Origin of the sequence: Streptomyces sp. NPDC048411, assembly GCF_040704695.1 — a bacterium.
Taxonomy (GTDB): Bacteria; Actinomycetota; Actinomycetes; order Streptomycetales; family Streptomycetaceae; genus Streptomyces.
Genome location: NZ_JBEZKL010000007.1, coordinates 56,260 through 113,405 on the forward strand (window position 1 = coordinate 56,260; position 57,146 = coordinate 113,405).

Consider the following 57,146-nt stretch of genomic DNA (forward strand, 5'->3'; position numbering starts at 1 on the left):
CCTCTGCGACTGGTTCACCGGGTGACGGTGAACCGGCCGGCTCCTGGACGAGTGGATGGGAAGAGCGTGATGAGGACTCGTGTGAGATACGGCGCGGTCGTCGCGGCGGTCGGAATGCTCCTGGCCGGCTGCGGCGGCGGACCGGGCTCCGGCACCGTGGCCCCGACCGCCGACGGAGCCGAGGGGCACGTGGAGGGCGGCTACCCGGTGGCCGTCAACGACTGCACGGGTGCGGCGACCGTCTTCGACGCTGCCCCGGCGAAGATCGTCACCAGCAATGCCTCCAGCCTGGAGCTGCTGCTCCGCCTGGGCGCGGGCGACAAGGTGATCGACACCGGCTTCCCGCCCGGAAAGGGCGCCCTGCCGGGCGAGTTGGACACCCAGGCCCAGAACGTTCCGGTGCTCGGCCGCAGCGTGATCCCGAAGGAGAAGCTCCTGGGATCCGGCGCCGACCTGTATGTCGACTCCTTCGCCGCCATGGGGAACATGGGCGGGATGGGCGACGCCCCGACCGAGGAGGAGTTCAAAGCGGCCGGGATCAGGCACATCCACCTCAAGTCCACGGCGTGCGCGTCGATGAGCAAGGCCCCGGCCGCGGACCTGTCCGCCGTCGAGCAGGACATCCTTTCCCTCGGGGCCGTCACCGGCACGACGGGGAAGGCCAAGGAACTCGTCGCCGGGATGAAGGAGAAGACGGACGGGGTGGCCAAGGCGCTGGGAGCCATTCCGGACAGCGCTCGGCCCACGTACTTCTTCTTCGACTTCGACGCCGGAACCAAGCAGCCCATCGCCGTGTGCAACCGTCAGGTGGCCAACGCGGTGATCACCCTCGCCGGCGCCCGCAACGTGTTCGCCGACTGCGACGCCGACTTCAAGCCGGTGAGCTGGGAGGACGTCGTGTCCCGGAACCCCGACTGGATCCAGCTCGGTATCCGTAACCGGGGCAGCGAGGAAGCCGACACCAAGGCGTTCGACGAGGCACGAAAGTGGCTTGAGGGAAACCCGGCGACCAAGGGGATGAAGGCCGTCCAGGCGGGGAACTTCCTGCGCATCCGCTCCGAGCACACCACCATTGCCGGTGTGGACAACGCCGCCACCGTGGAGGAGATCGCCAGGACCGTCCACCCGGACAAGGTCAAGGAGCGGTGAAGGTGGAGCGGACGCCGACACTCCGCACCGGCCGGGACGCCTCCGGCGAACGACACACCGTGTTCCCGGGAGCCTTCGCGCTCGGGCTCGCGGTACTGCTGACGGCGGCCCTGACGGCCGCGGTGTCCTGGGGCTCCACGTCCATTCCGCCGACGGACGTGTGGGGCGTGGTGGTCCGCCATCTGTCCGGTGAACCGCCGAGGCCCGGTACGGACGACCTGATCGTCTGGCAGCTGCGGGTGCCCCGGGCCCTGCTCGCCGCCCTCGTCGGCGCCGGACTCGGCCTGGTCGGGACCGCCGTGCAGGCCCTGGTCCGCAACCCGCTGGCCGATCCGTACCTGCTGGGCGTCTCCAGCGGCGCCTCGCTCGGCGCGGTCGGCGCGATCGTGCTGGGCGCCGGTACCGGAGGCGCGCTCGGGCTCGGCCTGTCCGGGGCCGCCTTCCTCGGCGCCCTCGCCACGTTCGCCCTCGTCTGGGCGGTGGCCCGGCGCGGCGGCGGTTTTGCGCCGCTGCGCCTGGTGCTGGCCGGGGTGGCCATCGGGCAGTTCCTGTCCGGCTTCACCAGCTACCTGGTGCTCCAGGCCGGAGACGAGCAGCAGACGCACGGCGTGCTGTTCTGGCTCATGGGCAGCCTCAGCGGGGCGAACTGGCCCCTGCTGGCGGTGCCCGCCGTCGCCGTGCCCGGCACGTGGCTGTGGCTCCAGGCCCGGGCCCGCGCTCTCAATGCCCTGCTGATGGGCGACGAGACCGCGGCCGGGCTCGGCGTCGACGTCACGCGGTTGCGGCGGGAGCTGTTCACGGCGACCAGCGTCCTCACCGGGGTGCTGGTCGCGGTCTCCGGCGCCATCGCCTTCGTCGCCCTGATGGTGCCGCACGTCTGCCGGCTCGTGGCGGGCGGCGACCACCGACGCCTGCTCCCGCTCTCGGCACTCCTCGGCGCGCTGCTCATGGTCGTCGTGGATACCGTCTGCCGGACGGCGATGGACACCCAGGAGCTGCCCATCGGCGTGGTCACCTCGCTGATCGGCGCGCCGGCCCTGCTCTACCTGCTGGACCGCCGGCTGCGGAGCGGCGCATGAGGATCGAGACGGAGAACCTGACCGTCGCCTACGCGGGCTGCACCGTCGTGTCGGGGGCTCACCTGATCGCAGCCGAGGGCGAGATCACCGGCCTGGTCGGCCCGAACGGCAGTGGCAAGTCCACGCTGCTGCGCACCGTCTACCGGCACCTGCGCCCGACCGCCGGCCGGGTGCTGCTGGCCGGTACCGACATCCAGGAACTGACCCCCGCCCGCTCGGCCCGCCATGTGGCGGCGCTCCCGCAGGAGCGCGGCGGAGATTTCGAGCTGACCGTACGCGAGGTGGTGGCCATGGGGCGTACGCCGTACAAGCGGGCCTTCGCCGGAGACAACGCCGCCGACCGTGACCTCGTCGACCGTGCCCTCGCCGACGTCGGCATGGACGGCGCCGCCGGACGGCGGTTCACCGCCCTGTCCGGCGGGGAGCGCCAGCGGGTGCTGCTGGCCCGCGCGTTCGCCCAGGACCCGGACGTGCTGGTCCTGGACGAGCCGACCAACCACCTGGACGTCCGGCACCAGGTGGAACTGCTCGCCCTGCTGCGTGCGCAGCACCGCACCACCCTGGTCTCGCTGCACGACCTCAACGCGGCCGCCTCCGTATGCGACCGTCTGCACGTGCTGTACGAGGGCACGGTGGTCGCCTCCGGATCTCCGCGCGAGGTGATCACGGCCGAGCTGATGGCGAGGGTGTTCGGTGTCCGCGCGGCCGTGGTCGACCATCCCCTCACCGGCGATCCGCTGATCGCCTTCGACCACCGGACTCCCGCCGGGGACCCGGTGGCTACCTGAGGGGAGCGGGCACCGTCGGAAGCGCGGAGGGCGGGCAGGACGTGTACACCGGTCCTGCCCGCCCTCCCGCGTGTGCCGAAGCGGCCTGGCACGGGCCGTCAGGGGCCGTGCCGTGGCGTCACGCCGGCGAGGCCAGGAGAAGGCGCTCCCGCGGCGCCGGGCCGATGTTCCGGTTGCCCTGCGGCGCGGGCGGGGGGTCCTGTGTGGCCGCCGTCGGTTCGTCATCCGTCAGGAGGGCGATGAGGTTCAGGCGGGCGCGGGCCACGCGGGAGCGGACGGTGCCGATGGGGCAGCCGACGGCGGCCGCCGCCTCGGCGTAGTCCAGGCCGAGGAGTTGGGTGAGGACGAACGCCCTGCGGCGTTCGGCGGGGATCAGGGCCAGGAGTTCGGCCAGGGCGATGCCGTCCTCGAACCCCGGGACGCCGAGCGGCTGGGCCTGTTCGGCGGCGGTCTGCCAGTCGTCCCGGTCCGAGAGCCGGGGGCGGGCGGCGGCGTGGCGCAGGCTGTCCACGACAGTGCGGCGGGCGATGGTCAGCAGCCAGGTCCGGGCCGAGGAACGGCCCTCGAAGCGGTGCAGTGCGGCCAGAGCGCGCAGGAACACGTCCTGGGTGAGGTCGTCGGCAGCCTGGGGGTCGGCGCTGAGGTAGGCCACGTACCGCCACACGTCGTACTGGAGCGCGCGCACGAAGCGGTCGGCCTTGACAGGGTCCCCGTCGCGGGCGTCGAGGGCCAGCCTGGTCGCCTCCGCGTCGGATTCAGGGGTGTGCCGGGACGGCTTTCGGCCGCCCGGACGGTTCTGAGTGGGCAGGGCAGGAGTCATTGCCACAGGTCCTTACGGGCAAAGGGTTTTCCGGCGGGCCGCGCGCGGCCCGCCGGTGAACGGGGTACGGCCTGCCGGAGGGCATGGCCGATGCCCGAGGCGCGACGGAACGGAGCTGTCAGCGCGCGCTCGGGGAACCTGCTGTCACAGGACAGCGGTTCCCGTCGGCGGCCCCCGTGAGGTGATGGCGTGGACGAGGAGCAGCCGCCGCGGGCGCCGGGCGCCGAAGTCCCGGCGCACCCGCACACGAGGCCGGTCCGTCACCGGCACGAACAAGCCGAAGAGCACCCGCAAGGGAGCCCTGAGCCAGCCCGCGAGAACCCGCAGGCAGCGGAAGAAGCCCTGTTCCGCGTAGGCGAGCCAGAGGCCGCAGAGCACGGCGGCCAGCAGGTGCGCGGCCAGCATGCCCGTAGGGGACATCGCGGCCATGTCGTGGCCCGCGCCCGGTGTCACGACGCCGGTCGGCGAGGACCCCATGTGGTGCATGGCGTGGCCGCCGAGGGCATCCGTCGCCGCGGTGCCGGGCGGCGGCTGGGACACGAGCCGGCCGAGACCGGCGTTCTCGACGATGCGCAGGGCTTCCTCGGCGGACAGCTCCCCCTCGCTGCCCAGGCCACAGGTCAGGTGCGCGGCCCACTGCCGGGCGAAGGAGTCCCCGGCCGGCAAGGAGGGCTGCACGACCGACTGGGCCAGCGAGAACAGCGAGTGGAGCACGGCCTGCACCGCCACCGTGGCCGCGGTGACCGTGAGCAGACCGCGTTCGCGGCCGGCCAGGGCCCACGCGGCCGCGGCCGTCCCGGCGAACGCGGGCAGCAGCGCCCACCAGGGGACTGTGGTACCCGACATGAGGACGTGGCCGACTGCCGCGAGCAGCACGCAGACGGCCGCGAACATCGCGGCCCGCACGGCTCGGGAACAGTGGCCTGGCTTCATGGCGGGTTCATCCTCGCACCCGCTCTCCGAGCCCGGCCGGGGGTGCGCACTTCCCGACAGGACGTGACCCGCCGGCTCCAGGACGACGGGCGTCCAGCCGCGCGTGGGCCAGGACACATCACCGCGGTGGCCCGGCTGAGACGCGCCCGCGTGCCCGGGGACCGGTCGTCGCAGACGCCGCTTCCTCGCCCGGACGCTGCCTCAGACCGTCAGCCGGATCCCGGTGACCAGATGCGGACGGATGCGGACCGCGCAGTCCATCACCCGGTCCGACCAGGGCCTGATCAGTCGCTGGTAGCGCGTCAGGGCAGCCGGATCCGTCACGGGGCGGCAGTAACCCGTCGCGACGACGCTCCAGCCCAGATGGGTCAGCGGATCGATGTCATCCGCCTGGTAGGCGACCACGACTCCCCGGTCGCCATGGTGCCGGGCCTGGGCGAACAGGTCCGAGTCCTGATGTGTCCGGATGACGATATGACCGAGGTCCAGCAGATGGTTCACCGGCTGGACCGCGGGCAGCGCGCGTTGGGTGAAGACGATCCGCCCGAGCGAAGCCCCGCCGAGCAGGCTCAGCGCCTGAGCGCCCGTCAACTCGACCGTGCGGCGTGGTCCGGTGGCCGCCGGGCCGTGAGCCGGGCCCGACGCCGACGACGTGGGCGCGGCCGCGGGCACGGACCGCTGGGGCGACTGATGACCTGCGTGGCTCATGGGGCGGCCTCGTCTCCTGATCTGCTCACCTGCCGTACGAGTACATCGCGCGCTGCCATCCCCACGCCAGGGCCCAACGGCCCTAGCGGCGTCGGACGTCCGATGGGTTCACTGCGGTGGACCGCATGCCACGGGCCGGCCATGCGGCGGCTCCGGGGCCGGGCCGTGGCTTGTGGAGCGTTCGGTCGGAGCGGGGCGGTGCGGATGTGTACAGGAAGGGAATGCGTTGATCGCGGTCGTCGGACACAGAGACCTCAACAACAGAACTCTGGCGCTGGTGGAGGCTGAACTGAGAGCGCGGCTGGACTCCGTGGCAGAGGGCATGGCCGCTCTCGTACGGGTCGGGGCCGGGCTGCCGCTCGTGTTCGGGCGCGCCGCCCGGGAGGCCGGACGGAAGCTGACGGTACTGCTGCCGACCCAGGGCGCGGTGCCCGCGGTGCTGCCCGAGCAAGATCGGCCGGCCGCAGGGGAACTGCTGGTCCTGGCCGAGAGCGTACGGCTGCTGGCTTTTGATCCGGCCGACCGCAACGCCTGTGTCAGCGCCGATGAACGTCTGGTGGAGACGTGCCGGACCCTGCTTGCCGTGTGGGACGGTTCGCCGTCGGACGGCCGGGACGCCACCGCACATCTGGTTGCCTTCGCCCGGGCGCGTGGAATCCGGGTGGAGGTCGTCTGGCCGGACGGCTCCGTGCGGGGGTGGGCATGAGCGCGTCGGCGCGTGAGTCGGAGATGGTGGCGGACGCCCCCGAGGCCGATGACCGGGAGGCTCGCTCCTCCGAGGACCGGGCGCACGACGGCGCTTCGGGGACGAGCGACGCACGGGAGCGGATCGGGGCGCGCCGGGGATTCGCATGGCTGCTGGTGATCACCGCCGCCCTCGGGCTGCTGGGCTCCTTCGTGATCACTACCGACAAGTTCGAACTGCTCGCCGACCCCGGCTTCGTCCCCGCCTGCTCGCTGAGCCCCGTGGTGTCCTGCACGAACGTGATGCGCAGCGAACAGGCGTCGGTGTTCGGCTTCCCCAATCCGCTCATCGGGCTGATCGCCTTCGGGGTGGTGATGGGGACCGGCGCGGGCCTGCTGGCAGGTGCGCGCTACCGGCGGTGGTACTGGCTGGGGCTGAACCTGGGCTCCCTGTTCGGCGTCGGCTTCTGCATGTGGCTGATGACGCAGGCGCTGTACGACATCGGCGCGCTCTGCCTGTGGTGCGTACTCGTGTGGGTGGCCACCATCTTCATGTTCTGGCACACCACCGTGCACAATCTGCGCCATGGCGTCCTGCCGGCCCCACGCGCCCTGGTCGCGGCGGTCCTGGAGTTTCCCCTTGTGGTGCCGGTGACGTGGTGCCTGGTCATCGTCATGCTGATAGCAACCCGGTTCTGGTCGTACTGGCAGACGTTTCTGTGACCCATACGGTGTCGTGATGGATGTGCGTGGCCGGGACTCCGGCGGTGGCCAGCCGGCCGGCGACGGCCCGCGCCAGGTCTGTTGTGGATGCCTCGGGTGCCAGGGCCAGATAGACGTGGTGCCGGGCGGCGGCCCCGGGACGCTGCGCCGGTATTCCGGCGAGGGCCCGCAGGCCGGGATCTGCGGAGGGACCGGCCGGATCGGTCTGACCGGCCGTGAGGACGGTCAACCAGGGGCGTCCGCGCCGGAACGCCTCCAGGAACGCCGCGTCGTACCCGCCCTCACCCACCCCCTCGTCCAGCAGCAGACGCACCCGGTGGGCACGGAACCGTTCGGCGTCGATCTGCTGGAGCAGCGCCTTCATCGCGGCCCATCCGGTACCGGAGGCGATCAGCACAACGTCGGCGGACGGAGTGCGATCGGGCAAGGCAAGGGCGCCCCGCGGTGCGCTGAGGCGGACCGTGCCGCCCTCCCGCGTGCCGTGCACCAGCGCATCACTCACCCCGCCGGCACCCCGGGCCCGTACATGGAACTCCAACTCGCCGTCCGGATGCGGTGCGCGGGCCAGATAGTAAGGACGCCATGCCTGCTCCAGCAGTGGCGACTCCAAGGACGCGAACTGCCCGGCCTTGAAAGCGTAGGGCTGATGGGGGCGCACCCTCAGCACCGCGAGATCCCGCGTACGGAACTCGTGCGAGGTGACCGTCGCCTCCCAGCTCGGCGGTTCGGCGATCGCCTCGTCCGCGCCCCTGACCATGGCCGAAACGGCCAGCCGCAGCATCCGCAGCCAGGCATCCTCCAGGGCACCCGTCCACCGGGCGCCCGCGCGGATGCGCAGCGCCTCGATCAGCGCTGCCTCGAACGCTTCGAAGTGCGCGGGGCGTACACCGAGCTTGCGATGGTCGCGACCCAACTGCGCGAAGGTGTCGATCATCTCGTCCGTACGGTGCAGATTGCCGATCAGATAGCGGAAGATTCCGGCGAGATGGGCCTGCTGGAACGCCATCGACTCGGGGAACAACGACCGCAGATACGGTTGCCGCTCGAACAGAACCCGGTACAGTTCGGCGATCAGCTCCTCCAACGGGCTCACCAGAGGCAGGAATGCGCTGATCAGCTGTTGGTCGGACGTTCCGTCGTACGGCTGCGGTGCCTCGGCGGACCACGGTTCGGCGCCGACTCCGTCCGGGGACAGGATGCGGCGTCGCAGCCGCATCGCGTCATGCCGGGCGAGCAGTGCGTGGTAGTCCTCGCTCGGAGTGTTCATGGACGGGTGACTCCTTGGGACAGCACGGTGGGGTGGTCGGGATGGAGAGACGTCCGTAGCGTCCGGACGATCTCGGCGGCGTCAGTATGGCACCGCGTCCAGCCTGCCGACCGGCCCTGGTCACAGAGCCTTTCGGCCCTGTTCAGAGCCTGTTCAACATGCTGTGAGACCCCGGCGAAACGGCTGGCGGCCGCAAGCACATACTGGTCAGGCCCCCTTCCCCGAACCGATCGAGCATGGTGTGAATGACCTCGCGAAATCCCCGCTGAGTACGACGCCGCCGCAGTCCGCGGCTCCCGTACGCGTCTTCATCCTCGACGACCACGAGGTCGTCCGGCGCGGCGTACGCGATCTGCTGGAGGCCGAAGACGGCATCGAGGTCGTCGGCGAGGCGGCCGACGCCCGGGAGGCGCTGGCCCGCGTACCGGCCAGCAGGCCGCAGGTCGCCGTACTGGACGTACGGCTCGGAGACGACCCCCGCGGTGACCACGCCGGTATCGAAGTGTGCCGGGAACTGCGCGCCCTGATGCCCGAACTGGCATGTCTGATGCTGACGTCGTTCGATGACGACGAGGCACTGTTCGACGCCATCATGGCGGGTGCGGCCGGCTACGTACTGAAGCAGATCAACGGAGCCGATCTGATCGCCGCCGTACGCACGGTCGCGTCCGGCACCTCGATGCTCGACCCACGGACGACCGCTCGTGTGATGGCACGGCTGCGGGGCCCCGAGCGGACCCCCGCCGAGGAGTCGGAGACAACGGAACTGGACCAGCTCACGACCAGGGAGCGCCAGATCCTGGACCTCATCGGCGAGGGCCTCACCAACCGCGAAATCGCGGAACGCCTCTTCCTGGCGGAGAAGACCGTCAAGAACCGCATCTCCTCGATCCTCGCCAAACTGGGCGTCGGCCGCCGGATTCACGCCGCGATGCTCGTCGGCCGGATCAAGGACCGTCAGGGACAAACCCCGGTCCGGCGAATCTGACAGGTGCTCGGGCGTCAGTCGCGGAGGGGGACGCGCCACATGATCCGGGTGCCGCCGTCCGCCGGCCGTTCGATGGCGAGCGTGCCGCCGCACAGCTCCGCGCGCGTACGCATATTCACCAGCCCACCGCCGCGCCTGGCCGGCCGGCCGTCGTCGTCGACCGCTGTCGGCGTTCCGGGAGTGGTCGTGTCACCGTCCGGGATGCCGATGCCGTTGTCCGTGACGGTCAGAGTCACCGCGTCGTCGGCCGACAGCACGATGTCGATACGACTCGCACTGGCATGGCGGGACGCGTTGGACACCGCCTCGGCGGCGACCGCCACCACGTGTTCGGCGAGTTCGTCCGGGACGGTGGTGTCCACCGGCCCGTCGATCCGCACAGTGGGCCGGAAGCCGAGAACATGTGCCGCCGTACGAGCGGTCTCCGCTATCCGGTGCCGCAGCCCGCTGCGGCCCGAACCGTCCGCCGTGCGCAGATCGAAGATGGTGGACCGGATGATCCGGATCGTGGTGTCCAGATCATCCACGGCCCGGCTGACCCGCTCGGCCGCTTTCGGACGGTCCGCGATGGCCCCGGTGGTGCTCTGGAGGGTCATCCCCGTCGCGAACAGCCGCTGGATCGCCAGATCGTGCAGATCGCGGGCGATCCGGTCCCGGTCGTGCATCACGGCGAGTTCCTCGGACTCGGCCCGTCTGCGGGCCAGTTCCAGCGCGATGGCCGCCTGGTCCGCGAAGCCGGAGACGAGTTCGACCTCGGTGTCGTCGAACGGCGGGCGGTCCGCCGGCCGCCCCAGGCGCAGTGCGCCCAGCGCCCCGGTGTCGATCTGCAACGGCACCGCCACCACCGGGCCCAGACCGTCCTCGGTACCGTCGCCGAACGGATGGGCCCGGGGATCCGTACGGACGTCGGCGCAGTGCACCGGCGTTCCGGTGCGCGCGGCGAGCCCGGCCAGCGATCCCGACGCCGGAACGGACAAACCCGTCACACGGTCGGAGTCCCGGCCATGGGCGACGGCAACGGTGAGGCGCTCCTCGGCCGCCGATGCCGCCGGAGCCTCTGAGACGGGCGCGGAACCGGGCCGCCCCGTGGGCAGCAGAATCGCCGCCCGGTCGGCCCCCGCCACTTCCATCGCCCGCTCGGCGATCAGATGCAGCACCTCGTCGGCGTCCGTCCCCGAGAGCAGGGTGCGGGTGATCTCGCCCAGGGCCTCCAGGCGCCGCTCCCGGCGGCGGCTCTCGTCGTACATCCTGGCGTTGTCGATGGCGACGCCGGCGGCGATCGACAGGGTGGTCAGCACCGCCTCGTCGTCGGCGTCGAAGCTCACCCCGCCCCGCTTCTCGGTGAGATAGAGGTTGCCGAACACCTCGTCACGCACCCGCACCGGTACGCCGAGGAAGGTGCGCATCGGCGGATGATGAGGCGGAAAACCGAAGCTGCGCGGGTGGCTGCTCAGATCGGTGAGCCGCAGCGGTTCCGGGTGGCGGATCAGCTCGCCGAGGATTCCGCGGCCGCACGGTGACTGCCCGATCCTGGCGGCGAGTTGGTCCGACAGGCCCACCGGCAGGAACTCCAGGAGCTTCTGCCCGTCCCCGACAATGCCGAGTGCTCCGTACTCCGCGTCGGTCAGCGTCACCGCCGCCTCCACGATGCCGCGCAGCACCTCCGGAAGTTCCAGGCCCCGTCCCAGACTCATCACGGCATCCAGCAGACTGCGCATCCGGTCCGGTCGGCTGGGCTGCGGCCAGGCGGCCGGACCGGGGCAGGAGGGGCCGGGCGAGCCGAGCGTGGGGGAGGAGGGGGAGGGGGAGGGGACTTCCACAGGGGAGCCGGGCTCGGGAGGTGCTGTCTCTGCCATCGGGGTGCCGTTCTCTGGGGCCGTGTGCCGTATGCCGGGTATCTGCTCACCGGATCACCGCAGGGCTGAGACCGGTCCACGGGCGATCAGCCTACGACAGCCCGGGTGCCCAGGGCCCGGCGGTGTGGTCCCGGAGGCCGTCGCGGGCAGGGCCGGTCGGCTGCCGAATGTGTACGGAAGTAGGGCCGGTCGGCCCCGTGGGAGGTGCCCGTCGGTCCCTGGAGAGCGTCGCGGGCGGCGACCAGCATGGTGCGGCCGGGAAGGTCCGGTCCGTCCCCTCGTGATCTGCCGGACCTTCCCGACCGCTCCCCGGACACGCCCCGTGCGGCCGGGGAGTACTCGGAGAACTGCCACAGCTGGAGGACACGGTCCGGTGGACGCAATGGAATCGCAGGGCAAGCAGGCCACCCACGCATATGGCCCCAAGCCCCCCGGCCCCGGGGACGACCCCACCGACGCGCAGGCCGCCACCGCCGACGCGGAGGCCACCGCGGCCGGTCGTCGGCCCACTCGGCCGGGCAGCACGCAGCCCGGCACCGGTCTGCCGGGCCGTTCCTCGCGCGGCCGGATCGTCGTCTCGTGGCTCACGACGACGGACCACAAGCAGATCGGCACGCTCTATCTCGTCACCGCGTTCTTCTTCTTCCTGGTCGGCGGTGTGATGGCGCTGGTGATGCGCGCCGAACTCGCCCGTCCCGGTACGCAGATCGTTTCCAACGAGCAGTTCAACCAGGCATTCACGATGCATGGCTCGGTGATGCTGCTGCTGTTCGCCATGCCGCTGTTCACGGGATTCGCCAACTGGCTCATGCCGCTCCAGATAGGCGCACCCGATGTGGCCTTTCCGCGACTGAACATGCTGGCCTATTGGTTGTTCCTCTTCGGCTCACTGATCGCCGCCGCAGGGTTTCTCACCCCGCAAGGTGCTGCCGACTTCGGCTGGTTCGCCTATGCTCCGCTGTCCGACGCCACCCATTCCCCGGGCATCGGCGCCGATATGTGGATCATGGGCGTGGCGCTGTCCGGCTTCGGTTCCATTCTCGGAGCGGTGAACTTCATCACCACCATCATCTGTATGCGTGCTCCGGGAATGACCATGTTCCGGATGTCGATCTTCGCCTGGAACGTACTGCTGACCGCCGTACTCATCCTCCTGGTCTTCCCGGTCCTCGCCGCCGCGCTCCTCGCGCTGGAGATGGACCGGAAGTTCGGCTCGCACATCTTCGACGCCGCCAACGGGGGTGCGCTTCTGTGGCAGCACCTGTTCTGGTTCTTCGGGCACCCTGAGGTCTATGTGCTGGCTCTGCCGTTCTTCGGCATCGTCTCCGAGGTCATTCCGGTCTTCTCCCGGAAGCCGATGTTCGGTTATATCGGTCTCGTTTCCGCGACGATAGCCATTGCCGGTCTGTCCGTCACCGTCTGGGCCCACCACATGTATGCCACCGGTGGTGTGCTGCTGCCCTTCTTCTCCTTCATGACCTTCCTGATCGCCGTACCGACCGGAGTGAAGTTCTTCAACTGGATCGGCACGATGTGGAAGGGATCGCTGTCCTTTGAGACGCCGATGCTGTGGGCCACCGGATTTCTGGTCACCTTCGTCTTCGGCGGACTGACCGGTGTCATCCTGGCCTCACCGCCACTGGACTTCCACGTCACCGACTCGTACTTCGTGGTCGCCCACTTCCACTACACACTCTTCGGCACGGTCGTCTACGCGATGTTTGCCGGATTTCATTTCTGGTGGCCGAAGTTCACCGGAAAGATGCTCGACGAGCGCCTGGGGAAGATCACCTTCTGGGTGCTGACGGCCGGATTCCACCTCACGTTCCTCGTGCAGCACTGGCTCGGTGTGGAGGGAATGCCCCGCCGGTACGCGGACTATCTCGCCGCCGACGGTTTCACCGCCCTCAACACCCTGTCCACCATCGGCTCGTTCCTGCTCGGGCTGTCGTTCCTCCCCTTCTTCTACAACATCTGGAAGACCGCCCAGTACGGCAAGAAGGTAGCCGTCGATGACCCCTGGGGTTATGGCCGCTCCCTGGAATGGGCCACCTCCTGTCCTCCTCCCCGCCACAACTTCGTCGCTCTGCCCCGTATCCGCAGCGAGTCCCCGGCCTTCGATCTGCACCACCCGGAGATCGCCGCACTCGACCCCGCCGCATCGCACTGACCTCTGACCCCGCCCACCACCGCAATCCCCGCCCCCGAGGAGAGTGCTGACCGATGTCCCATGGTGTTCTGGCGCTCGGCGTCGCCGTGCTCTGCGTATCAGGCAACGTCTGGTACCTGCCCGCCTGCATCGATCTGCGTGCGGGCCAGGACCGGCCGCGCTCCCGCCGGCTGGTCGCGGCCGCCGTACTGGCCGGGTGGGGATCGGCAGCCCTCACGATGCTTGTGCTGCTCATGCCGGTCACCCTGGTCGCGGCCGCGCTGGTGGCGGTCGCGGGTACCGTCACCACGGTGTCCCTGGCCGTCCGCGCGCGGCTGTGCCGAGGCCAGGAGCAGTGTGAAGAGGCAGCCCGCTGGGCCGCGCTCCTGCGCTGACAACCGAGTTCGCTTCTCGATGCCCGACCTCACCTGCCTTTGAACCCATGTCCACCCCGGGAGTCCATGCCCTGCGCACGGACTCCCGGGCCGCCAAAGGCTCAAGCAGTCCTGACCCCCACGCGCGGGTCAACCGGTGTGAAAACCCCGAGCCGGTCCTCGATCGCCTGCGCCGCGTCCAGGCACAGGTCCTCCCGGAACGCGCGCCCGACGATCTGCACCCCGGACGGCAGTCCGTCGACCACTCCGGTCGGTACGGCCACGCCGGGAACCCCCACGAAACTGGTGACGGTGCACAGGCGCATTGCCGAGCCGACCCGGTCCCGTCCGGCCCTGTCGCGCGACTCCAGCCCCGGAACGACCGGTGGCTCGGTGAATACCGGGCCGAGCAACAGCGGGTATTCGTCGAGGAATTCGGCCCATGAGCGGCGGATGTTCATCCAGGTGCCCATCAGCTTCATGAACTCGTCCGCGCTTGCCGGCGGGGTCTGCTCCATCATCATCTCGATAAAGCGATCCCCGCCTGCTCCGAGCAGCTTCCGGACCGCCGGCCAGGTCGGAGCGAACTCGGTCACGGTGATCCGGCCGTACGCCTCGAGCGCCTCGTCCAGCCTCGGAACGTCCTGCACCTCCCGCACGTCGTACCCGGCGTCGCGCAGCGCCTCGGCCGCGGTCCCGACGGCCCTGCGAACCGTGGGGTGAACGCCGTGCCCACCCGGGTCCGCCACGACCGCGACCTTCACCGGTCCGGGAAGCGGTTCGCCGTAAGCAGGAACCGGTACGGCCCGCGGGTCGCGCGGGTCGGTTCCGGCCAGCACCTCGTACGCCAACCGGAGGTCGCCCACACTCCGCGCCAACGGGCCGTCGGTGACCAGCATCTGGGATGCCGGGCCGGGGTCGTCGGGGCCGAGGATGCGGTGGTCCGCGGGGAAACGCCCGGTTGTCGGCTTCAGCCCGGCCACTCCGCAGAACTGGGCCGGGATACGCACCGATCCACCGGAGTCGTTGCCGAGCCCGAGTGCTGCCATGCCCGTGGCGACGGCCACCCCGTCGCCTCCGCTGGTGCCGCCCGGGGTCCGGCCGCGGTCCCATGGGTTGACCGTGTCGCCGAAGAGCTCGCTTCGCGTGTGCATCCCCGCCAGGATCAGGGTGGGTATGTTGCTGTGCCCGATGGGGATGGCCCCGGCCGCTCGCAGCCGGGCCACTGGGGGTGCGTCGGCCGATGCCACCAGATCGCGGAAGCGCTCCGTGCCGAACGTGGTCGGCACGCCTTCCACGGCGGTGCTCTCCTTCACCGTGAACGGCACGCCCGCCAGCACCCCCAGCGCTTCACCGGCTGCCCGCCGGCGGTCTGTCTGCGCTGCGGCGGCGCGTGCGCGCTCCGCCAGGAGCTGAGTGACCGCGTTCACCTGCGGGTTGACCTCGGCGATGCGCTCCAGGTGGCTGTCGACCAGTTCGACAGCCGAGACATCTGCGCGGCGTACCGCCTCCGCCTGCGCGGTGGCCGGCATCTTCCAGAGGGCATCATGCATGCGCTCGTGACCTTTCCCGTCGATTTTCCGATGCACTTGCATCGGAACTGTAGCCCGTGAACCGATGCGAGCGCATCGGATAAAGTGGGCTGCGGAACGGAGCACCGTGGAACCAAGGAGGCGACCGGGCATGCCCAAGCAGGTGGATCACGCAGACCGGCGTCGCCGGATCGCTGAGGCCGTCTGCCGACTCGCCGACGAACGCGGGCTGGAGGGAGTGACCCTTCGAGACGTCGCCGCCTGTGCACAGGTGTCGATGGGTGCCGTTCAGCGATGCTTCCGAACCAAGGAAGAGATGCTCGTGTTCGCTCTCGGGTACATCGGCGAGCGGATCAGTGAGCGCGTACAAGCCCGCCTCGTCAGGAGCCCCGCCCAGTCGGCCGGCACGGCCCTGGGGCATGCGGTGAGCGAGATCTCACTGCTCCAGGAAGAGCACCGCGCCGAGGCCAGGGTCTGGCTCGCCTTCGTTGCGCAGGCGGCTGTCAGCGAGGCCCTCGCGAGGACGCTGAAGGCGAACTACGCAGCCCTGCAAGAGGCGTTCACCCGCCTCGTCTCGGAAGCCGGCGAGGGGGCCGACTGTGCCGTGCCCCTCGATCCGCAGCGCGAGGCCCGCGCCCTCCTGGCCCTTGCGGACGGCCTCACCGCGCACGTTCTCATCGGCCATCTCACCCCGCGAGAGGCGCAGGACGTCCTCCACGCGTACCTGAGCGGCCTCTGGGAGCGTCCGGTCCGGCAGCCTCGCACCACTTGAACGCCGGCATTGCCGGCCCGCGGCTTCCCAGAGGGTTGCTGCCCCGTTGGGCTTCGAGGAACTGGGTGCCCAGCTCTCCATCGAGATCGTCTAGAAGAAGCCCTGGGGCTGCCCCGGGCCAGGCGAGGCGCGGACCGAGGGAACGTCGAGGCATACATCAAGGCCTGCACCGTCGCAGCCTCTCCCGGGCGCCGAACCCGTGGAAGCTACTTTGAAACTTGCCTGGCAGTTTTCACCCGGAAGAGGGACAGCGGACGGCCGCCTTCCCCGGCGTGCAGGGAAGCCGGGGAAGGCGCGGCTGCAGAGGTCAGAGCCACGAGGGTGAGCAGTGCGCACACGGGGTAGGCCCAGCCGAGCACGGCGAGGGGCCATGAGTAGTCGAGCGAGGTGATCCGGGGATGGAGTTGTACCAGCCAGAAAGCGAGATGGCAGGGCAGCGTCGTCGCCCAGGCGGCCCGGGCGGCTGCGCGCCAACGGGTGCGATGCGGGGTGTGGAGGAGCCAGAACAGGGCGGGGAGGGCCCAGACCCAGTGGTGGGACCACGAGATGGGGCTGGCGAGGAGGCCGAAGACCTGCACTGCGAGCAGGCAGCCGAGCCGGTCGGACCGCTGCGCGCTGCGCACCGCGGCGAAGAGTGCCAGCACGCTCACCAGAGCAGTTGCCGTCCACCATGGGGCGGACATGTCCACATCGTGGCCGAGGGAGCGTGAAAGCGCTCCGCGCAGCGACTGGTTGAGCCCGGACCCGACGGGGCCGACCCGTGCGGCATCGCCCACCGCGTGGAGCCAGAAGTCGCGGGAGGGCCCTGGCGCCAGCCACCATCCGATCGCCGCCGCGGCGACGAACGCCACGGCCGACCACGCGGCAGCTGCCCAGCGCCTGCGGATGAGGAAGTAGAGACCGGTGACCGCCGGGGTCAGCTTGATCGCGGCGGCGATACCGACACCGAATCCCGCCGCGGCTGCCGGGCGCTGCTGGACAGCGAGGACGACCAAGGCCGCGAGCAGCAGATTGATCTGCCCGAAGGCGAGTGTGGTGGTGACCGGTTCGGTCCACATCAGGGCGGCGCTCCACAGCAGTACCCGCTGCCGGTGCTGCTCGGGCGGTGTGTCCGGGGCGGCCAGGCGCAGGCTGCCGTGAACGAAGGCGACCAGAGCCAGGAGTGAGGCCGCGGTCCAGGCGGCGGCCGCCAGCGGGAACGGGAGCGTGGAGAGGGGAAGGAAGAGGGCAGCGGCGAACGGGGGGTAGGTGAAGGGCAGACGGAAGATGTCGGGGCCGGGCAGGTCGAGCCGGAAGGCGTACAGGTCGCCGGCGAGCAGATGGGTGGAACCGGTGCGGTAGACCCGTAGATCCACCATGCCGGATCGGGTGCAGGCGGGGATCCACACCAGCAGCAGCATCACCAGGGAACTCACGGCCAGCACCCATGCCGCTCGGCGGGCCAGCGCGGACCGCACCGCCGGCAGGGATGGCCACCGAAGCTGTGGGTCCTGCGGGTCTTGGCCACTTGACGGAACGACGTTGTCGTCCACGGCGGTTGTCATGGTTGTGCCCTCCAGCAACTTCGCTCGATCGCGGGCGAATGCCCGGGAAGCCCCGGCCGCAGGACCTCTGCCGACCGGGGTACCGCCTTCACGCCACCATCAGGGTGAAGGCGCCGGGAACCGGCCTGTTTCGGCGGCTCCGGTCATGGCGAGGGCCGTCTGTTCCCGACTCCGCTGAGCCGTCCATGCCAGCAACACCACGGTCACCGACCCCCCGATGACGGCGGCGACCACATAGGTCCAGGTCGGCCCCCGGCCCGCGGGCAGCACCAGCAGGAGCAGAGCGACCACCGCCCCCTTCGCCCGGGCATCCGCCAGAGTGCGCCACGCCACCGCAGCCAGCGGCACCCCGCCCCACAGCAGGTACCACACCTGCACCGCGGGAGCGCAGATCACCAAGGCCAGCAGTCCCATTGCCGCAGCGCGTTCCGCCCCTTTGCGGGGAGCACGCCATATGAAGGACACTGCCGCGCCCAGCCCCGCCAACGTCCCGACCGTACGTGCCGCGCTCACCGCCCCCGGCGCCGCGTTCGATCCCACCGCGGCCGCGATCCACTCCAGCACTCGGCCCACGTCCGTGCTCACCGACAGCAGCGTGTACACCTCGGACGGCGTATGCATGGTCCGCAGCCACCCCCAGCCCTGCCCGCACAGGGTCACACCCAGCCACAGCGTCCCGCCGGCCACCAGGGAGATCCCCAGAGCACGACCGCAGCGCCGCCGCCAGCCCGACTGCGCGGCCACCGCCACCATCGCGGCACACCCCAATGCCACCGCAGCGGGGGCCTTCACCAGCACGGCCCCTATCAGCACCGCAGTGCCCAGCCCCCATCGCCCGGAGCGGAAGGCCACGAAACCGGCCATCATCAGGCCGACCATCAGTGCCTCGTTGTGCGCCCCACCCACCACATGCGCCAACACCAGCGGATTGAGCGGCGCCGCCCACCAGGCCCCTCCACCGCCGGCACCCGTCCGCACCGCGAGCCGCTGCACCGACCACGCCAGGAGGGCCAGCCCGGCGAGCGCCACCAGCCGCAGCCCCACGACCGCGGCGGCCACATGATGCTCCCCGGTCACCGATACCACGGCTTGGCTCACCAGCACGGACACCGGCCCGTACGGGGCCGGTGCGTTCCGCCACACCTCCGGGACATTGGCGGCGAGCGAGCCGCCCAGTGCCGTCGGGCCGACCTCGTAGACATTCCAGCCGTGCTGGGCCAGCGCACCCTGGGCCATGTAGCTGTAGACGTCAGCGCTGAACAGCAGCGGCGCGGGCAGCAGGGGCAACGCCCAGCATCCCAGCGTGCTCCACTGCTGCCTCCGGCTCATCACCGCACCGGCCCGCAACAGCGTGCCCAACTGCCACCAGGCCCACACCAGCAGCCCGAGTCCGGCATACGCCGCCGTCGCACCCACCGCCGTGAGGAGCGGGCCCGGTGCTCCCCACACCCCGTCCCGCACGCCTTGCGGCAACGCACCAGCGCCCCACGCACCCGCTGAGAGCAGCACGGAACCCCACATGCCCCGTCGCGTCCATACGTGGACCGCGCTTCCCATCGCCCTCATTCGGCCCAACGTAGATCCTTCCCCGGATCGCCCAACCAGCACGTGTGAAATTGACGGCGAACTCAGGATGTCGGCTTGTTGTCCACGGCCAGGTCCGTGACGGGGGCAGTGCGACAGAGCCCGTTTGACAGACCCTCACGGAACGGGCGGAGCCGTCGCATCCGTCGCGGCCGCTCTTCATGATCTCGGTTGCGGTGACCCTCCGTGGCTCTGGCGCCGACACTGAAAGTGATCCAGAACCTAGCCCACCGACAATCCTTTCACTGGTTGTTTACGGGGGATTTCACTCCATTCATCTGCGCCACCCAGGATTCGCCGCGGGCATGTCATGCATCTTCACGGCGTGCCCTACACCTTGTGGCGAGCCGGAAGGACGGCTGCTGATGCGGCCCGCAGAGCGGCGCGTACGGCCGGTTGGCGGATCAGGTGGACAACGGCTCGCGGGGGCAGCGCTTGCGGCGTTGCTCCTCGTGAGCGGCAATCTGACGGCGGCGTACGCCGTCCTCTTCCTGCTGTCGCTGCTCATCGGCGCCCGTGGTCTGCGCGACATCGTTCTCGCGACGACCACCTTCACGGCCGCGCACAGCGTCACGTTCCTCCTGGCTGCCACGGGCGTCGTGAACGTGCCGGGATCCGTCGTGGAGCCCGTCATCGCCGCCTCGATCGCCGTCGTGGCGCTGGCCAACGTCGCCCTGCGCGACCGCGAGGGGACCGGGCGCTGGTGGCTGCCGGCCGTCTTCCTCTTCGGCCTCGTCCACGGCCTGGGCTTCGCCGGCGCGCTCGGCATCGACGAGAACCGGTCCTGGGAACTGCTGCTGTCGCTGCTGAGCTTCAACGCCGGCATCGAGGCGGGGGACCTAGGTCCCCCCTGGAAGAGGGGGGACAGGCCCAATGTTCCCGGAGCGGTCGCAGGACAGACTGATGCCTGCAGGGACCAAGAGGTTCCGAACCGAGGAGGCCCGGATGACGACACCCGCACCGCCCAAGCTCTGGCAGCCGCCACTGCAGGGGCTGGCTCTGGCGGCGCAGAAGGCGCCTCAGCTCGTCCTGTTCGTCCTGATGGTGATCTCCCTGGTCTATCTCGGCCTCGGCGTGGGCGTCCTGCTCCTGCCGCTGGTCGTGGCCGCCGTCAGGAAGCTGGCGAACCGGTCGCGGAGGCTGGCCCACGTCTGGTCGGGGGTCCGGATCGCCCAGCCGTACCGTGAACTGCCGCCGCGGGAGCCCGGCTTCTTCGGCCGGTGGCGACACTGCAGGCAACTCCTGTCCGACCCCGCCACCTGGCGGGACATGCTGTGGACGATCACCGACCCCGTCGCCGGCACCGTCCTCGCCCTCATGCCGGCGGCACTGCTCGTCTACGGACTGGAGGGCCTGGTCTTCCCGTTCGTCTGGGACGACCTCGTGTCCGCCGGATACGACGACCACTACGCAGGACTGATCCACGTACACGGCGAGACCGGTCTGCGCACCTGGCTGATGCCCTTCGTCGGCATGGGGTTCATCGGGCTGGGGCTGTGGGCAGGACCGAAGCTGATCACGACCCATGGCCGCTTCACCCGCACCCTTCTCGGCCGCCAGCCGAGCGCCGAACTCGCCGCACGGGTCGGTCATTTGACCCGCACCCGAGGCGCGGTCGTCGACAGCCAGGCGGCGGAGCTCCGCAGGATCGAGCGCGACCTCCACGACGGGGCGCAGGCCAGGCTCGTCGCGATGGGCATGAACCTGGATGCCGTCGAACAACTCCTGGACTCCAACCCCGAGGCAGCGCGAACCCTGTTGATGGAGACCAGGGACTCGTCCTCCAAGGCGCTGAGCGAACTCCGCGACCTCGTACGGGGAATCCATCCGCCGGTCCTCTCCGACCGGGGTCTGGGAGACGCCGTGCGCGCCCTGGCGCTGGACAGTCCGCTCCCTGTCGATGTGGTGGTCGACCTGCCCGGCCGGCTGGACGCCCCCGTCGAGTCCGCCGCGTACTTCGCCGTCAGTGAACTGCTGACGAATGTGGCGAAACACGCGAAGGCGGGGAGGGTATGGATCGACATCAGGCACGACCGGGACGCCCTGCGCATCAGCCTGACCGACGACGGGGTCGGTGGCGCCGCGGCATCCGCAGGAACGGGGCTGCGCGGAATTGAGAGCCGCATTGCCGCATTCGACGGCATACTTGCCGTGAACAGCCCTCAGGGTGGTCCGACGATGGCGACGATGGAGATCCCGTGCGCATGGTTCTCGCCGAAGACCTCTTCCTCCTGAGGGAAGGGCTCGTGCGCCTCCTGACCGCCCATGGATTCGAGATCGCCGCCGCTGTGGACACCGGCCCCGCCCTCCTGGACGCCCTGATCGAACACCGGCCGGACATCGCGCTCGTCGACGTACGGCTCCCGCCCACCTTCACCGACGAGGGCCTGCGCGCCGCCATCGAGGCGCGCAGCCGGATCCCGGGGCTCCCGGTGCTCGTGCTCTCGCAGTACGTGGAACAGCTCTACGCCCGTGAGCTGCTGGCGGACGGTTCGGGCGGGGTCGGCTATCTGCTCAAGGACCGCGTCTTCGACAGCCGCCAGTTCATCGACTGTGTGCGCCGGGTGGCCGCGGGCGGCAGCGCGATGGACCCCGATGTGGTGGCGAAGCTCCTGGCGGGCAACGCCTCCGACGCCCCCCTGGGCCGGCTCACCGCACGGGAACGGGAAGTGCTTGGACTGGTGGCGGAGGGCCGCTCCAACGCCGCCATCGCCGGGCGGCTCGGTGTCAGCGAGAAGGTCGTCACCAAGCACACATCGAATGTCTTCACGAAACTCGACCTCGTACCGTCCGACGACGACAACCGTCGCGTTCTCGCCGTCCTCGCCTATCTGAATTCCTGACAACTCTCGCTGTACAGGCGCCGTATAGCCCCCGCGGGCGTGCTGCGCCCGATGAGTCATGACCTCATTCGGGGAAATCAGGGAAATCAGCCCTGCTCGCCGCCCGCCTCCCGGCGGACTCCCTGCGCCTGGACAGCCGGTGCACCGGCTACGCCGAGGACCTCGACGGCGTGGAACTTCCCTTCGCCGACGGGTCCACCGCACGGGCCGATCTCGTGATCGTCGCCGACACCTTCTGGATCCAGCGCCACGACGCGGAGGCGGCGCTCGCCGAACAGCCCGCCGCCTGAACCGTTCCCCTACGCACCACGCACCACGCGCCCGTGCCCCGCACATCCCGCACCCTGGACGAGGAGTCCCCATGTCACGACCGCACCGCTGGGCCGACCGGCTCCTGAAATCGCCAGGAGGAAGGAAGGGCAAGTGGCTGACGCTGATCACCTGGCTGATCATCGTCGTCGCGTCCGTGCCCCTCGCCGGACAGCTCTCGGAGATCGCGAAGGACGAGCTGACCATCGAGCTGCCCCGAGGGGCCGAGTCCACCGATGTCGCCGGACTCGCCGACCGGTTCGCCGACGGCAAGATCTCCCTCGGCATCGTCGTCTACGTACGGGACAGCGGGCTGACCGCCGAGGACAAGGCCAAGGTCGCGTCCGACATCAAGGAGTTCGCGACCTTCGCGGCCGGTGAGGTCGGGCCGGCCAGGCCATCCGACGACGGCAAGGCACTGACCGCGTTCGTGCCCCTCGACAAGGAGGACGGCACCGCACTCGCGGACAACGCGGAGAAGGTACGGACCCGGGCCACCGCCGACCGGCCGGACGGCCTTGAAGCCAGACTCACCGGCCCGGCGGGCAACTCGCTGGACGCCGCCGACGCACGGGAGTCGACCGGCCGCGCGCTGACCCTCATCACGGTCCTCGTCGTCGCCGCCCTGCTCCTGATCATGTACCGCAGTGCCATCCTGTGGTTGCTGCCCCTGCTCACCGTCGGTGTCGCGTTCCTCACCACGCAGGCTGTCTCGTACCTCCTCGCCGAGGGCTTCGGGCTCACGGTCGGCGGCGGCAACGAGATCGTCGTGACGGCACTGCTGTTCGGTGTCGGCACCGACTACGCGATGCTGCTGCTGGCCCGCTACCGCGAGGAACTGCGGGTCCACGAGGACCGGCACGAGGCCCTGCAGACCGCGGTCCGCAGGGCTGTCCCCGCGATCGCGGCGTCCGCGGCGACCGTCAGCATCGGGCTGCTCTGCCTGACACAGGCGGACGTCGGCTTCAACTACACGCTCGGCCCTGCCGGGGCCATCGCCATCATCTGCGGTCTCGCCGCGATGACCACGCTCTTCCCGGCCGTTCTGGTGATCCTCGGACGCTGGGTGTTCTGGCCCAATGTGCCGCGCGCCGGAGTGGCCGTGAAGAACGCCAACCACCGCCTGTGGGACCGGGTCGGCGGCAGGATCTCCCGTCGTCCGCGCCTGGTGTGGATCGGCTCCGCCCTCGTCCTCACCGTGCTGGCCCTCGGCTCGCTCGGCCTGAAGACCGGTCTCGACGACGAGCATCTCATCGTCGGCAAGCCCGGCTCGATCGCCGGCCAGGAACTCCTCGCCGACCACTACCCGGCCGGCCAGAGCAGGCCCGCCGAGGTGATCAGCAAGGCCGAGGCCGCACCCGCGGTCGCCGCCGCGCTGAAGGGCATCGACGGGGTTGCCGAGGTCGCCGCGCCGGAGAAGTCCACGGACGGCACTCTCGCCAGCACCCGGGCCGTGCTGAAGGACAGCCCGGACAGCGCGGCGGCGGCCCGCACGGTCGACCGCATCCGCGCCGCCGTGCACGCCGTCCCCGGCGCCGACGCCAAGGTCGGCGGCCCGACCGCGATGGCACAGGAGAAGACCGAGGCGCAGGCCCACGACCGCAAGGCGGTGATCCCGCTGGTGCTTGCCGTGGTCTTCCTCATCCTGGCCGTCCTGCTCCGGGCCCTGGTTGCGCCCCTGCTGCTGATGGCGACCGTGGTGCTGTCCTACTTCGCCGCCCTCGGCATCAGCTGGCAGCTGTTCCAGCACGTCCTGGGATTCCCCGCGGTGGACATCCAGGTCATGCTGATCGGCTTCCTGTTCCTGGTGGCACTCGGCGTCGACTACAACATCTTCCTCATCCACCGGATCCGTGAGGAGGTCGGTCACCGCGGCCACCGCGCCGGGGTACTGAGCGGACTCACCTCCACCGGCGGCGTCATCACCAGCGCCGGCGCGGTGCTGGCGGCGACGTTCGCCGCGCTCACCGCGGCCCCGCAGGTGGCGTTCATCGAGATCGGAATCGTCGTGGCCGTCGGTGTCCTGATCGACACCTTCCTCGTGCGGTCCGTCCTCGTCCCGGCCCTGGCCCTGGACGTCGGCCGTACCTTCTGGTGGCCGGGCCGCCCCGTCGGCACGGACACCGCACCGCCCGCGGCGGGCGAACAGTCCACGCCGGCCGCGGTACCCGCGGGCAGTCGAGGCGGTGGCGTATAGCCCTGACATAGCCAAGGGCCGGAAGGCAGGGGCTGTTCAGCCGGACACCTCCGGCGGGCAGCTCCGCTCAGCCTTCCAGCCCTTCGCGCTCTCTCGTCCGACCGGCGCGGCGGCCCTGTTGTCCTCGAGCGCACCGCTGTTTGCCCGGAAGTGACAGGAGGGGACGTGCGACGCGAGCCGCGGGGCGGTCACCGCTTCAGGGCGGTCTCCAGCCACTGCACGACCTCCGGCGTCACCGGGTCGGTGATGTCCGCGAACTCGTCGTGCTTCTTGAGGAACTTCGCCACGTACGGACAGACCGGCACGATGCGCTTTCCGGAGGCGCGTACGTCGGTCAGGGCCTGCTCCACGAGGAGCGAGGCCAGGCCCTGGCCTGCGAAGGCGTCGTCGATCTCGGTGTGAAAGAAGACACGTTGTCCGTCGCGGTCGCGGTAGGCGGTGAGGCCCGCGCGTTCGCCGTCGACCAGGACCTCGTAACGGTGCCTGGAGTCGACTCTCTGAACGGTCGGCTCGGATGCGTGCTGGGTCATGACGGGCCTTTCGGTGTCGTACGTCACTCAGTGGGGTGCAGGATTCTTGCGTGGTGCGATGCGGGCGTTCGGAAGGCCCGGCGCGGGAATGCGGCCGCCTTCGTAACCGTCGACACTTCCGAAACGATCGGAGGCGTTCTCCCACGCTGCCCGCGCTTCGACGATGTCCTCGTGGCTGCGACCGATGAAGTTCCACCACATGACGATCGATTCCTGGAACGGTGTGCCGCCCAACAGCACCACGCGGGCCGGGCTTTCCGTCTCGTTCGTCAGGGTCAGGGCGTCGCCTCCGGTGCCGATGTATCCCAACTCGGCCGGGTGCAGAAGTGTTCCGTCGACACGTACGTTCCCTTCGTCGACGAGCAGGCCGTGCTCGAAGCCGGGATCCACGCGGAAGGTGGTCGTCGAGCGCGGGTCGAGAACGAGTTCGGCGCCGAGCAAGGGTGTGAAGGTCCGTACCGGAGAGGCATCACCCGCCAACGAGCCCAGGAATACCCTGATGTCGGCTCCGTCCACCCGGACCCGTCGCGGGACGTAGTGCTGGAAGTCACGTCCGGTGTGCCGGTGTTCTTCCGGCAGAGCCACCCACAACTGGACGCCGTGCAGCGCGGTGGTGCGGGCGGTGGAGACCTCCGAGTGGCTGATGCCGTACCCGCTGGTCATGAGGTTGAGCTCGCCGGGCCGGACGAGCGCGTGGCTGCCGAGGCTGTCGCGGTGCTCGATCTCTCCGCTGAACAGCCAGCTCACGGTCTGCAGACCGGTGTGCGGATGAGGAGCCACGTCCATGCCACCTGTGTCGGCGACGTCGTCGGGGCCGTAGTGGTCGATGAAGCACCAGGCCCCGATCAGCGTCCGCGCCCGCTGCGGCAGCGTGCGCCGTACCGTCATCGCGCGCGGCCCGCCCAACGGGACGTCCCGCGCGGACAGCACATCGACACGTTGCACGGCAGACTCGCCGTGGCCTGCCGCATCCTGCCGCTGTTCGACCGGATCCACTTCGACATCGCTCACCGCACGCCCCTCTCAGCCAATGATGATTTCATATTCAACAATCATTCTGCATACTAAGTCCATGCCCCCGCATGCGCACGGCAGAGGAGCGAGGGCCGGAAGCGGCCCTGGAGGAGTCCACGTTGAGTGACACGACAGCAGACCTGGCAAGCCGACGGGTCTACATCGACAAGCAGAGCCCCCAGGCCTACCGCGCACTCGTCGGGACGGCCGACGCGGTCCGCGCGGCCGCCGCCGAGGCGGGGATCGACCGCGGTCTGGTGGAGCTGATCAACCTCCGCGTGTCGCAGATCAACGGCTGCGCGTACTGCCTCAGCGTGCACACCGGGGCCGCGCTGCGCGCCGGCGAGACGACGCAGCGCCTGGGTGTGCTGGCTGCCTGGCGCGACACCGAACTTTTCACGGTCCGGGAACGCGCGGCACTCGCCCTTGCGGAGGCGACCACCGAACCCGCGCACGCCGTCGAGCAGGAGAGAGCGTACGCCGCGGCCCGCCAGGTCCTCACCGAGGACGAGATCTCCGCGGTGATCTGGGTGGCGATCACCATCAACGCCTTCAACCGGGTCTCCATCCTGAGTAAGCACCCCGTGCGGGGAATCCCCCCTCAGTGATCCGGCAGGCGTGCAGGGCCGAGGACATCGCGCAGTTGGGTGCGGCCCGTGATGCCGAGCTTGGGGAAGATCTTGTGCAGATGAAAGCCGATGGTACGGGGAGACAGATAGAGCCGGGCGCCGATGTCCCGGTTGGTCAGGCCCTCCGCGGCCAGTTGGGCTATCTGCAACTCCTGCGGCGTCAGGTCGGCCACCGCTTCGGGCGCCGCGGAATCCGCCACGGCCACGCCTGCCGCGCGGAGTTCGGCCGTGGTTCGCTCGATCCAGGGGCGTGCGTCGAGCCGTTCGAAGATTCCGAGGGCAGTGCCGAGAACGGTGCGTGCCTCCGCGGCCCGTCGGCGCCGCCGCAGCCACTCGCCGAAGTCCAACTGCGCGAGGGCGTGCTCGAAAGGCCATCGGAGGCAGGCCGGGTCGGCGAGCGCCGCACGGAAATGGGGCTCCGCGTCCTCGGGATCGCTCAGCAGGGCCGAGGCACGATGCACGATCGCGTCAAGGCGGGCGGAGCGGGACGCGCCCAGGGTCGTCTCTGCGGCGCGGAGCACGGAGCGGGCGTCGTCCGCCTGGCCGGCGCGGACGGCTGCGGCGGCAAGATCGGCGAGGTGGTACAGGGAAGCGTGGTAGTGCACGGGTGCGGGGTGGAAGTCCTGGGTGAACATGCGCCGGAAGTGCTCGTACGCCGCCTTGTGGTCGCCCTCCGCCACGGCTGCCGTGCCGAGCGCCTGGCAGTGACGCACATACAGGCTGCGGGAATCGAGCAGGTCGACGCCGCGGACGGCATCGCCGGCCTGCGCACGCGCGGCCTCGTGGTCCCCTCGGGCGGCGAGCAGCGTGGCCCGCAGGATCGATGATCCCACGGTGACGTTGTCCGCGCCTGACTCTGTCGCCATCCAGAAGGCGTCCTCGGCGGCGGATCGGGCCGCGGTCCAGGCTCCGCTCTCGAACTGTGCGAGGGCGAGGGCCTGCGCGACGGTGCAGTTGGCGCCGGCCGTCGCAGCCCGTCGCAGATGGTCCAGGGCCTGGCCGAGCAGGCGTACGGCCTGGTCGGTCTCGTCCAGGATCCAGGCTGTGGCGCCGAGCACGACGAAGTCGGACAGGGAACCGTCCTGCAGTGTGTCCACCGCGTGGGTCAGGCCTTTCAGAGCCTCCTCCCGGTCCGTGAACGGGTGGCTGACCACCTGTGGCCAGAGGCAGTCGATCCTTGTCGACGACGGCGTGATGAGGCCGCCGATCTGTCGCTCGGCCCGTTGTCGCACCGGGCATCGGCCCGGCTTCTGGATGCGCAGCCCGGCGCACCCGCGGGACGGGCCAGGCTGGACCTGCTCCGGCAGGCGGAGGGGAACCCGCTGGCGGTCGTCGAGCTGAGCCGGGCGGCGTACGGCGCAAGCGGGCCGGCACCGGCAGGTGCGGACCCGCGGCAGACGGCGCGTATCCAGCAGATGTTCGCCGCACGACTGGACGAGTTGCCCGAGGAAACGCAGCGGGCCCTGCTGTACGCCGCGGCCTCCTTGCAGGAGGACGAACTCGTCACCGTCATGGCCGCATTGGGCACCCACGACCTCAGCGTGTGGGTCCAGGCGGAGGAAGCCGACCTGATCACCATCGCCGACGGCCGTCTCGCGTTCCGCAACCCGCTGATCCGCACTGCGGCATTCCACCGGCACGCCGCGAAGCTGCGGCAGCAGGCCCACCGGGATCTCGCCGCCGCACGAGGCCAGGTCGCCGCACGTCGGGCCTGGCACCTGGCCGCAGCAGCCATCGGCCCGGACGAGGCGGTGGCTGCGGCCCTGGAGGAAGCCGCCACCCAGGCCGCGCAGACCGGAGACTGCTTCGCCTCGGCGAAGGCACTGGAACAAGCCGCACGCTTCAGCCCCGGCGTCCACGACCGGGCTCGGCGTCTGGCCGGAGCGCTGGCCGTCGCGAGCGACGTCGGGGACCCGGAATGGGTGCGCGACCTGTACGAACGGTTCACCCGGGTGAACGGCGACCCGGAACTGCTGTGCGTCGCGGCCTGCGCCATGAGTGGAGCGCTGTCGCTGCTCTCGTTCCAGCGGGAGGCCTTCGACCTCCTGCTCGACGTGTGGCAGCGCACGCCGCCGAGCCGTGCAACGACCTCCTTCGCGCTGGCCGCGGTCGCCACGGGGATCTCCCGCCAGTCCGGGCTGCCCGAGCATCGGCTGCGGTTGACGCGACTGCTCGACCACGCGGTCCGGGCAGCGCAGGCCGAGAAGGACCGGTGCGCACAGCAGGACGGGTTCTTCCACGAGCTCGCCGGGCCCGAGGTCCTCGCCTCCCTGGAGGCCGCCGTGTCGGCGGGGATCGATTCTGCCGTACAGGGCGGCAGCGAAGCGCTGCGAAGGTTGACCGTCCCCCTCTCCGAACCCCTCGACGGTGCGGGCCGGCTGACCCGTCTGCTGGCGACCGCCTCGGTCGCCCACTACGCCGACGAGTCGGAGCTGTGCGCGGAGAAGTATCGGCAGGCCGGAGCGCTCCGTGGCACGCGGGGAACGCTGGGGCCGCGCGCATGGACGCTCGCGGCCCAGGTGGACACCCTCGTGAGCATCGGGCGGTGGGCCGAGGCCGAGGCGGTGATCGAGGAGGGCCGGTCCGCCGCCGCCGTCCACCGGTTGACCCGTGTCGACATGGACCTCGAAGCCCTGGAGGTGACCCTCCGCGCGCTTCGTGGTGAGACGATGCCGGACGTCCCGTTCACCGGGCCCCACTGGCGCTCCGTCAGTCTGGACGAGAACCGGTCCACACACGCCAGGATGCTGCGGGCCTGCGGTCTGACCGCGATGGTCCTCGGGGACGCTGACCGGGCCTTCCGGCACTTGCGGGCGTTGTTCGGGGAGGACGGCTCGCCCCTTGATCCCTTCCTTTCACCGCACTCCATCAGCGAACTGGCCGCAGCCGCCCGGCGCATCGGCCGGCAGCAGGAGGCGGCGCGCATCCTCGGGGACGTACGGGAACGCCAGGGTGCGCGACCGACGACGCGGATGACGCTCCTGATGCATCATGCGGCGGCCCTCGTGGACGAGGATGCCGACCCCGAGCACCACTTCCGGCTGGCCCTGGTCAATCCGGAGGCGGACACGTGGCCCTTGGAGCGGGCCCGGGCCCGTCTCCACTACGCGATCTGGTTGCGCAGGAGCAGAAGGCCCCTGGAGGCCCGAGCGCAGCTGACCGCGGTGCTGGAGGTCGCGGCCCGGCTCGACGCCCGGCACCTTGCCGCGTGGGCCCGCGGTGAGCTGCGCGCGACCGGGGTGGCCCAGGCTCCCGCGTCGGCCGATCGCCTGGCCGAACTGACGGCCCAGCAACAGCAGATCACGCGGCTGGCCGCGAACGGACTGTCGAATCGCGAGATCGGCGATCGGCTCTTCCTTTCGCCGCGTACCGTGGGCTCGCACCTCTACAACATCTATCCGAAGCTCGGCATCAGCAGCCGCCACCAACTGCGGGACCTCCTGCACGACAGGTGACGGGCGACGAACCAGAACCCCGAGGGCCGCGCGAGAGGCGAACCGGATGCAGTCGTACCCCGAGGGGGAAGCGGGGGAAAGGCGACCGTCGGCCGTGATCCTTGATCCGTTGGTGCAGCGGCTCGTCGACGCGTCCACGGCACCCCCCTTTCTGCACGAGCTGGGACCGGTCGACGGCCGACAGGCGTTGCGGGAGTCTCAGATCCACCTGGTCGACGACTTCGAGGTGGACGCCACCTTCCACGTGGCGCCCGTGGGGCCCTCCGGCCTGGTCGGCTTCTGGATCTTCAGGCCGTCGGGCCTCACCGGCCCGCTTCCCACGGTGCTCTACGCCCACGGGGGCCGGTGGATGCTGGGAGACGCACAGACCCACGCACGGCTCGTCAGCGAGCTCGTGCGAGGCGCCGGCGTGGCCGCTGTCGTCCCCGAGTACAGCCGTACTCCCGAGGCCCGCTACCCCGTGGCCCTCGAGGAGTGCTACGCGCTGATGACCTGGCTGGTCCGGCAGGCGGGGGCACTCGGCCTCGACGCCGACCGGCTGGCGGTCGCCGGAGACTGCGCCGGCGCCACCGTGGCCACGGCGCTCACGCTGATGGCGAAGTCGCGCGGCGGCCCGAGGGTCCGCGCCCAACTGCTGTACTACCCGCTCACCGACGCCCGCTGCGACAGCCCCTCCCAGCGGCAGTTCGCCACGGGCTATCTGCTCACCCGGGAGGCGCTGCGCTCGTACTGGCAGCAGTACGCCGACGATCCCCGGCAGCGGGACGAGCCGGCCGCGTCCCCGTTGCGTGCGAGCGTCGCGGAGCTCACCGGGCTGCCGCCGGCGCTGGTGATCACGGCGGAGGCCGACGTGACACGGGACGAGGGCGAGCGGTACGCGGACCGGCTGCGTCGTGCCGGAGTCGAGGTGACCACAGCCCGGTTCCTGGGCACGGTCCACGACTTCGTGTCGCTGACCGCGTTGCGCGACAGCCCGCCCACGCGGGCGGCCGTGCTGCTGGGAGGATCCTTCCTTCGCGGCCACCTGAGGTGAGGGCGGCTGCCCGCTGTGCCCGGGCAGGACGGAGCAGGCGGGGCCGGACCAGTCGGCCGACTGATGCGTCCGCCACCCGGGTGACGGCACGCTGGCCGGTATGTCGACGAGTTTCGGTTCCTTCCCGGGAGACGGTGTCCACGTCCAGGACTCCGCCACGCGGCGACGCCCGCGTCAGGTGCTGTGCACGAGCACCGTGCCCCTCAGCGAGAGCATGGACTTCTGGCACGACGCCGTCCTCGCGCAGCTCGTGGGGATGGACATCTCCGCGGATGGGGGCACGTACGCCGCCACCATGCGTACGGACCAGCTCGGCGACCTTCGGATCAGCACGGTCGAGTGCGATCCCGGAGTGGTCCACCGGGCCCCGCGCTTCATCGCCCGCGGCGACGGCCAGGAGGTGTTCGCCGCCGTACTCACCAGGGGCCTCGCCCAGGTCGAGCAGGATGACCGCGCCACGGAGCTACGACCGGGCGATGTCGCGTTCTTCGAGACGATTCGCCCCTTCCGTACACGGTTTCCCCGACGGTTCCAGTTGAAGATCTTCGCCGTGCCCCGGAACCTCCTGGGCCTGGCGGAGGCGGACATCAGGCAGATCACGGCGAGGTCCATGCGCCCGGAGACCGGGCTGGCGGCCCTGCTCTCGCCGTTCATGTCGCGCCTGGCGGACACGTCCGAGTCGTACTCCCCGTCCGCCGCCGAGCAACTGGCCGGCAGCGCGGTGGACCTGCTGGCCGCGGCCGCGGCGCAGCAACTCGGCGCGGAGCCGACGAGGTTGCCCGGCGCTGACCGCGTCCTGCTGCTGCGCATCCACCGGTTCATCCGCTGGCATCTGGCGGAACCGGACCTCACCCCCGAGGCCGTCGCACGGGCCCATCACATCTCGGTGCGGTATCTGCACCGGCTGTTCGAGGGGGAGGGCACGACGGTCAGCCGTTGGATCCGTGAGCTGCGCATGCAGGAGTGCCGCCGGGAGCTGACGGCCACCGCCGCGCGGGGCACCGGCGTGGGAAGCGTCGCCCGCCGCTGGGGATTCACCAGCACGTCCCATTTCGGACGGGCGTTTCGCCGGGAGTACGGGACGTCGCCGACCGAGTGGCTGCGACACGAGCGGAGCCGATGCTCCGTCGAGGGAGACGAGTGACATGCCGGACCGAGCACTGCTGACGGCCGATGTGCCGCCGATGGACCTGTCCACGGAGACCGTCGGGCCCGCGGGCAGCGTCCCGGCCTGGAAGGGGGCCCTTTCGCGGGCCTACGTCGATCTGGACCTGGTCGTCCGGGGAGACCCGCGGTCCTGGAAGGGGTCCCTCAAGGCGGACCGGCTGGGATCGCTTCAGGTCGCGACCGAGGAGTCGGACCCCGTGAAGGTGCTCCGGACCCCGGAGGGAGCGGCGGCAGACGGCCGCGCGTACATGTTCGCCCGCGTCCAGCTGGAGGGTTCGACGCTGCTGTTCCAGGACGGTCGCGCCGCGCAGCTGCACCCGGGAGTCCTGGCCTTCTACGACGCGAGCCGACCGTTCACCCTTGTCCTGCCGGAGCCGCACCGGGCCTGTGTCCTGATGGTTCCCCGCCCGATCCTGAAGCTGGACGAGGCGGAGATGCGCCGGGTCACCGCGAGGGCCGTCTGCGGCACGGCCGACAGGCCGTCAGAACTGATTCTGCCGCTCCTGTCCGGGCTGGCGCAGGAGATCGGCTCCGCCTCGCCCCAGGTACGCGAGCGACTCGCGCGCACCGTCACGGGTCTGCTCTCGACCCTGGCCGAAGACCTGGTGGACACGGACGGGCGGCCCGGGGCCGAGGCGGGGCCGGTCACGGTGCTGGACCGGATCAAGGCCTCCGTCGAGTGCCGCCTCGGCGAGCCCGAGCTGTCTCCCCGCATGCTCGCCGACGAGCATCACATCTCCCTGCGCTACCTGCACAAGCTTTTCCACGCGCAGGGCACCACGGTCAGCGGCTGGGTACGCCAACGGCGACTCGAGGCGTGCAGGGCCGAACTGGCCCGTCCCGGCGCGGCCGACCTGGCGATCTCGGCCGTGGCCGCCCGCTGGGGCTTCACCAGCCCGGCCCACTTCAGCCATGCCTTCCGCCGCGCCTACGGGGTGTCCCCGACCCAGTGGCGTGCGAGCGCCGGCACGCGGCAGCGGCGAACGGCCGACCGGGGCCGGTCGGTCTGAGACCGACCGGAAGAGGCGGGCCCCGCACCACGACCCGGGTGCGGGGCTCGCGCCCCTTCACGACTGCGGCCTGGTCCAGGCGGCGTTCGAGGCCGAGAGGCGATGCCCGGCCACAGAGGTCGCCGCGAGCAGCACCAGCGCCAGGCCCAGAATGGGGGCGAGTCCGGCGTGCCGCAGGAGCACGGCACCGGCGAGGGCGCCGAGGAACATGGCGAGGACGGACACGATCCGCCGGCCGGGCCGGGGCACTGGCCCGGCCGAGGCGGAGTCCGCGGCCAGTTCGGTCAGGGTCAGGGTCAGCACGGTCGTGGTCACATCAGGGACTTCCGACTTCGGTGACAGCGGCGGGCGGAAGAGAGGCGAGGGCGCATCGAATTACTGCGCCCACGCTTCATCGGACTGAAGTCCCGGTGGGCTCCCAGCTCGGTGCCAAGCCCGAATCCCCGAAGCCCGCAACTGCTTCGCCGCCAGGCGATTTCGACCCGAAGCACCTGTGCATCTCGGCAGTGCACTGCATGCGTTCCGACAGTGCACTGCCTTCCTTTCCCTGCACTGCGGGGTCAGCGTCGGTGCACTGGCGGTCAATCTCCGCCGTCTTCACGGTTTTAGCGTGGTGACCGACGGTGCCGCAGATCCATACGTCCGGCCCGAAATCGCCTCGCCGGAGAGGCCGGCGCATCACAGGAAACTCAGGAGACTCACATGTCCGACGTCGTGGAGCCGGTCCAGCCGGTGCTGGAGCCGGCGGCAGCCGCGTTCGCCGAGGCGATCGCCAATCCGCCCTACCTCTTCGACCTGCCGCTCGCCGAGGGGCGCAAGGCGGTCGACGAGGTGCAGTCCGGCGAGATCGACAAGCTGCAGATCGACGAGGAGTAGATCACTGTCCCGGACGGTCCGACGGGCAGTGTCCGCGCGCGCATCGTCAGGCCCGCCGGCGTGGAGGGGACCCTGCCGGTGATCCTCTACATCCACGGCGCCGGCTGGGTGTTCGGCAACGCGCACACCCACGACCGCCTGGTACGCGAACTCGCCGTCGGCGCGAACGCCGCCGTGGTCTTCCCCGAGTACGACCTCTCTCCCGAGGTCCGCTACCCGGTCGCCATCGAGCAGAATTACGCGGTCGCCCGATGGGTCGTCCAGCAGGGCGGGTCCAAGGACCTCGACGGCACCCGGCTGGCCGTGGCCGGCGACTCGGTCGGTGGCAACATGACCGCCGCACTGACGCTGATGGCCAAGGAGCGCGGCGACGTACCGCTGGTCCAGCAGGTTCTCTTCTACCCGGTCACCGACGCGAACTTCGACACCGGCTCCTACCACCAGTTCGCCACCGGCTACTTCCTGCGTCGCGACGGCATGCAGTGGTTCTGGGCCCAGTACATCACCGACGAGGCCGAACGCGCCCAGATCACCGCCTCCCCGCTGCGGGCCACCACCGAGCAGCTCACCGGGCTGCCGCCGGCCCTGGTCATCACCGGCGAGGCCGACGTACTGCGCGACGAAGGCGAGGCCTACGCCAACAAGCTCCGCGAGGCCGGCGTCCCCGTCACCGCCGTTCGTTTCCAGGGCATCATCCACGACTTCGTCATGCTCAACGCCCTGCGCGAGACCCACGCCGCCCAGGCCGCCATCACGTTGGCCGTCGGCACCCTGCGCACCGCGCTCCACGCCGGCTGACACCGCGCTCCACGCTCATTTCCACCCGACAACAAGGAGAACAACCCAAGCATGACCACCACCCCCACCCCCACAGCCGTTCTCGTGCACGGAGCCTTCGCGGACGCCGCCAGCTGGACCGGGGTCATCGCGGAACTTCAGAACCACGGCGTCCCCGTGGTCGCGCCGCCGAACCCGCTGCGCGGCCTGGTGTCCGACGCCGCGTACATCGCTTCCGTGGCTGCTCAGATCGACGGTCCGGTGGTGCTTGTCGGCCACTCCTATGGTGGTGCGCTCATCTCCGTGGCAGGCGCCGCGGAGAACGTCGTCGGGCTGGTCTACATCGCGGCCTATGTCACCGAAGAGGGCGAGAGCCTGGGCGAGTTGCAGGGCCGCTTCCCTCTCTCGCCGCTCGTCAGCAACCTGAAGGAGACGACGTACCCCGTGGAGGGCGCCGAGCCTGGTGTCGAGGTCACCATCAAGGCCGAGGCGTTCGGGGACATCTTCGCCGCCGACGTCCCGGCCCCGGTCACCAAGGTCCTGGCGGTGACACAGCGTCCGCTGTCCGCCTCGGCATTCACGGAGACGGCCTCGGCCGCCGCGTGGAAGACCAAGCCCTCCTGGGCACTCGTCGCCGGCGCGGACCGGGCGATCAACCCCGAGGTCCAGCGCTTCGGCGCGAAGCGGGCCGGGGCGACGATCGTCGAGATCGAGGGCGCCTCGCACGCCGTGGCCGTGTCCCGGCCCGAGGAGGTCGCCGAACTGATCCGCGACGCGGTACACGCGACGAGCTGACGAGGCGACAGGCGGCGTAGGCGGCCGCGCGGCCGAACTACGGAGAGTTCGACCGCGCGGCCCTTCGGTCTTGGCGCAGGGTGAGATCCGGCTGCGGGCTTCTTCACCGGCGCGGCACCGTGACCACCACGACCAGGACCGCAAGCAGTGCGCCGGCGACGAGGGCAGGGGCCGGGGAGCAAGCGGCCAGCAGGACGCCGACCGCGGCGACGGCATACGGAATCCCCTCGGTCGCGGTTCTTTGGTGGGGGCGCAGGTGTACGGCCCAGACGGTGATCAGGAAGACGGCCGCGGGGACGGTGACCGCCGCGCCGGCGGCCAACGGCGAGGCGTCCGTGCGACGCGTGACGTGATCGGCGTACGCGGCCAGGCCGGCTCCCTCGGCGGTCGCCGAAGCGAAGATCAGGTAGTGGCCGTAGGCCCAGGTGAATCTCCTGCGGTGGCCCCGGTGCGTCGTAGCGAGCAGGGTGTGCGCGGGTCTGGCGAAGTACAGCCACCACATGGCGTAGGCCGTGAACAGTCCACCGGCCGCCACCGCGTACAGCGAACCGGTGCCTTGGTGCCGGTCGAAGGCGCCTTGGACGGCGACGGTGGCTGCCGCGACGGACTCCCCGAGGACGATCAGGGTGAAGAGTTCGTAGCGCTCGGCAATGTGGCGTGGATGCCATGGGGTCATCCCGGCAGACTGCGCCCATACCGGGACGGATACCTCCGCGACGATCATCACGGCCATGCCCGGCAGCCGCGCCGAGGCCGGGAGACCGAGCAGCCCGACCCACCCGATCTGGCACACCGTCACTCCGGCGGCGAAGCGCAGGGCGGTCGGCCGCCGAGCGGGATCGGACCACGCGGCACGCAGCCACAGGGCGGCCAGCGCCGTGCGCAGCACCACGTATCCGGCTGTGATGACCCGCAGATCGCCCTCCTCGAACGCGCTGTGAACGCCGGCGGCGAGCACGAGCGACCCGGTGATCTGGACCAACACCGTCAGCCGGTACAGGAGGTCGTCCGTGTCGTAGGCGGATGCGAACCAGGTGAAGTTCATCCACGCCCACCAGATGGTGAAGAAGACCAGCGCGAAGCGCAGGACACCGGTGGCGTACTCCCCGTTGGACAGTGCCTCGTGCAGACTCCTGGACGCCTGCGCCACCGCGATGACGAAGCACAGGTCGAAGAGGAGCTCCAGCGGAGTGGCGGACCGGTGCGGCTCGCCGGGGTCGCGGCCCGGCATGGTGCGCCATCGCCTGGGTTCCAGGGCCGTGCGAGCGGCTGGTGGGCCGTTCAGCTCGCCGCCCGGACCCAGCCCGACGACCCCCGCATCCGCCTGCTCGTTCGTACTCATGTTTCTCCTCGCTCCCCGGCTCACCGGTCGTGGGTTGCCCCGCCGAGGTTAGAGCGGCAGGGCAACCGCACATGCCTGCCAGCGCACGGGGGCTTGCCCGGGAGCGAACGCCTCCCACCTGCGACGGACACAGTGCGCTGGCGAGTATCACCGCATGCGCTACCGGTCGACGCGCCCCGCGTCGGGGCGCCTGACGTCACTCGGGTACGCACAGCACGGCAGCCAGTCGTGGCTGCACCAGAAGCCGAGCACCTGGTCGACACGCCGTTGGTCCGCGCCTGAGGGAACGGACTGGTCCGCGCCTGAGGGAACGGAAGCGACGGCGAGCCGGCTGCACGCGGCCCCCTGCACCGGGCCCGGCACGGTCCGGTGACCCGGCCGCCGCGGGGTCGAGGCGATGGGTCGCAGACGGCCGGGTTCGCAGATGAGAAGCAAAAGCTTGCGGGAGGATTCTGCAACATCTTGCGATCGCCGTGGCTGCCCTGCTTGACTCGCCTGCCGACAGCCACAGTTGCCGGTCGGCCGGAGAGGAACACCCATGAGCGCCGAGACCGATGTCCTTGTTCTGGGAGGTGCGGGAGTCGACACGATCGTGTACGTCCCGGAGCTGCCCCTCCCGTACGCCGACAGCTACATGATCCGCCCCGGAATCGAGACGCGGGCGGGGCAGACCGGGGACTTCGTTGCGCTCGGGGTGAGCGCCCTGGGCCTGCGCACGCATCACCTCGACCTGATCGGCGACGACCACGCAGGTGACCTGATCCGGGCGCTGCACCGCGACCGTGGCATCGCACTCACCGAGGTCCCGCTGCCCGGCGGCACCAAACGTGCCGTCAACCTCGTCGGCCCGGACGGGCGACGGCTGTCCCTGTACGACGACAGCCGGTCGCGGGACGGGGACCGGCTGCCCGAGGCGACGGTCCGGTCTCTGGCCGCGGCGAGCCGTCATGCCCATGTCTCGATCACCCACCCGTGCGCCTTCGCTCTTCCCGCGCTGCGGGAGGCCGGAGTGACGATCTCGACCGACCTGCACGACTGGGACGGCGTCAACCCCTACCACGAGCCGTTCGCCCACGAGGCGGACCTCGTCTTTGTCTCCGCCGTCGCCCTGGCCGACCCGGAGCGGACCATGCGACGGGTCGCCGAGCGGGGACGCGCCCAGGTCGTCGTTGCCACGGCCGGAGCCGAGGGCGCCTATCTGCTGGCCGACGGCGAAGTGACCCGGATTCCGGCCGTCACGCCCCCGGGGCCGGTGGTGGACTCCAACGGCGCCGGTGACGCCTTCGTGTCCGGCTTCCTCCTCGGCTGGCTGGCCGGCGAACCGCCGCAGCGCTGCGGCCTCTACGGTGCGGTGGCCGGAGCCCACGCCTGCACGGTGGAGTCGACACGAACCGACCCGATCGGCCGCGACGAACTCCTCGCCCGCGTCGCGGAGTCGGAGAGTTAGCCACGGCCGGGACCGTCAGTTCCAGGGTGTCTCCGGCGGGCGGGCCGGAGCCGGGCCGAGAGTGGTGGTGCCCGGGCTGGAGCGGTGACCGAGACCGGTGCGGTAGGCGTCCATGGCGGCTTCGGTGCGGCCCTCGCTGCGCAGCAGGTCGCCCAGGAGCCGGCAGATGTCGGCGAGGTCGCCCGCTGCTCCTGCGCGTTCGAGCAGGGAGAGAGCGGTGACGTAGTGCTCCTCGGCGGCCTCGGCGTCACCGGATTCCTCGGCGATCAGGCCGAGCAGCCGATGGGCTCCGCCCGCGTGGACCGCGCCGCGGTCGGGATGGAGACCGCCGAGCAGGTCGCGCAACAGGGCCGCGGCCTCGTCGGCCTTGCCGCGGCGGCGAAGTACATCGGCGAGCTCCACCTCGACCTGGGAGGCGTAGAGGGCGGCGCGCTTGGAGACCAGCATGGAGTGCGCGGTGCGCAGTTCGCTCTCCGCCCTTTCCAGGTCGTCGTGCTGGGCGTGGACGTAGCCGCGCATCCAGTGGCAATGGGCGAGTTCGGTGCGCATCTGCAGTTGCTGGTAGAGCTCGGCCGCCTTGGCGAGCGCGGCATCGGCGGCCGCTGCCCGGCCCTCCGCGATGAGGGTGCGGGCCACCGAGCGGTGCATGGAGGCGACCAGCGCGGGGTCGGAGACCTGCGGAGCCAGCGCCAGGGCCAGCTCGGCGGCCTGCGCGGCGCGGGCGTGCGCCCCCAGGTCCATGTAGGGCGCGATGGAGGCGGTGTAGAGCTGGAGCAGGGCGCCGGGGTCCTGGAGGCCCGAGGTGTTCAGTTCGTCGAGGGCGCTTTCCAGCAGGTAGCAGGAGTAGCGGAGTTCGCCTGCGAGGAAGTGGGCGACCGCGCGGCCGCGTACCGCTCGGGCCCGCTCGGGCAGAGGGGCGTCGGCCAGCTGCTGCTCGGCGGCCTCGAAGTGGTCACGCGCCTGGTTGAGTTCACCCGTCTCCAGGGCGCATTCACCCAGCCCCGTGAGGGCAGTGGCCTGCTCGGTCCGGAGGCCGTACTCCTCGGCCTGGGCGAGCAGCCGCTCGTACTCCACTGCCGCATCGGTCGCGTCACCGGTGGCCAGGATCCGCTGCGCGTCGGCCAGGCGGAGTCGGATCGCGGTGGCGAGATGGCTGGGGCGCCCGGTGGAGAGCTCCTCGTGCGAGACGCCGAGCCGCTCGGCGAGGTGGCGCAGGGCCGCCTCGGAGGGCCGGACCTTTCCGGCCTCCAGGGTGGAGATGTACGCGGCCGTGTAGGAGGGTTCGGCCAGCTGGCGCTGGGTCAGTCCACGCTCCTTGCGGAGCCGCTTCACCCGCTCGCCGATCACGAGAGGGGCGTCCTGGTCCGCTGGGCGGTCCGCCCGCTCCGGTACGCCGCGCGCGGGGGATCCCGCTGCCTCGTCGGCCGCGGCTGCCCGGCCGGTCCCTGACATCGTGCCTGCTCCTCCGCTGTCGGCTGCTCGGTACGGGTGAACGTCCCACGGGCAGCAAGGACGGATGTGTGCACGGATTGTTTCCCATGGCCGGATTCTTCGGTGGGATGTGCAAGCGCAACCTTACGGCCTCCCCCGTGACAGGAGTGGGCTCCCGACGCCCTGCGACTGTGCTTGCGGCATTGCCGTCGGTCACCGACGCTCCGCGTCGACTCTTTCCTCCGCCGTGCCATCGCCGCGGTTGCCGCGCAGGTCCTGCGTACGCCGGTTCCTGCTCCGCCAACTAGGTACGTTCCCGAGTGACGTCACGGCCCGGCCGGCCCTTACTGGTCTCGTACAGGTTCGTCGGCCATACTGCCCGCCGTGGAGCAGCGCATAGATCCGAACACTCAGCCCGCGTACGCCGCAGGGACAGACCCGGCGTACATACCTGGTCTCACGGCCCCCCTCACCGTCGGGACGTCCGAGGCGGACCAGGGGAAGACCGAGGAGCCGGCGCCCGAGGATGTCGTCCCTGACGACGCCCTTGCGGAGGGTGCCCCCGGGGGCACCGTCGCCGATTCCGGCTCGGAGGACGCAAAGGACGGGGAGCAGGAGGAACACGAGAAGGACGAGAAGGGAGAGAACGGGCCCGTATTCGAGGTCAGCGACCGGCGGGGTTCGATCACCGCGGACCGTGACGGCATCCGGTTCCGGCTGGACGACCAGGAGGCCGAGTTCCACTGGGACGAGGTCGGTGCGGTCGAGGTGAAGGTCCCCCGGTTCGGGCGCCGGTTCACCGTCACCGTCCACATGTCGTCGCGCCGCTGGTTCAACGCCGAGGTCGAGGCACCCGCCAGGAGCAACCTCAAGGCGTGGGCGGAAGAACTCGACGTGGTGCTCGACGCCTACTTCGAGGAGTAGCACGGGGCGGTGGCGAAGGGCCGGCCGGAGGCGCGACCGGATCATCCCCGGCGCGGCGCACCCGGCCGACGGGGCGGCCCGGATCCGGTGCGCCGTCACCGAGACGCGGATCCGGGCCGCCCCGTCGTCACGGGGGACACGCCCCCAGCACATCGGTCGGCAGATCGATGGCCGAACGCAGTGCCATCGTCGCCGACCCGTCGCCGTCCTCGCCGCCGACCCCGGCCACCAGCACCTGGTCGATCCGCTCGATGACGCCGTGTAGGGCGTGATGCTCCTCGTCCGGCCGGTCGAGCACCGGGCCCAACTGCGGCTGAGGGCACCGCGGACAGGGGACGAGGTCCAGGTCCTCCCGTTCGTGGTGCGAAGTCGTGAGCCGGCAGTACGAGGCGCAGTAGGCGTCCGGGCCTCAAGCGCTGTCGGCTCGCGCCGAAGTCCGGCGGGCGCGGACGGCATGCCGAAGACGGCCTCGGCTCTCCGCCGTGGGGGTGCCGATTTCCCGCTCGATGACGTGCAGTCCGATGCCGCGCCGAACTTCGGCGCCGAGGGGGGCGTCGCGGTCCACGCCGGACCGCAGAAGGCGCCGATCCGATGGCCGGGCGGGCCGTTCAACGCCGTTGACGTCCGGCACGAGTTCTCGGCAGTGACCAGCTGCGGGTCGGTGATCGGAGTCGGGGTGCCGGCAGGCGTTCGTCTCCCGGCACTCCTGATCTCGATTCGCGGTTGTCGATGCGATCGATCGGCCGCTCCCGGCGGGCGGCTCAGGACCGGCCGGGGCCGACGATGCGGGCCAACGCGCGCAGCCCGGCGACGACGTCGGCGCCGGTGGGGGCCTGGTCGGGATCCGTGAGCCACTGCGTCATCAGGCCGCTGAGCAGGGCCATCTGGACGCCGCCCAGGGTGCGCGCGGCGGCGTCGTCGACCGCGTCCTCGTCGACGCCGCTGAGGATCGCCGCCAGCCCGCGCCGGCCCTCGGCCTGGCCCCCTGCGAGATAGCGGCGGAGGTCCGCGGAGTGCTCGGCCTGGGCGAGCGCCTCGATCGAGGCGAGCCACAGAGCGCGGTGCGTGCCGAAGGACTATCACCCGGTCCCACATCGCCTCGTAGCGTTCGGCGGGCGTGGCCCCGTTGGCGTGTTTCCCCCGCCACGCCGTCGTCTCGCCCCTCCTGTCCGGCCGTCATGGCGACGCCCCACGGTGAAACGGGACACCGTGGGGCGTGACCGGCCGTCGGCGGTCGGGCGTCGAGCCTCGTGGCCCAGCCCGACAGGCATGCGCGGTCATACGGAGTCCGGCTCCCGAACCCCGTGCAGCACATCGAGTACGAACGGCCAGGCGGCCGCGCCGAGTGCCGCGTCGGCGGCGGGCGAACCGCCGTACAGGAATCGGTCGGACACCGGTGCAGGGCCTTCGCCGGGCAAGCGCGGGCGGTGTCCGGCACCGGCGTGGGTGACCACTCGTACCGGCCGTCCGCCTGTGCGACGCCGGGCGGCCGGCTCTTGGGCGGAGCGCCGGCAAGGACGAGGACGCCGGTATCGCTGCCCCGTGCAGGCGCGGCGAGGAACCCCTCGCACGCGCCCTCGCGCACACCGTCGTGCGCAACGGTGAGGGCGCGTTCGATGATGCCCGTCCGCCGGTCAGACGTCAGCGAGAACCACAGAGCGGGTCAGGTGACGGGGGCTGTCCGGGTCGATGCCGGCGGCCTCGGCGCGGGCGATCGCCAGACGCTGTACGCGGACCAGCTCGGCCAGCGGGTCCAGGCCGCTCGCCACCCAGCGGGCGCCGGTCGACGCGACCTGCTCCTCAAGACCCTCGGGTGCGGTACCGAACACCCAGGTGGCGGTGCCGGTGGTGGCGATGCTGATCGGACCGTGGCGGTACTCCATCGCCGGGTAGGACTCGGTCCAGGAGAGCGACGCCTCCTTCATCTTGAGCGCGGCCTCGTTGGCGAGACCGACCGTCCAGCCCCGGCCGAGGAAGGTGAACTGGCTGCACTCCAGCAGCCCTTCGGGCAGCGGCTCGGCCAGTGCGGTCTCCGCGTCACGGACCACGGCGTCGGTGTGCAGGCCGAGGTGGGCACGGAGCAGCGTGAGCAGCGTGGTGGCGAACCGGGTCTGCACCACGGACTGCTCGTCGGCGAAGTCGAGGACGACGACATCGTCGGCGGACGTCATCACGGGGGTGTTCGGGTCGGCCGTGATCGCGACGGTACGGGTGACGCCGCGGAGACGGCCGAGCAGCTCCAGCACCTCGGTCGTCGTGCCCGAGCGGGTGAGCGCCACGACCCGGTCGTAGCTGCGGCCGAAGGGGAACTCCGATGCGGCGAACGCGTCGGACTCGCCCTGCCCGGATTCCTCGCGGAGTGCGGCGTACGCCTGGGCCATGTAGAACGAGGTGCCGCAGCCGACGACGGCGATGCGCTCGCCCGTGGCGGGCAGGGCGGCCGACTGGCTCTCTGCCAGGTCCGCGGCGCGGCGCCAGCACTCCGGCTGGCTGGCTGTCTCAATCTCGACAAACGACACTTTTACACTCCGTATGGGTGTTGGGATGCTCGTTCACGCACGTTATCCGGCTTCTGCAATCATTATCAAGCATTCTGCGTGCATGGGACTTGACTGATCGGCGCCTTGTGCGACCCTTGCGCATGTCCGGTGACACTGCCCAAGGGGATGGGCGCTCGAATCCCGGGCCTGTAAGGAGAGTTCACTTGTCCAGGGACGCCCGCTGGGACGCGCTGCTTGAGCTGGTCGGCAAACACGGCCGGGTGGAGGTCGAGGACGCGGCGACGACGCTTGACGTCTCGGCCGCGACCATCCGTCGTGACCTGGACCAGCTCGCCGAGCAGCAGCTGCTCACCCGAACCCGCGGCGGCGCCGTCGCGCACGGAGTCTCCTACGAACTGGCGTTGCGCTACAAGACGGGACGCAACGCCCCGGAGAAGCAGGCCATCGGCCGCGCCGTGTCCGAACTCGTGGCGGTGGGGGAGGTGGTGGGGCTGACCGGTGGCACCACGATCACCGAGGTCGCCCGCTCGCTGGCCGTGCGCCCCGACCTCGTCGGTGACACCGGCCCCGGGGGGCAGCCGACTCTGACGGTGGTGACCAATGCCCTCAACATCGCCAACGAGCTGGTGATACGGCCGCAGATCAAGATCGTGGTGACCGGTGGAGTGGCCCGCCCGCAGTCGTACGAGCTCACGGGGCCGCTGGCCAGTGGCGTGCTCGGCGAGATAACGCTGGATGTCGCCGTGCTGGGCGTCAACGCGATCGACACCGAGCGCGGGGCGTACGTCCACCACGAGGGCGAGGCCAGCATCAACCGGCTGCTCGCCCAGCAGGCGCAGCGGGTGGTCGTGGCCGCCGATTCCTCGAAGATCGGCAAGCGGGCCTTCGCCCGGGTCTGTGATCTCAGTCAGGTCGACTTCCTGGTCACCGACACCGGCATCACCGGCGACGCGAAGGCCCGTTTCACCGAGGCCGGCGTCACCGTCATCGCTGTGTGAGGGTGAGGCCGTCCCGCGGGATCAGGTGCGGGGCGCCGTCCACTACTGGTCGGCCCTGCCGGTGCAGTCGCGCCGGGGTCCTCGCGACCCGCTCGCTGCGTGAGGGCGGGGCACCGTACGGCGTGCCCGCCCTCGACCCCGACCTGATCGCGTACTTCGAACGCGGTCAGGTCCGCTGGAACGTCCCAGCCGGAATCCGACCGGGAAGTGCCGGACGGTGCTTCGGCCCTGTCCGACGGGTTTCACTCGCACACCGTGCACCGTGGCCCAGTGCCCTCCCGGCAGGCTCTGCCCCGTCGCGTCGCCCAGCACGCCCGCACGCACCGGACGAGCCTCCTCATGGGGCAAACACTGCCAGTCACAGCACTGGGCCACGGTGCTTCGGACCTCCGGCGGCAGCGCGCCCGGCGCCGTCATCGGAGGCCTCTCTGCGTCTGTTTTCAGCCATGCTCGGTGGGTAATCGGCGCATTCCCGTTTGGCGGCTGCCCGATCGGCCACGGCCGCGAAGCGTGACGCCGTCGGGGGAAATGAAGCCGAACGTCCGAAAGGTGTCGTGCGAGAATGCGGGTGCCCGGTCTCGTATCGTCACCGTCGCCCCGCAATCGGTGCGAGCGGGCGGCGGGTTTGCGCCAAACAGATCCCTCGGTGACCGAGTTCGAACGCGTTGCCGGATCACGGTCGGCATAATCGCGTCCATGTCGATCACGGGCGGAGACTTCGTCGAGCTGGGCCGGGACCTCTACGCGTGGCTCCCGCCGAAACGGGGCTGGGGCCTCGCGAACTGCGGTCTCCTGACGTCATCGCGTGGCGCGATCTGGATCGACACCCCGTACGACCCCGTGCTCGCCGGCCAGTTCCTGGCGGAGTCCACGAAGCGGCTGCCCGACGGCGCCGCCATCGACCGGGTGATCGTCACCCACGCCAACGGGGACCACTTCTGGGGCGCGGGCGTACTCCCGGACGCGGAGATCATCGCGACCCGCGAAGCCCGGGAACACATTCACTACGAACCCACCCCGAAGCAGCAGCACGCCCTCGTCCAGGGCAGCGATCCGGCCACCGCGCTCGGCGAGTACCTCAAGCGCCACTTCGGCCCGTTCGACTGGTCACGGACCGAACCCGTGCAGCCGACCACGTACTTCACCGGCGAGCTCGAACTGACCCTGGGGGAGTACCCCGTCCAGGTCACGGCCCTGCCCCCCGCCCACACCACGGGCGACCTCATCGTGCACCTGCCCGCTCAGCGCACCGTGTTCAGCGGCGACGTCATCTTCTCCTCCACCCCGGAGCAGCCGGGCGACCACCCGGTGCACTGGGCAGGCCCCCTCTCCCACGTGATCGCCGCCTGCGAACAGGTGCTGGCCAGCGGCGCCGAGACCATCGTCCCGGGCCACGGTCCGGTCCTCGACCCGGCCGGCGTGCGCGCACACATCGGCTACCTCGAGTACGTACGGGAACGTGCCCACGCTCTCCACGCGGCCGGGGTGCCCGCCCTGGAGGCGGCCCGCAGGGTGATCGCCGAGGGACGCCACCCCGAACTCGGCCTGGCCGAACGCCTCGTGGTGACGATCGGCAGCGAGTACCGGCAGCTCGACGGCTCCGAACTGCCCAGTGTTCTTCAGGTGATGACCGATGTCGCCGTCGTCGCTCGAGAAGCGGAGCAGTCCCGTGGGGCGGGGGTCCTCGGGGGGTGACGCCTGGATCTCCGCCCGCTCGACGTGACCGGCGGCGCGGCGCTTTCAGTACCGCAGGAGGTGTCGATCAGCCGCTGACCCGTGTCGGTGGTACGCCGAACGGGTGAGGGGCGCGAGAATTGCCGGATGAACAGCGAGTGCAGCCGGCGCAACGCCGACCGAAGCACAGACGGGGTGGTCCGGTGAGCAGGTACGACAGGTACGACGTCACGGACGAGCAGTGGGAGGGTCTGGCGCAGGTCGTACCGCTGCGCAGCCGCAACGAATGGCCGTCTCGGGTCGACCATCGCGCGGTCCCCGACGACCACGAGACCGCCGAACAGCGCCGCATGGTCGTGCTGCGCGTGCAGGTCTTCGCGGACGCGCGTGAGGTGGCCGAGTATCTGGTCGCACAGATTCCCGTGCTGCTCGATCTGACCAGCGCCGAGACCGATGTGGCCAAGCGGATCCTGGACTTCACCAGCGGTGTGGTCTTCGGGCTCGGCAGCGGAATGCACCGCGTCGATCGGAACGTGTTTCTTCTGTCGCCGGTCGGCATAGAGGTCGAGGGGGTCACGGCGGCAGGCGTCCCCCGATCGTAGGAAGGTCGTGCGGGCGGAACGGTTCGCCGGTCGACGGCGTGCGTACGGTCCGCTCATGACTGCACGCTGCCCCGACAACCCGTGGGCGACCCCAGGGGCATCAGCCGCCCGAGAAGTCCGAACCGAGGCTGTCCGAACCGAGCCTCCCCGAACCGGGGCGGCCCGTTCCGCCGGCCCCGTCGTCACCGAACTGCGGCTCTCCGCCTTCGCCTCGCACCGTGGCACCGTCCTCCCGGTGGGCCCGCTCACGCTGTTCACCGGGGCCGGTGGCAGTGGCAAGTCCAGCGCGCTGCGGGCGTACGAGGCGCTGGCCCGGCTGGGCGCGGGGGACCCGCTCGACGAGGTGTTCCCGGATCCGGCGGCGTACGTGCCCGAACGGGCCGGTCCCGACGCCCAGGGCCGTCGCGGCTTCCGGATCGGCTGCACGGCGACCGGCCCGGCAGGACCGGTCCGGCTCGACGTCGCCGTGCAGGCCGAGCCGGCCCTGCGGATCGTCGGCGAACGGCTGACCGGCGGCGGCGAGACGCTGCTGACCACCGCGCTGCGCGACCCCAGGGGCTCGACGGTCCAGGCGGCCTGGCACACGGCCGGCACCGTCCCGGTGACCCGGGCACCACTGCCGGACGACGTGCTCGGTACGGCGCTGCTGCCGCTGCGGGTCGCGGGCACGACCGAGGGACAGTTACGGGTCCTCGCCGCCGCCGAACAGATGGTCGTGGCCCTGCGCTCCGTCTTCGTGTGCGAACCGCAGCCGCAGCGGATGCGGGCGCCGGTGCCCAGCGGGGAGGGCCGGCTGCGCCGTGACTGCGACAACCTCACGGCGGTACTGGAACGGACACACACCCAGTGCGGACAGCGGCATGCCCGGCTGGTTGCGGCGGCCGCTGCCGGATGCGCGGGGTCGGTGAGGGGGCTGGGCGTCGAGCGGCTCCCGGACGGGTTGCTGCGCGCCGTGGTGGAGCGCGATGGCGGGCATCTCACCCCGGTCGAGCGGCTCGGCGACGGCGAGTTGAGGTATCTGGCGCTCGCCCTGGTCCTGCTCACCGGCCCCGGCGTGCTGGCCATGGACGCCGCGGCGGAGGTGCCGTCGGCCATGCAGACGCTCACCGTTCTGGTCGACGGGCTCGACCGGGACCTGGACGGACGACAGGTGGCGGAACTGCTGGCCCTGGCCGCGTCGGTCGGCTCGACCGGGCACCTCAGACTGGTGGGAACGGCCGCGGAGGCGGCCGCCGCACGGGCCCGCGGGACGGCCGGTGCGACGGTGGTAGACCTGGAACCGTGAACGGACTCGATGTACAGACACTGCAGCGACGGCTCGCCGCGTTCGCGGCCGCCCGTGACTGGGAGCAGTACCACACCCCGAAGAACCTGGCGGCGGCGCTCAGCGTCGAGGCGTCCGAACTGGTCGAGATCTTCCAGTGGCTGACGCCGGAGCAGTCCGCACGGGTGATGCAGGAGCCCGAGACGGCGCATCGGGTGGCGGACGAAGTCGCGGATGTGCTCGCGTATCTGCTGCAGTTCTGCGAGGTGCTGGGCATCGATGCGCTGGCGGCGCTGGCGGAGAAGATCGACAGGAACGAAGCGCGCTTCCCGGTTCCGAAGCCCCCAGGCCCTCAAGATCGTCACTCTTCGGAGTGATCGACTTCTTCACAGTCGACTTCGTGTCCACAGATTTCCGAAATCCCCTGGCCTTTCGGTACCTCTCCCCTCACTGTGGGTAATGGATGAGGTGAGCGGGTTTTCGTTCGGACGGGGGCGACGCATGGAAGCGGAGCGGCTCATAGAGGTAAGTCGGCGTGCTCTGGCGCAGAGCCGGGGCGCGCCGTCCATCATGGCGGAGGCCTGGCAGGTCCAGGCGCTGGCCCAGGCGATCGGCGAGCGGCTGGCGGCCCACGGGCCGAAGGTGCTGCGCGGCGAGGCACGGGGGCTCGGCGAGATCGGGGGGAGCGGCGGCGGGGCGCCGGACCACCCGGTGGTGCGGACCGGCACGGCGCGGGCCGCGCAGCTTGCCGAGGTTGCCGATCCCCGGGCGGCCCTGACCGGTCTCGGCGCGCTGCTGGGAGAGATGGGGATGGCTCTCGTCGCGGTGGCCTGTGACACCGGCGAGGAGAGCCTCTACTGGCAGTGCATCGAGGCGATCGATGCGGCCGACGAGGCGCTGGACCGGGTGCACGGGATGCTCCGGCTCCTCGCCGAGCAGGACCGGGAGCAGGACCGGCAGCGGGAGCGGGACGGTGCGTACGGTGCGGTGCGCGGACCGGCGGGCTCGGCGGCGGGCCAGCCGTGACGGCGGGGCGTTCGGTGGAGCGGCGCGGGACGGGTGCGAGGAATGACCGGTGCTCGGAGGTGCAGGATGGAACCATGGATCTTCGAATCTTCACCGAGCCCCAGCAAGGGGCGAGCTACGACACCCTGCTCACCGTCGCCAAGGCCGCCGAGGACCTTGGGTTCGACGCGTTCTACCGCTCCGACCACTATCTCCGCATGGGGGCTGGCGACGGGTTGCCAGGCCCGACCGACGCGTGGATCACCCTGGCCGGGCTGGCGCGGGAGACCAAGCGGATCCGGCTCGGCACGCTGATGACCGCGGGGACCTTCCGGCTCCCGGGTGTTCTCGCTATCCAGGTCGCCCAGGTCGATCAGATGTCCGGCGGACGCGTCGAACTCGGTCTGGGGGCAGGCTGGTTCGAGGAGGAGCACAAGGCGTACGGCATTCCGTTCCCCAGGGAGAAGTTCGGCCGACTGGAGGAGCAGCTGGCCATCGTCACCGGGCTGTGGGCGACCGGGATCGGCGAGAAGTTCAACTACGACGGCGCTTACTACCAGCTCACCGACTCACCCGCGCTGCCCAAGCCGGCACAGGCCAAGGTGCCGATCCTGATCGGCGGTCACGGTGTGACGCGTACACCGCGGCTGGCCGCGCAGTATGCGGACGAGTTCAACATTCCGTTCGCCTCGCTCGAGGACAGCGAGAAGCAGTTCGGCCGGGTCAGGGAAGCGGCGCAGGCGGCCGGGCGTGGTGCGGACGACCTGGTGTACTCCAACGCCCTGGTGGTCTGCGTCGGCAAGGACGACGCGGAGGTGGCCCGCCGGGCGTCGGTCATCGGGCGCGACGTGGAGGAGTTGAAGGCGAACGGGCTCGCGGGCTCGCCCGCCGAGGTGGTCGACAAGATCGGCCGGTACGGCGAGATCGGGGCGTCGCGGATCTACCTCCAGATCCTCGACCTGAACGATCTGGAGCACTTGGAGCTGATCTCCTCGCAGATCCAGTCCCAGCTGAACTGACCGACGAAGCTGCAGGAGCAGCCACGACCGGAAGGAACACCTGTGCAACCCGCCCGCCCGCTGGCCGCCGTGCTCGCCGAGTCCACCGTCCTCCTCGACGGAGGTCTCTCCAACCAACTGGAGGCGCAGGGCTGCGACCTGTCCGACGAACTGTGGTCGGCTCGGTTGCTGGTCGACGAGCCACGACAGATCGAGGCCGCGCACCGGGCGTATGTGCGGGCGGGTGCGCAGGTGCTCATCACCTCCGGCTACCAGGCGACGTACGAGGGGTTCGCGCGGCGGGGGATCGGCCGGGCCCGGGCGACGGAGCTCTTCGCCCGCAGCGTGGAGCTGGCCCGGCGGGCCGGTGGGGCGGCGGACCGGGAGGTCTGGGTCGCCGGCTCCGTCGGCCCGTACGGGGCGATGCTCGCGGACGGCAGCGAGTACCGCGGGCGGTACGGCCTCTCGGTGCGGGAGCTGGAGCGCTTCCACCGGCCCCGGATCGAGGCGCTGGCCGCCGCAGGCCCCGATGTGCTGGCGCTGGAGACGGTGCCGGACACCGACGAGGCGGAGGCGCTGCTGCGGGTGGTCGACGACTACGGGCTGCCGGTCTGGCTCTCGTACAGCGTGGCGGGGGACCGGACCCGGGCGGGGCAGCCGCTGGAGACGGCGTTCGGGCTCGCCGCCGGGCACGACCGGGTGGTGGCCGTGGGGGTGAACTGCTGCGATCCGGTAGACGCGGACCGGGCGGTGGTGACGGCGGCCGAGGTGACCGGGAAGCCGGTCGTCGTCTACCCGAACAGCGGGGAGCGGTGGGACGCCGAGGGCCGGGGTTGGACCGGTGGTGCCACGTTCGACCCCCGCCGGGTGAGGGGCTGGCAGGATGCCGGTGCCCGGCTGGTCGGCGGCTGCTGTCGGGTCGGTCCCGGACCGATCGCGGAACTGGCCGGGCTGATTGCGGCGGGACGGACGGCGCGGGGGTCGGGGAGCGGGCCGGCGCGTGGCACGGACCGTGGGACGGGAGAGGCGACAGCACCGTAGACACGACGAAAATGCCTGGTGGGGGGCGAGTGATCCCGACCATACTCGGACGTGTGTTCCTGACCATCAGTACGACCGGCACCCCTGAGCGCCCCGCGACCGATCTCGGCTTCCTGCTGCACAAGCATCCCGAGAAGGCGCAGGCGTTCTCCACCTCCCACGGCACCGCGCATGTCTTCTATCCCGAGGCATCCGCCGAGCGCTGCACGGCCGCCCTGCTGCTGCAGGTGGATCCCGTGGCGCTCGTGCGCCGGGGCAAGGGCAAGGGCCGCGGCGGCGCCCCCGACGCGGCGCTCGCGCAGTACGTCAACGACCGGCCGTACGCGGCGTCCTCGCTGCTCTCCGTCGCGATGAGCACCGTCTTCAAGTCCGCTCTGAAAGGCGTGTGCCGGGCCCTGCCCGAGCGCGCGGCGGCGCCCCTGCCGCTCAGGATCGAGGTGCCCGCGCTCCCGGCGCGCGGTGGTGCGGAGCTCGTGACGAAGCTCTTCGGTCCGCTCGGCTGGACGAGCGTGGACGCGGTGGCCGTACCGCTGGACGCGCAGTTCCCGGAGTGGGGCGACTCGCGGTACGTACGGCTGGTGCTGGAGGGCGAGTTGCGGCTCGCGGACGCGCTGCGGCAGCTGTACATCCTGCTGCCGGTGCTCGACGACGCCAAGCATTACTGGGTCGCGCCCGACGAGGTGGACAAGCTGCTGCGGGCCGGTGACGGCTGGCTGGCCGACCACCCGGAGCAGAAGCTGATCACCAGCCGCTATCTCTCCCGGCGCTGGGGGCTGACCCGGCAGGCGATGGAACGGCTCGAACTGGTACGGCTCGCCGAGCTGGACGACCTGGCGGTGGAGTCCGTCGACAACGCCGTGGACGAGACGACGGACACCGAGGAGAAGCCGGTGCCGCTCGCCGAGCAGCGGCGCGAAGCGATCCTGGAGGCGCTGCGGGCCGCCGGGGCGAGCCGGGTGCTGGACCTGGGCTGCGGACAGGGCCAGTTGGTGCAGGCACTGCTGAAGGACGTGCGCTTCACGGAGATCGTCGGCGTCGACGTCTCGATGCGCGCTCTGACCATCGCCTCGCGCCGGCTGAAGCTGGACCGGATGGGCGAGCGCCAGGCCGGCCGCGTCACGCTGCGGCAGGGCTCGCTCACGTACACCGACAAGCGGCTGGGCGGGTATGACGCGGCCGTGCTCAGCGAGGTCATCGAGCACCTCGACCTGCCGAGGCTGCCCGCGCTGGAGTACGCGGTGTTCGGCTCGGCCCGGCCGCGGACGGTGCTCGTGACGACGCCGAACGTGGAGTACAACGTCCGCTGGGAGAGCCTCCCCGCCGGGCATGCGCGCCACGGCGACCACCGCTTCGAATGGACCAGGGCCGAGTTCCGGGGCTGGGCGCAGGAAGTGGCGCAGCGGCACGGATACGGAGTCGGCTTCGTGCCGGTGGGACCCGACGACCCCGAGGTGGGTCCGCCCACACAGATGGCCGTGTTCACGAAGACCGCTGAGGACGACACGAAGAAGAAGGGGGCGAAGGCAGCATGACCGACAACGACACCGAGAAGAGCACCGACGTGCACCGCACGCTGCCGGTGACCGACCTTTCCCTCGTCGTGCTCATCGGGGCCAGCGGTTCCGGCAAGTCCACTTTCGCGCGCAAGCATTTCAAGCCCACCGAGGTCATCTCCTCGGACTTCTGCCGCGGCCTCGTCGCAGACGACGAGAACGACCAGAGCGCGAGCGGTGACGCCTTCGACGTCCTGCATTACCTCGTGGGCAAGCGGCTCGCCGCGGGACGGCTGACCGTCGTCGACGCCACCAATGTCCAGGCCGAGAGCCGCAGGCAGCTGGTGCAGCTGGCCCGGACCCACGACGTGCTGCCGATCGCGATCGTCCTCGACCTGCCCGAAGAGGTCTGCCAGGCGCGCAACGCCACCCGCCCCGACCGCGCCGACATGCCCCGCCATGTCGTCCAGCGCCACCGCCGCGAGCTGCGCCGTTCGCTGCGCGGCCTGGAGCGCGAGGGGTTCCGCAAGGTGCACGTCCTGCGCACCGAGGAGGAGGCCGACCACGCCGACGTGGTGCTGGAGCGCCGCTACAACGACCTGCGTCATCTCACCGGGCCGTTCGACATCATCGGTGACATCCACGGCTGCAGCTCCGAGCTGGAGACCCTGCTCGGCAAGCTCGGTTATGCCGACGGCGCGCACCCGGAAGGGCGCACGGCGGTCTTCGTCGGCGACCTCGTGGACCGCGGCCCCGACAGCCCCGGCGTGCTGCGCCGCGTCATGTCCATGGTGGCGGCGGGGAACGCCCTGTGCGTGCCGGGGAACCACGAGAACAAGCTCGGCCGCTACCTCAAGGGCCGCCAGGTCCAGCACACCCATGGGCTCGCCGAGACCATCGAGCAGCTGGACCGTGAGGATGCCAGGGACCCGGCCTTCCGCGAGCAGGTACGGGAGTTCATCGACGGGCTCGTCAGCCACTACGTGCTGGACGGAGGGAAGCTGGTCGTCTGCCACGCCGGGCTGCCCGAGAAGTACCACGGGCGCACGTCCGGACGGGTCCGCTCGCACGCGCTGTACGGGGACACCACCGGCGAGACCGACGAGTTCGGCCTGCCCGTGCGCTACCCGTGGGCGGAGGAGTACCGCGGCCGTGCCGCCGTGGTCTATGGCCACACCCCGGTGCCCAGCACCTCCTGGGTCAACAACACCCTCTGCCTGGACACGGGTGCGGTCTTCGGCGGGAAGATGACCGCGCTGCGCTGGCCGGAGCGCGAACTCGTCGACGTACCTGCCGAGAAGGTCTGGTACGAGCCCGCGAGACCGCTCGTCACCGAGGCTCCCGGGGGCCGCGAGGGGCGTCCGCTCGACCTGGCCGATGTGCAGGGCCGACGGATCGTGGAGACCCGGCACATGGGCCGCATCGCGGTGCGCGAGGAGAACGCCGCGGCGGCGCTCGAAGTGATGAGCCGGTTCGCCGTCGACCCGCGGCTGCTCGGCTACCTCCCGCCGACGATGGCGCCCACCGCGACCTCCCACGAGGAGGGCTTCCTGGAGCACCCCGCCGAGGCCTTCGCGCAGTACCGGGCCGATGGGGTCGCCCAGGTCGTGTGCGAGGAGAAGCACATGGGCTCGCGGGCGGTGGCCCTGGTCTGCCGTGACGCGGACGCGGCCCGCGAGCGGTTCGGGGTCGAGGGGCCGACCGGGGCGTTGCACACCCGCACCGGACGGCCGTTCCTCGACGACGCCGCTGTGACCGAGGAGATCCTCGGCAGACTGCGCACGGCCGTCGCCGCCGCCGGACTCTGGGAGGAGTGGGACACCGACTGGGTGCTGTTGGACGCCGAGCTGATGCCCTGGTCCCTCAAGGCGGGCGGGCTGCTGCGCGCACAGTACGCGGCGGTCGGCGCCGCGTCCGGTGCCGTACTCCCCGAGGTCGAGGCGGCACTCGCGGCAGCGGCGGACCGCGGGGTGGACGTCGCCGACCTGGCCGCCCGTCAGCAGGACCGGACGGCCGACGCCGCGGCGTTCACCGAGGCCTACCGGCGCTACTGCTGGTCCACCGAGGGCCTGGACGGGGTGCGGATCGCCCCGTTCCAGATCCTTGCCGTGCAGGGGCGCTCACTGGCCGCCGTACCGCATGACGAGCAGCTGGCCTGGGTGGACCGGATGGTGGAGCACGACCCCACAGGCCTGCTCCAGGTCACCCGCCGGCTCGTCGTGGACACCGGCGACGAGGCGTCGGTCCGCGCGGGTACCGACTGGTGGCTGGAGATGACCGGCCGCGGCGGCGAAGGCATGGTCGTCAAGCCCCTTGCCGCGCTCGTGCGCGACGAGAAGGGCAGGCTGGTCCAGCCGGGCATCAAGGTGCGCGGCCGGGAGTACCTCCGGATCATCTACGGCCCCGAGTACACGCGTCCGGAAAATCTGGAGCGGCTGCGCTCCCGGTTCCTGGGCCACAAGCGGTCGCTGGCGCTCCGTGAGTACGCACTGGGTCTCGAGGCCCTGGACCGGCTGGCCGAGGGCGAGCCGCTGTGGCGTGTCCACGAGGCAGTGTTCGCGGTGCTCGCCCTGGAGTCGGAGCCCGTCGACCCGAGGCTCTGACCGCAGCCGGACCGCGCTGGAACGCGTTGCCGGACCCGGCAGCGGATTCGGTGGCGAACTCGGTGGCGATTCGCCGGGTGAACGGCGCTCCGCGCGGTGAGGATGGAGGCATGGGATTCCATGTCGACTCCGAGGCCGGGCGGCTGCGCCGCGTCATCCTGCACCGCCCCGATCTGGAACTGAAGCGGCTCACCCCCAGCAACAAGGACGCGCTCCTCTTCGACGACGTGCTGTGGGTGCGCCGCGCCCGGCAGGAGCACGACGGCTTCGCGGACGTCCTGCGCGACCGCGGAGTGGAGGTGCACCTCTTCGGCGATCTGCTGCGTGAGTCCCTGGACATCCCCGTGGCCAAGCGGCTCGTCCTCGACCGGGTCTTCGACGAGAAGGAGTACGGCCCGCTCGCCACCGAACACCTGCGGGCCGCCTTCGAGGAGCTGTCCACCGCCGAGCTGGCCGAGGCGCTGGTCGGCGGGATGACGAAGCGGGAGTTCCTGGAGCGGCACAGCGAGCCGACATCGGTCCGCTTCCATGTCATGGACCCGGACGACTTCCTGCTCGGTCCGCTGCCCAACCACCTCTTCACCCGGGACACCTCCGCCTGGATATACGACGGGGTGTCCATCAACGCGATGCGCTGGCCGGCCCGGCAGCGCGAGACCGTCCACTTCGAGGCGATCTACCGCCATCACCCCCTCTTCACCGGCTCCGAGGCGGGAGCCTTCCACCACTGGTCGGAGGGGCAGGACGACTATCCGTCCACCATCGAGGGCGGCGACGTCCTGGTCATCGGACAGGGCGCCGTCCTGATCGGGATGAGCGAGCGCACCACCCCGCAGGCGGTGGAGATGCTGGCCCGCGGACTGTTCGACGCCGGTTCCGCCCGGACGATCGTGGCGCTCGACATGCCCAAGAAGCGGGCGTTCATGCACCTCGACACGGTGATGACGATGATCGACGGCGATACGTTCACCCAGTACGCGGGGCTGGGCATGCTCCGCTCGTACACCATCGAGCCCGGCAGCGGACCGCGGGAGCTCAAGGTCACCGACCATCCGCCCGAGCACATGCACCGGGCCATCGCGGCGGCGCTGGGCCTGGACTCGATCCGGGTCCTCACCGCCACCCAGGACGTGCACGCGGCCGAGCGCGAGCAGTGGGACGACGGTTGCAATGTGCTGGCCGTCGAGCCGGGCGTCGTCGTCGCGTACGAGCGCAACGCCACCACCAACACCTATCTGCGCAAGCAAGGCATCGAGGTCATAGAGATCCGCGGCAGCGAACTCGGCCGGGGCAGGGGCGGTCCCCGCTGCATGAGCTGCCCAGTGGTCCGCGATGCGGTGTAGGCACGGGGGAGCGCGCGACCGGACGGGGGAACACGGGACCGCGCGGGTGTACGGAGGGGGGGCGGCCACGAGCATTCCGTATAGCAATGCGGTCTCTCGTATAGACTTCCAGGGAACTGTACGTGCGACCCCCGCCCGACCCAGGAGCAGCCACCATGGCCATAGACCTCGCAGGCCGCCACTTCCTCAAGGAGCTGGACTTCACGGCCGAGGAGTTCCGCGGCCTGATCGACCTGGCCGCCGAGCTCAAGGCGGCCAAGAAGTCGGGTACGGAGGTACAGCGGCTGCGCGGCAAGAACATCGCGCTGATCTTCGAGAAGACCTCGACCCGCACGCGCTGCGCCTTCGAGGTCGCCGCGGCCGACCAGGGTGCCTCGACCACGTACCTCGACCCCTCGGGCTCGCAGATGGGCCACAAGGAGTCGGTGAAGGACACCGCCCGCGTACTCGGCCGGATGTTCGACGGCATCGAGTACCGCGGTGACAGTCAGGCGGCCGTCGAGGAGCTCGCGGCGTACGGCGGGGTCCCCGTCTTCAACGGGCTCACCGACGACTGGCACCCGACCCAGATGCTCGCCGATGTCCTCACGATGACCGAGCACAGCGACAAGCCGCTGGAGCGGATCGCCTTCGCCTACCTCGGCGACGCCCGCTTCAACATGGGCAACTCGTACCTGGTCACCGGTGCGCTGCTGGGCATGGACGTCCGGATCGTCGCCCCGAGGTCATACTGGCCGGCCGAGGAGATCGTTGCGCAGGCCCGCAAGCTCGCCGAGGCCGGCGGTGCGACCGTCACCCTCACCGAGGACGTCGCCGAGGGCGTCCGCGGTGCCGACTTCGTCGCCACCGACGTCTGGGTCTCCATGGGTGAGCCCAAGGAGGTCTGGGCCGAGCG

At 70.8% G+C, this 57,146-nt stretch carries 49 protein-coding genes and 2 pseudogenes (1 of these 51 running past the window's edge); 34 read left to right on the forward strand and 17 right to left on the reverse strand.

Annotation, left to right across the window (positions count from 1 at the left end; genetic code table 11):
* Nucleotides 1-69 precede the first annotated feature (69 nt).
* The 3 genes from AB0915_RS04655 to AB0915_RS04665 are packed head-to-tail and all read left to right on the forward strand — an operon-like array spanning nucleotide 70 to nucleotide 3,016.
* The gene (locus tag AB0915_RS04655; protein WP_366689691.1) at nucleotides 70-1,149 is read left to right on the forward strand and encodes an ABC transporter substrate-binding protein; all 1,080 of its coding nucleotides are present in this window, start codon (nucleotides 70-72) and stop codon (nucleotides 1,147-1,149) included.
* A gap of 59 nt (nucleotides 1,150-1,208) precedes the next feature.
* Nucleotides 1,209-2,228 (forward strand): iron ABC transporter permease, encoded by a 1,020-nt coding sequence (locus tag AB0915_RS04660; RefSeq protein WP_366689737.1) that lies wholly within the window; start codon nucleotides 1,209-1,211, stop codon nucleotides 2,226-2,228.
* Nucleotides 2,225-3,016, forward strand: a complete 792-nt coding sequence (locus AB0915_RS04665; protein ID WP_366689692.1) for an ABC transporter ATP-binding protein — start codon at nucleotides 2,225-2,227, stop codon at nucleotides 3,014-3,016. The genes AB0915_RS04660 and AB0915_RS04665 overlap by 4 nt, the downstream gene beginning before the upstream one ends.
* Before the next feature lie 118 nt (nucleotides 3,017-3,134).
* Here AB0915_RS04665 and AB0915_RS04670 read toward each other — a convergent pair whose 3' ends face one another.
* The 3 genes from AB0915_RS04670 to AB0915_RS04680 all read right to left on the reverse strand — a co-directional run bounded on the left by AB0915_RS04670 (nucleotide 3,135) and on the right by AB0915_RS04680 (nucleotide 5,477).
* Nucleotides 3,135-3,836: a sigma-70 family RNA polymerase sigma factor gene (locus tag AB0915_RS04670; RefSeq protein WP_366689693.1), complete on the reverse strand. Its 702-nt coding sequence runs from the start codon at nucleotides 3,834-3,836 to the stop codon at nucleotides 3,135-3,137.
* A 144-nt stretch (nucleotides 3,837-3,980) separates the two neighbouring features.
* Nucleotides 3,981-4,769, reverse strand: coding sequence for a hypothetical protein (locus AB0915_RS04675; RefSeq protein ID WP_366689694.1), 789 nt, complete (start codon nucleotides 4,767-4,769; stop codon nucleotides 3,981-3,983).
* A gap of 201 nt (nucleotides 4,770-4,970) precedes the next feature.
* Entirely contained in the window at nucleotides 4,971-5,477 is a 507-nt protein-coding gene (locus AB0915_RS04680; protein ID WP_366689695.1) for a pyridoxamine 5'-phosphate oxidase family protein, read from the reverse strand.
* Between the two features lie 226 nt (nucleotides 5,478-5,703).
* Between AB0915_RS04680 and AB0915_RS04685 the strand changes: the two genes are divergently transcribed.
* Nucleotides 5,704-6,183, forward strand: coding sequence for a hypothetical protein (locus tag AB0915_RS04685; protein WP_366689696.1), 480 nt, complete (start codon nucleotides 5,704-5,706; stop codon nucleotides 6,181-6,183).
* The gene (locus AB0915_RS04690; protein WP_366689697.1) at nucleotides 6,180-6,884 is read left to right on the forward strand and encodes a vitamin K epoxide reductase family protein; all 705 of its coding nucleotides are present in this window, start codon (nucleotides 6,180-6,182) and stop codon (nucleotides 6,882-6,884) included. The genes AB0915_RS04685 and AB0915_RS04690 overlap by 4 nt, the downstream gene beginning before the upstream one ends.
* Here the strand turns inward: AB0915_RS04690 and AB0915_RS04695 are convergent.
* Nucleotides 6,835-8,151, reverse strand: coding sequence for a globin domain-containing protein (locus AB0915_RS04695; protein ID WP_366689698.1), 1,317 nt, complete (start codon nucleotides 8,149-8,151; stop codon nucleotides 6,835-6,837). The two genes, AB0915_RS04690 and AB0915_RS04695, sit on opposite strands and share 50 nt — an antisense overlap.
* A gap of 241 nt (nucleotides 8,152-8,392) precedes the next feature.
* Here AB0915_RS04695 and AB0915_RS04700 point away from each other — a divergent pair, with 241 nt between their 5' ends.
* The gene (locus AB0915_RS04700; RefSeq protein WP_366689699.1) at nucleotides 8,393-9,139 is read left to right on the forward strand and encodes a response regulator transcription factor; all 747 of its coding nucleotides are present in this window, start codon (nucleotides 8,393-8,395) and stop codon (nucleotides 9,137-9,139) included.
* Nucleotides 9,140-9,153: 14 nt separating this feature from the next.
* Here AB0915_RS04700 and AB0915_RS04705 read toward each other — a convergent pair whose 3' ends face one another.
* Nucleotides 9,154-10,857 (reverse strand): GAF domain-containing protein, encoded by a 1,704-nt coding sequence (locus AB0915_RS04705; RefSeq protein ID WP_366689738.1) that lies wholly within the window; start codon nucleotides 10,855-10,857, stop codon nucleotides 9,154-9,156.
* A 511-nt stretch (nucleotides 10,858-11,368) separates the two neighbouring features.
* On the opposite strand from AB0915_RS04705, the gene ctaD reads away from it, so the two are divergent.
* Both ctaD and AB0915_RS04715 read left to right on the forward strand, forming a co-directional pair.
* Nucleotides 11,369-13,165 carry a cytochrome c oxidase subunit I gene (ctaD, locus tag AB0915_RS04710; protein WP_366689700.1) on the forward strand — a complete coding sequence of 599 codons (1,797 nt, stop codon included), beginning with the start codon at nucleotides 11,369-11,371 and terminating at the stop codon, nucleotides 13,163-13,165.
* 53 nt (nucleotides 13,166-13,218) lie between these two features.
* The gene (locus AB0915_RS04715) at nucleotides 13,219-13,539 is read left to right on the forward strand and encodes a hypothetical protein (RefSeq protein ID WP_366689701.1); all 321 of its coding nucleotides are present in this window, start codon (nucleotides 13,219-13,221) and stop codon (nucleotides 13,537-13,539) included.
* Nucleotides 13,540-13,640: 101 nt separating this feature from the next.
* Here AB0915_RS04715 and AB0915_RS04720 read toward each other — a convergent pair whose 3' ends face one another.
* On the reverse strand, nucleotides 13,641-15,071 hold the full coding sequence (locus AB0915_RS04720; protein WP_366689702.1) for an amidase: 1,431 nt from the start codon (nucleotides 15,069-15,071) through the stop codon (nucleotides 13,641-13,643).
* Between the two features lie 130 nt (nucleotides 15,072-15,201).
* Here AB0915_RS04720 and AB0915_RS04725 point away from each other — a divergent pair, with 130 nt between their 5' ends.
* The gene (locus AB0915_RS04725; RefSeq protein ID WP_366689703.1) at nucleotides 15,202-15,822 is read left to right on the forward strand and encodes a TetR/AcrR family transcriptional regulator; all 621 of its coding nucleotides are present in this window, start codon (nucleotides 15,202-15,204) and stop codon (nucleotides 15,820-15,822) included.
* Between the two features lie 206 nt (nucleotides 15,823-16,028).
* Here AB0915_RS04725 and AB0915_RS04730 read toward each other — a convergent pair whose 3' ends face one another.
* Both AB0915_RS04730 and mptB read right to left on the reverse strand, forming a co-directional pair.
* On the reverse strand, nucleotides 16,029-17,366 hold the full coding sequence (locus AB0915_RS04730) for a glycosyltransferase 87 family protein (RefSeq protein ID WP_366689704.1): 1,338 nt from the start codon (nucleotides 17,364-17,366) through the stop codon (nucleotides 16,029-16,031).
* 99 nt (nucleotides 17,367-17,465) lie between these two features.
* Nucleotides 17,466-18,932: a polyprenol phosphomannose-dependent alpha 1,6 mannosyltransferase MptB gene (gene mptB, locus AB0915_RS04735; protein WP_366689705.1), complete on the reverse strand. Its 1,467-nt coding sequence runs from the start codon at nucleotides 18,930-18,932 to the stop codon at nucleotides 17,466-17,468.
* Nucleotides 18,933-19,315: 383 nt separating this feature from the next.
* On the opposite strand from mptB, the pseudogene AB0915_RS04740 reads away from it, so the two are divergent.
* From AB0915_RS04740 to AB0915_RS04755, 4 genes and pseudogenes are all read left to right on the forward strand, one after another.
* Nucleotides 19,316-19,732 (forward strand): annotated as a pseudogene (locus AB0915_RS04740) (HupE/UreJ family protein); the annotation flags it as partial.
* Nucleotides 19,733-19,895: 163 nt separating this feature from the next.
* Entirely contained in the window at nucleotides 19,896-21,185 is a 1,290-nt protein-coding gene (locus tag AB0915_RS04745) for a sensor domain-containing protein (RefSeq protein WP_366689706.1), read from the forward strand.
* Nucleotides 21,149-21,793, forward strand: coding sequence for a response regulator transcription factor (locus AB0915_RS04750; RefSeq protein WP_366689707.1), 645 nt, complete (start codon nucleotides 21,149-21,151; stop codon nucleotides 21,791-21,793). Before AB0915_RS04745 ends, AB0915_RS04750 begins: the two co-directional genes overlap by 37 nt.
* A gap of 361 nt (nucleotides 21,794-22,154) precedes the next feature.
* A complete protein-coding gene (locus tag AB0915_RS04755) occupies nucleotides 22,155-24,299 on the forward strand; it encodes an MMPL family transporter (RefSeq protein WP_366689708.1) in 2,145 nt (714 codons plus the stop codon).
* A gap of 188 nt (nucleotides 24,300-24,487) precedes the next feature.
* Here AB0915_RS04755 and AB0915_RS04760 read toward each other — a convergent pair whose 3' ends face one another.
* Entirely contained in the window at nucleotides 24,488-24,829 is a 342-nt protein-coding gene (locus AB0915_RS04760; RefSeq protein WP_366689709.1) for a GNAT family N-acetyltransferase, read from the reverse strand.
* Nucleotides 24,830-24,856: 27 nt separating this feature from the next.
* Nucleotides 24,857-25,825 (reverse strand): pirin family protein, encoded by a 969-nt coding sequence (locus tag AB0915_RS04765; RefSeq protein ID WP_366689739.1) that lies wholly within the window; start codon nucleotides 25,823-25,825, stop codon nucleotides 24,857-24,859.
* 137 nt (nucleotides 25,826-25,962) lie between these two features.
* Between AB0915_RS04765 and AB0915_RS04770 the strand changes: the two genes are divergently transcribed.
* Nucleotides 25,963-26,451, forward strand: a complete 489-nt coding sequence (locus tag AB0915_RS04770; RefSeq protein WP_366689710.1) for a carboxymuconolactone decarboxylase family protein — start codon at nucleotides 25,963-25,965, stop codon at nucleotides 26,449-26,451.
* Here the strand turns inward: AB0915_RS04770 and AB0915_RS04775 are convergent.
* A complete protein-coding gene (locus AB0915_RS04775) occupies nucleotides 26,445-27,569 on the reverse strand; it encodes a LuxR C-terminal-related transcriptional regulator (protein ID WP_366689711.1) in 1,125 nt (374 codons plus the stop codon). The two genes, AB0915_RS04770 and AB0915_RS04775, sit on opposite strands and share 7 nt — an antisense overlap.
* 126 nt (nucleotides 27,570-27,695) lie before the next feature.
* Here AB0915_RS04775 and AB0915_RS04780 point away from each other — a divergent pair, with 126 nt between their 5' ends.
* The 4 genes from AB0915_RS04780 to AB0915_RS04795 all read left to right on the forward strand — a co-directional run bounded on the left by AB0915_RS04780 (nucleotide 27,696) and on the right by AB0915_RS04795 (nucleotide 33,137).
* Nucleotides 27,696-29,927 carry a LuxR C-terminal-related transcriptional regulator gene (locus AB0915_RS04780; RefSeq protein WP_366689712.1) on the forward strand — a complete coding sequence of 744 codons (2,232 nt, stop codon included), beginning with the start codon at nucleotides 27,696-27,698 and terminating at the stop codon, nucleotides 29,925-29,927.
* A gap of 94 nt (nucleotides 29,928-30,021) precedes the next feature.
* On the forward strand, nucleotides 30,022-30,960 hold the full coding sequence (locus tag AB0915_RS04785; RefSeq protein WP_366689713.1) for an alpha/beta hydrolase: 939 nt from the start codon (nucleotides 30,022-30,024) through the stop codon (nucleotides 30,958-30,960).
* Between the two features lie 100 nt (nucleotides 30,961-31,060).
* Complete coding sequence (locus AB0915_RS04790) at nucleotides 31,061-32,104, forward strand: helix-turn-helix domain-containing protein (protein ID WP_366689714.1); 1,044 nt, start codon at nucleotides 31,061-31,063, stop codon at nucleotides 32,102-32,104.
* A gap of 1 nt (nucleotide 32,105) precedes the next feature.
* The gene (locus AB0915_RS04795) at nucleotides 32,106-33,137 is read left to right on the forward strand and encodes a helix-turn-helix domain-containing protein (protein WP_366689715.1); all 1,032 of its coding nucleotides are present in this window, start codon (nucleotides 32,106-32,108) and stop codon (nucleotides 33,135-33,137) included.
* A gap of 57 nt (nucleotides 33,138-33,194) precedes the next feature.
* On the opposite strand, the gene AB0915_RS04800 is transcribed toward AB0915_RS04795, so the two are convergent.
* Nucleotides 33,195-33,452, reverse strand: a complete 258-nt coding sequence (locus AB0915_RS04800; protein WP_366689716.1) for a DUF1275 family protein — start codon at nucleotides 33,450-33,452, stop codon at nucleotides 33,195-33,197.
* A 387-nt stretch (nucleotides 33,453-33,839) separates the two neighbouring features.
* On the opposite strand from AB0915_RS04800, the pseudogene AB0915_RS04805 reads away from it, so the two are divergent.
* Both AB0915_RS04805 and AB0915_RS04810 read left to right on the forward strand, forming a co-directional pair.
* Nucleotides 33,840-34,811: pseudogene (locus AB0915_RS04805) on the forward strand (alpha/beta hydrolase).
* Nucleotides 34,812-34,862: 51 nt separating this feature from the next.
* Nucleotides 34,863-35,585: an alpha/beta hydrolase gene (locus tag AB0915_RS04810; protein WP_366689717.1), complete on the forward strand. Its 723-nt coding sequence runs from the start codon at nucleotides 34,863-34,865 to the stop codon at nucleotides 35,583-35,585.
* A 103-nt stretch (nucleotides 35,586-35,688) separates the two neighbouring features.
* Here the strand turns inward: AB0915_RS04810 and AB0915_RS04815 are convergent, their stop codons facing one another.
* Nucleotides 35,689-36,927 carry a low temperature requirement protein A gene (locus tag AB0915_RS04815; protein WP_366689718.1) on the reverse strand — a complete coding sequence of 413 codons (1,239 nt, stop codon included), beginning with the start codon at nucleotides 36,925-36,927 and terminating at the stop codon, nucleotides 35,689-35,691.
* Nucleotides 36,928-37,465: 538 nt separating this feature from the next.
* On the opposite strand from AB0915_RS04815, the gene AB0915_RS04820 reads away from it, so the two are divergent.
* Complete coding sequence (locus tag AB0915_RS04820; RefSeq protein ID WP_366689719.1) at nucleotides 37,466-38,374, forward strand: adenosine kinase; 909 nt, start codon at nucleotides 37,466-37,468, stop codon at nucleotides 38,372-38,374.
* A 15-nt stretch (nucleotides 38,375-38,389) separates the two neighbouring features.
* Here AB0915_RS04820 and AB0915_RS04825 read toward each other — a convergent pair whose 3' ends face one another.
* On the reverse strand, nucleotides 38,390-39,826 hold the full coding sequence (locus AB0915_RS04825) for a helix-turn-helix transcriptional regulator (protein ID WP_366689720.1): 1,437 nt from the start codon (nucleotides 39,824-39,826) through the stop codon (nucleotides 38,390-38,392).
* A 363-nt stretch (nucleotides 39,827-40,189) separates the two neighbouring features.
* Here AB0915_RS04825 and AB0915_RS04830 point away from each other — a divergent pair, with 363 nt between their 5' ends.
* Nucleotides 40,190-40,729: a hypothetical protein gene (locus AB0915_RS04830; RefSeq protein ID WP_366689721.1), complete on the forward strand. Its 540-nt coding sequence runs from the start codon at nucleotides 40,190-40,192 to the stop codon at nucleotides 40,727-40,729.
* Nucleotides 40,730-40,856: 127 nt separating this feature from the next.
* Here the strand turns inward: AB0915_RS04830 and AB0915_RS04835 are convergent, their stop codons facing one another.
* The 3 genes from AB0915_RS04835 to AB0915_RS04845 form a co-directional block, all read right to left on the reverse strand.
* Complete coding sequence (locus AB0915_RS04835) at nucleotides 40,857-41,027, reverse strand: hypothetical protein (protein WP_366689722.1); 171 nt, start codon at nucleotides 41,025-41,027, stop codon at nucleotides 40,857-40,859.
* Between the two features lie 463 nt (nucleotides 41,028-41,490).
* Entirely contained in the window at nucleotides 41,491-41,784 is a 294-nt protein-coding gene (locus AB0915_RS04840; RefSeq protein ID WP_366689740.1) for a hypothetical protein, read from the reverse strand.
* A gap of 579 nt (nucleotides 41,785-42,363) precedes the next feature.
* A complete protein-coding gene (locus tag AB0915_RS04845; RefSeq protein ID WP_366689723.1) occupies nucleotides 42,364-43,248 on the reverse strand; it encodes an SIS domain-containing protein in 885 nt (294 codons plus the stop codon).
* A gap of 185 nt (nucleotides 43,249-43,433) precedes the next feature.
* On the opposite strand from AB0915_RS04845, the gene AB0915_RS04850 reads away from it, so the two are divergent.
* From AB0915_RS04850 to argF, 12 genes are all read left to right on the forward strand, one after another.
* Nucleotides 43,434-44,228 (forward strand): DeoR/GlpR family DNA-binding transcription regulator, encoded by a 795-nt coding sequence (locus AB0915_RS04850; protein ID WP_366689724.1) that lies wholly within the window; start codon nucleotides 43,434-43,436, stop codon nucleotides 44,226-44,228.
* 696 nt (nucleotides 44,229-44,924) lie between these two features.
* Nucleotides 44,925-45,923, forward strand: coding sequence for an MBL fold metallo-hydrolase (locus tag AB0915_RS04855; protein WP_366689725.1), 999 nt, complete (start codon nucleotides 44,925-44,927; stop codon nucleotides 45,921-45,923).
* Between the two features lie 182 nt (nucleotides 45,924-46,105).
* The gene (sepF, locus tag AB0915_RS04860) at nucleotides 46,106-46,504 is read left to right on the forward strand and encodes a cell division protein SepF (protein WP_366136485.1); all 399 of its coding nucleotides are present in this window, start codon (nucleotides 46,106-46,108) and stop codon (nucleotides 46,502-46,504) included.
* Nucleotides 46,505-46,511: 7 nt separating this feature from the next.
* The gene (locus tag AB0915_RS04865; protein WP_366689726.1) at nucleotides 46,512-47,789 is read left to right on the forward strand and encodes an ATP-binding protein; all 1,278 of its coding nucleotides are present in this window, start codon (nucleotides 46,512-46,514) and stop codon (nucleotides 47,787-47,789) included.
* Nucleotides 47,786-48,145, forward strand: coding sequence for a nucleotide pyrophosphohydrolase (locus AB0915_RS04870; protein WP_366689727.1), 360 nt, complete (start codon nucleotides 47,786-47,788; stop codon nucleotides 48,143-48,145). Before AB0915_RS04865 ends, AB0915_RS04870 begins: the two co-directional genes overlap by 4 nt.
* A gap of 124 nt (nucleotides 48,146-48,269) precedes the next feature.
* Nucleotides 48,270-48,794 (forward strand): DUF6099 family protein, encoded by a 525-nt coding sequence (locus AB0915_RS04875; RefSeq protein WP_366689728.1) that lies wholly within the window; start codon nucleotides 48,270-48,272, stop codon nucleotides 48,792-48,794.
* A gap of 74 nt (nucleotides 48,795-48,868) precedes the next feature.
* Nucleotides 48,869-49,792 (forward strand): LLM class F420-dependent oxidoreductase, encoded by a 924-nt coding sequence (locus AB0915_RS04880; RefSeq protein ID WP_366689729.1) that lies wholly within the window; start codon nucleotides 48,869-48,871, stop codon nucleotides 49,790-49,792.
* Nucleotides 49,793-49,834: 42 nt separating this feature from the next.
* Nucleotides 49,835-50,812 (forward strand): homocysteine S-methyltransferase, encoded by a 978-nt coding sequence (gene mmuM / locus AB0915_RS04885; protein WP_366689730.1) that lies wholly within the window; start codon nucleotides 49,835-49,837, stop codon nucleotides 50,810-50,812.
* A gap of 53 nt (nucleotides 50,813-50,865) precedes the next feature.
* Nucleotides 50,866-52,344, forward strand: coding sequence for a 3' terminal RNA ribose 2'-O-methyltransferase Hen1 (locus AB0915_RS04890; RefSeq protein ID WP_366689731.1), 1,479 nt, complete (start codon nucleotides 50,866-50,868; stop codon nucleotides 52,342-52,344).
* Nucleotides 52,341-54,908 carry a polynucleotide kinase-phosphatase gene (locus tag AB0915_RS04895; RefSeq protein ID WP_366689732.1) on the forward strand — a complete coding sequence of 856 codons (2,568 nt, stop codon included), beginning with the start codon at nucleotides 52,341-52,343 and terminating at the stop codon, nucleotides 54,906-54,908. Before AB0915_RS04890 ends, AB0915_RS04895 begins: the two co-directional genes overlap by 4 nt.
* A gap of 110 nt (nucleotides 54,909-55,018) precedes the next feature.
* Nucleotides 55,019-56,251 (forward strand): arginine deiminase, encoded by a 1,233-nt coding sequence (locus AB0915_RS04900; protein WP_366689733.1) that lies wholly within the window; start codon nucleotides 55,019-55,021, stop codon nucleotides 56,249-56,251.
* Nucleotides 56,252-56,406: 155 nt separating this feature from the next.
* Nucleotides 56,407-57,146, forward strand: partial view of an ornithine carbamoyltransferase gene (gene argF, locus AB0915_RS04905; RefSeq protein WP_366689734.1) — the 5' portion only. Its footprint extends 265 nt past the window's final position; only the first 740 of its 1,005 coding nucleotides appear in the window; it begins with the start codon at nucleotides 56,407-56,409; its stop codon lies beyond the right edge, outside the window.

Excerpts from the sequence above, each read along its gene's own strand:
- AB0915_RS04655 (WP_366689691.1), top strand. The coding sequence starts at position 70 with ATGAGGACTCGTGTGAGATACGGCGCGGTCGTCGCGGCGGTCGGAATG.
- AB0915_RS04665 (WP_366689692.1), top strand. The coding sequence starts at position 2,225 with ATGAGGATCGAGACGGAGAACCTGACCGTCGCCTACGCGGGCTGCACC.
- AB0915_RS04670 (WP_366689693.1), bottom strand. The coding sequence starts at position 3,836 with ATGACTCCTGCCCTGCCCACTCAGAACCGTCCGGGCGGCCGAAAGCCG.
- AB0915_RS04675 (WP_366689694.1), bottom strand. The coding sequence starts at position 4,769 with ATGAAGCCAGGCCACTGTTCCCGAGCCGTGCGGGCCGCGATGTTCGCG.
- AB0915_RS04680 (WP_366689695.1), bottom strand. The coding sequence starts at position 5,477 with ATGAGCCACGCAGGTCATCAGTCGCCCCAGCGGTCCGTGCCCGCGGCC.
- AB0915_RS04690 (WP_366689697.1), top strand. The coding sequence starts at position 6,180 with ATGAGCGCGTCGGCGCGTGAGTCGGAGATGGTGGCGGACGCCCCCGAG.
- AB0915_RS04695 (WP_366689698.1), bottom strand. The coding sequence starts at position 8,151 with ATGAACACTCCGAGCGAGGACTACCACGCACTGCTCGCCCGGCATGAC.
- AB0915_RS04705 (WP_366689738.1), bottom strand. The coding sequence starts at position 10,857 with ATGCGCAGTCTGCTGGATGCCGTGATGAGTCTGGGACGGGGCCTGGAA.
- AB0915_RS04715 (WP_366689701.1), top strand. The coding sequence starts at position 13,219 with ATGTCCCATGGTGTTCTGGCGCTCGGCGTCGCCGTGCTCTGCGTATCA.
- AB0915_RS04720 (WP_366689702.1), bottom strand. The coding sequence starts at position 15,071 with ATGCATGATGCCCTCTGGAAGATGCCGGCCACCGCGCAGGCGGAGGCG.
- AB0915_RS04725 (WP_366689703.1), top strand. The coding sequence starts at position 15,202 with ATGCCCAAGCAGGTGGATCACGCAGACCGGCGTCGCCGGATCGCTGAG.
- AB0915_RS04730 (WP_366689704.1), bottom strand. The coding sequence starts at position 17,366 with ATGACAACCGCCGTGGACGACAACGTCGTTCCGTCAAGTGGCCAAGAC.
- mptB (WP_366689705.1), bottom strand. The coding sequence starts at position 18,932 with ATGAGGGCGATGGGAAGCGCGGTCCACGTATGGACGCGACGGGGCATG.
- AB0915_RS04745 (WP_366689706.1), top strand. The coding sequence starts at position 19,896 with ATGACGACACCCGCACCGCCCAAGCTCTGGCAGCCGCCACTGCAGGGG.
- AB0915_RS04755 (WP_366689708.1), top strand. The coding sequence starts at position 22,155 with ATGTCACGACCGCACCGCTGGGCCGACCGGCTCCTGAAATCGCCAGGA.
- AB0915_RS04760 (WP_366689709.1), bottom strand. The coding sequence starts at position 24,829 with ATGACCCAGCACGCATCCGAGCCGACCGTTCAGAGAGTCGACTCCAGG.
- AB0915_RS04790 (WP_366689714.1), top strand. The coding sequence starts at position 31,061 with ATGTCGACGAGTTTCGGTTCCTTCCCGGGAGACGGTGTCCACGTCCAG.
- AB0915_RS04795 (WP_366689715.1), top strand. The coding sequence starts at position 32,106 with ATGCCGGACCGAGCACTGCTGACGGCCGATGTGCCGCCGATGGACCTG.
- AB0915_RS04810 (WP_366689717.1), top strand. The coding sequence starts at position 34,863 with ATGACCACCACCCCCACCCCCACAGCCGTTCTCGTGCACGGAGCCTTC.
- AB0915_RS04815 (WP_366689718.1), bottom strand. The coding sequence starts at position 36,927 with ATGAGTACGAACGAGCAGGCGGATGCGGGGGTCGTCGGGCTGGGTCCG.
- AB0915_RS04820 (WP_366689719.1), top strand. The coding sequence starts at position 37,466 with ATGAGCGCCGAGACCGATGTCCTTGTTCTGGGAGGTGCGGGAGTCGAC.
- AB0915_RS04825 (WP_366689720.1), bottom strand. The coding sequence starts at position 39,826 with ATGTCAGGGACCGGCCGGGCAGCCGCGGCCGACGAGGCAGCGGGATCC.
- AB0915_RS04855 (WP_366689725.1), top strand. The coding sequence starts at position 44,925 with ATGTCGATCACGGGCGGAGACTTCGTCGAGCTGGGCCGGGACCTCTAC.
- AB0915_RS04875 (WP_366689728.1), top strand. The coding sequence starts at position 48,270 with ATGGAAGCGGAGCGGCTCATAGAGGTAAGTCGGCGTGCTCTGGCGCAG.
- AB0915_RS04880 (WP_366689729.1), top strand. The coding sequence starts at position 48,869 with ATGGATCTTCGAATCTTCACCGAGCCCCAGCAAGGGGCGAGCTACGAC.
- AB0915_RS04895 (WP_366689732.1), top strand. The coding sequence starts at position 52,341 with ATGACCGACAACGACACCGAGAAGAGCACCGACGTGCACCGCACGCTG.
- AB0915_RS04900 (WP_366689733.1), top strand. The coding sequence starts at position 55,019 with ATGGGATTCCATGTCGACTCCGAGGCCGGGCGGCTGCGCCGCGTCATC.